The organism is Streptomyces vietnamensis (assembly GCF_000830005.1).
Lineage (GTDB): Bacteria > Actinomycetota > Actinomycetes > Streptomycetales > Streptomycetaceae > Streptomyces > Streptomyces vietnamensis.
Window position 1 is genome coordinate 1 of the sequence record NZ_CP010408.1, and the last position, 55,551, is coordinate 55,551.

54 protein-coding genes, 3 pseudogenes and 1 CRISPR repeat array (1 of these 58 only partly in view) are annotated in these 55,551 nt (G+C 69.8%); of the genes and pseudogenes, 22 read left to right on the forward strand and 35 right to left on the reverse strand.

The genetic code is table 11. The annotated features are described in order from the left end of the window. Window positions 1–674: 674 nt before the first annotated feature. Both SVTN_RS39355 and SVTN_RS39360 read right to left on the reverse strand, forming a co-directional pair. A complete protein-coding gene (locus SVTN_RS39355) occupies window positions 675–1,025 on the reverse strand; it encodes a DUF3846 domain-containing protein (RefSeq protein ID WP_041134765.1) in 351 nt (116 codons plus the stop codon). Between the two features lie 208 nt (window positions 1,026–1,233). Further along, window positions 1,234–2,046: a DUF3560 domain-containing protein gene (locus tag SVTN_RS39360; protein WP_052499799.1), complete on the reverse strand. Its 813-nt coding sequence runs from the start codon at window positions 2,044–2,046 to the stop codon at window positions 1,234–1,236. 341 nt (window positions 2,047–2,387) lie between these two features. Between SVTN_RS39360 and SVTN_RS39365 the strand changes: the two genes are divergently transcribed. The 3 genes from SVTN_RS39365 to SVTN_RS39375 all read left to right on the forward strand — a co-directional run bounded on the left by SVTN_RS39365 (window position 2,388) and on the right by SVTN_RS39375 (window position 5,171). Next, complete coding sequence (locus SVTN_RS39365; protein WP_041134766.1) at window positions 2,388–2,912, forward strand: hypothetical protein; 525 nt, start codon at window positions 2,388–2,390, stop codon at window positions 2,910–2,912. Window positions 2,913–3,456: 544 nt separating this feature from the next. Beyond that, window positions 3,457–4,449, forward strand: coding sequence for a hypothetical protein (locus SVTN_RS39370; protein ID WP_159026579.1), 993 nt, complete (start codon window positions 3,457–3,459; stop codon window positions 4,447–4,449). 239 nt (window positions 4,450–4,688) lie between these two features. After that, window positions 4,689–5,171 (forward strand): hypothetical protein, encoded by a 483-nt coding sequence (locus SVTN_RS39375; protein ID WP_041134768.1) that lies wholly within the window; start codon window positions 4,689–4,691, stop codon window positions 5,169–5,171. 127 nt (window positions 5,172–5,298) lie between these two features. On the opposite strand, the gene SVTN_RS39380 is transcribed toward SVTN_RS39375, so the two are convergent. After that, window positions 5,299–5,625, reverse strand: a complete 327-nt coding sequence (locus tag SVTN_RS39380; protein ID WP_041134769.1) for a hypothetical protein — start codon at window positions 5,623–5,625, stop codon at window positions 5,299–5,301. 334 nt (window positions 5,626–5,959) lie between these two features. Between SVTN_RS39380 and SVTN_RS39385 the strand changes: the two genes are divergently transcribed. After that, window positions 5,960–6,718 (forward strand): hypothetical protein, encoded by a 759-nt coding sequence (locus SVTN_RS39385; protein ID WP_041134770.1) that lies wholly within the window; start codon window positions 5,960–5,962, stop codon window positions 6,716–6,718. A gap of 28 nt (window positions 6,719–6,746) precedes the next feature. Here the strand turns inward: SVTN_RS39385 and SVTN_RS42905 are convergent, their stop codons facing one another. The 5 genes from SVTN_RS42905 to SVTN_RS39420 all read right to left on the reverse strand — a co-directional run bounded on the left by SVTN_RS42905 (window position 6,747) and on the right by SVTN_RS39420 (window position 13,029). Further along, window positions 6,747–6,905, reverse strand: coding sequence for a hypothetical protein (locus tag SVTN_RS42905; RefSeq protein WP_245728042.1), 159 nt, complete (start codon window positions 6,903–6,905; stop codon window positions 6,747–6,749). A 763-nt stretch (window positions 6,906–7,668) separates the two neighbouring features. Beyond that, window positions 7,669–8,310, reverse strand: a complete 642-nt coding sequence (locus tag SVTN_RS39405) for a hypothetical protein (protein WP_041134774.1) — start codon at window positions 8,308–8,310, stop codon at window positions 7,669–7,671. 318 nt (window positions 8,311–8,628) lie between these two features. Beyond that, complete coding sequence (locus SVTN_RS39410; RefSeq protein WP_041134775.1) at window positions 8,629–9,564, reverse strand: ETEC_3214 domain-containing protein; 936 nt, start codon at window positions 9,562–9,564, stop codon at window positions 8,629–8,631. Between the two features lie 75 nt (window positions 9,565–9,639). After that, a complete protein-coding gene (locus SVTN_RS41345; protein WP_159026580.1) occupies window positions 9,640–11,052 on the reverse strand; it encodes a hypothetical protein in 1,413 nt (470 codons plus the stop codon). Window positions 11,053–11,733: 681 nt separating this feature from the next. Beyond that, the gene (locus SVTN_RS39420; RefSeq protein WP_159026581.1) at window positions 11,734–13,029 is read right to left on the reverse strand and encodes a DNA polymerase III subunit beta; all 1,296 of its coding nucleotides are present in this window, start codon (window positions 13,027–13,029) and stop codon (window positions 11,734–11,736) included. A gap of 425 nt (window positions 13,030–13,454) precedes the next feature. Here SVTN_RS39420 and SVTN_RS39425 point away from each other — a divergent pair, with 425 nt between their 5' ends. The 5 genes from SVTN_RS39425 to SVTN_RS39445 all read left to right on the forward strand — a co-directional run bounded on the left by SVTN_RS39425 (window position 13,455) and on the right by SVTN_RS39445 (window position 17,662). After that, a complete protein-coding gene (locus tag SVTN_RS39425; RefSeq protein WP_041134777.1) occupies window positions 13,455–13,907 on the forward strand; it encodes a hypothetical protein in 453 nt (150 codons plus the stop codon). 111 nt (window positions 13,908–14,018) lie between these two features. After that, a CRISPR array of direct repeats spans window positions 14,019–14,476; the repeat unit is 29 nt; unit sequence GGGACCGTCCCTGCCCGCGAGGACCGCAC. A gap of 404 nt (window positions 14,477–14,880) precedes the next feature. After that, window positions 14,881–16,275 carry an RNA-guided endonuclease InsQ/TnpB family protein gene (locus tag SVTN_RS39430; RefSeq protein ID WP_052499801.1) on the forward strand — a complete coding sequence of 465 codons (1,395 nt, stop codon included), beginning with the start codon at window positions 14,881–14,883 and terminating at the stop codon, window positions 16,273–16,275. A 6-nt stretch (window positions 16,276–16,281) separates the two neighbouring features. Beyond that, window positions 16,282–16,833: a hypothetical protein gene (locus SVTN_RS39435; protein ID WP_041134778.1), complete on the forward strand. Its 552-nt coding sequence runs from the start codon at window positions 16,282–16,284 to the stop codon at window positions 16,831–16,833. A gap of 175 nt (window positions 16,834–17,008) precedes the next feature. Further along, on the forward strand, window positions 17,009–17,215 hold the full coding sequence (locus SVTN_RS39440) for a hypothetical protein (RefSeq protein ID WP_041134779.1): 207 nt from the start codon (window positions 17,009–17,011) through the stop codon (window positions 17,213–17,215). A 48-nt stretch (window positions 17,216–17,263) separates the two neighbouring features. Next, window positions 17,264–17,662 (forward strand): SSI family serine proteinase inhibitor, encoded by a 399-nt coding sequence (locus SVTN_RS39445; RefSeq protein ID WP_041134780.1) that lies wholly within the window; start codon window positions 17,264–17,266, stop codon window positions 17,660–17,662. A gap of 164 nt (window positions 17,663–17,826) precedes the next feature. Here SVTN_RS39445 and SVTN_RS39450 read toward each other — a convergent pair whose 3' ends face one another. Further along, on the reverse strand, window positions 17,827–19,014 hold the full coding sequence (locus SVTN_RS39450; RefSeq protein WP_174518351.1) for a hypothetical protein: 1,188 nt from the start codon (window positions 19,012–19,014) through the stop codon (window positions 17,827–17,829). 301 nt (window positions 19,015–19,315) lie between these two features. On the opposite strand from SVTN_RS39450, the gene SVTN_RS44535 reads away from it, so the two are divergent. Next, entirely contained in the window at window positions 19,316–19,543 is a 228-nt protein-coding gene (locus SVTN_RS44535) for a hypothetical protein (RefSeq protein WP_041134781.1), read from the forward strand. Window positions 19,544–19,726: 183 nt separating this feature from the next. After that, a complete protein-coding gene (locus tag SVTN_RS39460; RefSeq protein ID WP_041134782.1) occupies window positions 19,727–20,464 on the forward strand; it encodes an HNH endonuclease family protein in 738 nt (245 codons plus the stop codon). 230 nt (window positions 20,465–20,694) lie between these two features. Here the strand turns inward: SVTN_RS39460 and SVTN_RS39465 are convergent, their stop codons facing one another. From SVTN_RS39465 to SVTN_RS39480, 4 genes are all read right to left on the reverse strand, one after another. Then, window positions 20,695–21,075: a tetratricopeptide repeat protein gene (locus tag SVTN_RS39465; protein WP_078908850.1), complete on the reverse strand. Its 381-nt coding sequence runs from the start codon at window positions 21,073–21,075 to the stop codon at window positions 20,695–20,697. Between the two features lie 21 nt (window positions 21,076–21,096). Further along, window positions 21,097–24,591: a tetratricopeptide repeat protein gene (locus tag SVTN_RS39470; protein ID WP_052499803.1), complete on the reverse strand. Its 3,495-nt coding sequence runs from the start codon at window positions 24,589–24,591 to the stop codon at window positions 21,097–21,099. 43 nt (window positions 24,592–24,634) lie between these two features. Continuing rightward, window positions 24,635–24,964, reverse strand: a complete 330-nt coding sequence (locus SVTN_RS39475; protein WP_041134784.1) for a trypco2 family protein — start codon at window positions 24,962–24,964, stop codon at window positions 24,635–24,637. A gap of 324 nt (window positions 24,965–25,288) precedes the next feature. Then, window positions 25,289–26,653, reverse strand: coding sequence for a tetratricopeptide repeat protein (locus SVTN_RS39480; RefSeq protein WP_041134968.1), 1,365 nt, complete (start codon window positions 26,651–26,653; stop codon window positions 25,289–25,291). 95 nt (window positions 26,654–26,748) lie between these two features. On the opposite strand from SVTN_RS39480, the pseudogene SVTN_RS39485 reads away from it, so the two are divergent. Beyond that, a pseudogene (locus SVTN_RS39485) lies at window positions 26,749–27,030 on the forward strand (HNH endonuclease); the annotation flags it as partial. A gap of 110 nt (window positions 27,031–27,140) precedes the next feature. Here SVTN_RS39485 and SVTN_RS39490 read toward each other — a convergent pair. Then, window positions 27,141–28,334 (reverse strand): FG-GAP-like repeat-containing protein, encoded by a 1,194-nt coding sequence (locus SVTN_RS39490; protein ID WP_041134785.1) that lies wholly within the window; start codon window positions 28,332–28,334, stop codon window positions 27,141–27,143. Between the two features lie 558 nt (window positions 28,335–28,892). Between SVTN_RS39490 and SVTN_RS39495 the strand changes: the two genes are divergently transcribed. Then, on the forward strand, window positions 28,893–29,927 hold the full coding sequence (locus SVTN_RS39495; protein ID WP_099055352.1) for an IS630 family transposase: 1,035 nt from the start codon (window positions 28,893–28,895) through the stop codon (window positions 29,925–29,927). A gap of 58 nt (window positions 29,928–29,985) precedes the next feature. Then, a complete protein-coding gene (locus SVTN_RS39500) occupies window positions 29,986–30,255 on the forward strand; it encodes a barstar family protein (protein ID WP_052499870.1) in 270 nt (89 codons plus the stop codon). Window positions 30,256–30,361: 106 nt separating this feature from the next. Here the strand turns inward: SVTN_RS39500 and SVTN_RS39505 are convergent, their stop codons facing one another. Further along, window positions 30,362–31,600 (reverse strand): IS701 family transposase, encoded by a 1,239-nt coding sequence (locus SVTN_RS39505; RefSeq protein ID WP_078908851.1) that lies wholly within the window; start codon window positions 31,598–31,600, stop codon window positions 30,362–30,364. Window positions 31,601–31,808: 208 nt separating this feature from the next. Here SVTN_RS39505 and SVTN_RS44540 point away from each other — a divergent pair, with 208 nt between their 5' ends. The 5 genes from SVTN_RS44540 (at window position 31,809) to SVTN_RS42915 (ending at window position 35,702) form a co-directional block, all read left to right on the forward strand. After that, window positions 31,809–32,273 carry a hypothetical protein gene (locus tag SVTN_RS44540; RefSeq protein ID WP_159026583.1) on the forward strand — a complete coding sequence of 155 codons (465 nt, stop codon included), beginning with the start codon at window positions 31,809–31,811 and terminating at the stop codon, window positions 32,271–32,273. Between the two features lie 97 nt (window positions 32,274–32,370). Continuing rightward, on the forward strand, window positions 32,371–33,891 hold the full coding sequence (locus SVTN_RS39515; protein ID WP_281192830.1) for an ISL3 family transposase: 1,521 nt from the start codon (window positions 32,371–32,373) through the stop codon (window positions 33,889–33,891). Window positions 33,892–34,000: 109 nt separating this feature from the next. After that, window positions 34,001–34,312 carry a S1 RNA-binding domain-containing protein gene (locus SVTN_RS44545; RefSeq protein WP_041134791.1) on the forward strand — a complete coding sequence of 104 codons (312 nt, stop codon included), beginning with the start codon at window positions 34,001–34,003 and terminating at the stop codon, window positions 34,310–34,312. 31 nt (window positions 34,313–34,343) lie between these two features. Further along, on the forward strand, window positions 34,344–34,643 hold the full coding sequence (locus SVTN_RS39525) for a hypothetical protein (protein WP_041134970.1): 300 nt from the start codon (window positions 34,344–34,346) through the stop codon (window positions 34,641–34,643). Window positions 34,644–34,961: 318 nt separating this feature from the next. Next, entirely contained in the window at window positions 34,962–35,702 is a 741-nt protein-coding gene (locus SVTN_RS42915) for a Kelch repeat-containing protein (protein WP_245728043.1), read from the forward strand. Between the two features lie 21 nt (window positions 35,703–35,723). On the opposite strand, the gene SVTN_RS39530 is transcribed toward SVTN_RS42915, so the two are convergent. Further along, entirely contained in the window at window positions 35,724–36,167 is a 444-nt protein-coding gene (locus tag SVTN_RS39530; protein WP_245728044.1) for a hypothetical protein, read from the reverse strand. A gap of 270 nt (window positions 36,168–36,437) precedes the next feature. Here SVTN_RS39530 and SVTN_RS39535 point away from each other — a divergent pair, with 270 nt between their 5' ends. Then, on the forward strand, window positions 36,438–36,842 hold the full coding sequence (locus SVTN_RS39535) for a hypothetical protein (RefSeq protein WP_041134792.1): 405 nt from the start codon (window positions 36,438–36,440) through the stop codon (window positions 36,840–36,842). Continuing rightward, window positions 36,839–39,400, forward strand: coding sequence for a tetratricopeptide repeat protein (locus SVTN_RS39540; RefSeq protein ID WP_425429071.1), 2,562 nt, complete (start codon window positions 36,839–36,841; stop codon window positions 39,398–39,400). Before SVTN_RS39535 ends, SVTN_RS39540 begins: the two co-directional genes overlap by 4 nt. On the opposite strand, the gene SVTN_RS39545 is transcribed toward SVTN_RS39540, so the two are convergent. From SVTN_RS39545 to SVTN_RS46020, 5 genes and pseudogenes are all read right to left on the reverse strand, one after another. Then, complete coding sequence (locus SVTN_RS39545; RefSeq protein ID WP_041134793.1) at window positions 39,391–39,669, reverse strand: hypothetical protein; 279 nt, start codon at window positions 39,667–39,669, stop codon at window positions 39,391–39,393. The genes SVTN_RS39540 and SVTN_RS39545 overlap by 10 nt on opposite strands. 79 nt (window positions 39,670–39,748) lie before the next feature. Further along, the gene (locus SVTN_RS39550; RefSeq protein ID WP_245728045.1) at window positions 39,749–40,096 is read right to left on the reverse strand and encodes a hypothetical protein; all 348 of its coding nucleotides are present in this window, start codon (window positions 40,094–40,096) and stop codon (window positions 39,749–39,751) included. Beyond that, the gene (locus SVTN_RS46015) at window positions 40,096–40,377 is read right to left on the reverse strand and encodes a hypothetical protein (RefSeq protein ID WP_245728046.1); all 282 of its coding nucleotides are present in this window, start codon (window positions 40,375–40,377) and stop codon (window positions 40,096–40,098) included. Before SVTN_RS46015 ends, SVTN_RS39550 begins: the two co-directional genes overlap by 1 nt. Window positions 40,378–40,478: 101 nt before the next feature. After that, complete coding sequence (locus SVTN_RS44550; protein WP_159026585.1) at window positions 40,479–40,700, reverse strand: hypothetical protein; 222 nt, start codon at window positions 40,698–40,700, stop codon at window positions 40,479–40,481. Window positions 40,701–40,860: 160 nt separating this feature from the next. Then, a pseudogene (locus SVTN_RS46020) lies at window positions 40,861–41,121 on the reverse strand (transcriptional regulator NrdR); the annotation flags it as partial. On the opposite strand from SVTN_RS46020, the pseudogene SVTN_RS42925 reads away from it, so the two are divergent. Beyond that, a pseudogene (locus SVTN_RS42925) lies at window positions 41,097–41,303 on the forward strand (LexA family protein); the annotation flags it as partial. The pseudogenes SVTN_RS46020 and SVTN_RS42925 overlap by 25 nt on opposite strands. A 102-nt stretch (window positions 41,304–41,405) precedes the next feature. Here the strand turns inward: SVTN_RS42925 and SVTN_RS41350 are convergent. The 14 genes from SVTN_RS41350 to SVTN_RS39625 form a co-directional block, all read right to left on the reverse strand. Further along, on the reverse strand, window positions 41,406–43,049 hold the full coding sequence (locus SVTN_RS41350; RefSeq protein ID WP_052499805.1) for an IclR family transcriptional regulator domain-containing protein: 1,644 nt from the start codon (window positions 43,047–43,049) through the stop codon (window positions 41,406–41,408). Continuing rightward, window positions 43,046–43,639 carry an RNA polymerase sigma factor gene (locus SVTN_RS44555; protein WP_159026586.1) on the reverse strand — a complete coding sequence of 198 codons (594 nt, stop codon included), beginning with the start codon at window positions 43,637–43,639 and terminating at the stop codon, window positions 43,046–43,048. The genes SVTN_RS41350 and SVTN_RS44555 overlap by 4 nt, the downstream gene beginning before the upstream one ends. Further along, complete coding sequence (locus tag SVTN_RS44560; RefSeq protein ID WP_218922738.1) at window positions 43,633–44,163, reverse strand: hypothetical protein; 531 nt, start codon at window positions 44,161–44,163, stop codon at window positions 43,633–43,635. Before SVTN_RS44560 ends, SVTN_RS44555 begins: the two co-directional genes overlap by 7 nt. A 381-nt stretch (window positions 44,164–44,544) precedes the next feature. Then, window positions 44,545–45,045 (reverse strand): NUDIX domain-containing protein, encoded by a 501-nt coding sequence (locus SVTN_RS39575; RefSeq protein ID WP_041134796.1) that lies wholly within the window; start codon window positions 45,043–45,045, stop codon window positions 44,545–44,547. Window positions 45,046–45,124: 79 nt separating this feature from the next. Beyond that, a complete protein-coding gene (locus tag SVTN_RS39580) occupies window positions 45,125–46,285 on the reverse strand; it encodes a UDP-N-acetylglucosamine--N-acetylmuramyl-(pentapeptide) pyrophosphoryl-undecaprenol N-acetylglucosamine transferase (RefSeq protein ID WP_041134797.1) in 1,161 nt (386 codons plus the stop codon). A 42-nt stretch (window positions 46,286–46,327) separates the two neighbouring features. Then, on the reverse strand, window positions 46,328–47,041 hold the full coding sequence (locus tag SVTN_RS46305) for an NTP transferase domain-containing protein (protein ID WP_041134798.1): 714 nt from the start codon (window positions 47,039–47,041) through the stop codon (window positions 46,328–46,330). Further along, window positions 47,038–48,150: a DegT/DnrJ/EryC1/StrS family aminotransferase gene (locus tag SVTN_RS39590; protein WP_041134799.1), complete on the reverse strand. Its 1,113-nt coding sequence runs from the start codon at window positions 48,148–48,150 to the stop codon at window positions 47,038–47,040. Before SVTN_RS39590 ends, SVTN_RS46305 begins: the two co-directional genes overlap by 4 nt. Continuing rightward, the gene (locus tag SVTN_RS39595; protein ID WP_052499806.1) at window positions 48,147–48,878 is read right to left on the reverse strand and encodes a WbqC family protein; all 732 of its coding nucleotides are present in this window, start codon (window positions 48,876–48,878) and stop codon (window positions 48,147–48,149) included. Before SVTN_RS39595 ends, SVTN_RS39590 begins: the two co-directional genes overlap by 4 nt. Continuing rightward, complete coding sequence (locus SVTN_RS39600; protein WP_041134800.1) at window positions 48,869–50,017, reverse strand: UDP-galactopyranose mutase; 1,149 nt, start codon at window positions 50,015–50,017, stop codon at window positions 48,869–48,871. The genes SVTN_RS39595 and SVTN_RS39600 overlap by 10 nt, the downstream gene beginning before the upstream one ends. After that, a complete protein-coding gene (locus tag SVTN_RS39605) occupies window positions 50,017–51,189 on the reverse strand; it encodes an SPASM domain-containing protein (protein ID WP_041134801.1) in 1,173 nt (390 codons plus the stop codon). Before SVTN_RS39605 ends, SVTN_RS39600 begins: the two co-directional genes overlap by 1 nt. Before the next feature lie 19 nt (window positions 51,190–51,208). Further along, window positions 51,209–52,420, reverse strand: coding sequence for a radical SAM protein (locus tag SVTN_RS39610; RefSeq protein WP_041134802.1), 1,212 nt, complete (start codon window positions 52,418–52,420; stop codon window positions 51,209–51,211). A gap of 219 nt (window positions 52,421–52,639) precedes the next feature. Further along, a complete protein-coding gene (locus tag SVTN_RS39615; RefSeq protein WP_041134803.1) occupies window positions 52,640–53,746 on the reverse strand; it encodes a phosphoenolpyruvate carboxykinase (ATP) in 1,107 nt (368 codons plus the stop codon). A 5-nt stretch (window positions 53,747–53,751) separates the two neighbouring features. Next, the gene (locus SVTN_RS39620) at window positions 53,752–54,636 is read right to left on the reverse strand and encodes a lactate/malate family dehydrogenase (protein ID WP_041134804.1); all 885 of its coding nucleotides are present in this window, start codon (window positions 54,634–54,636) and stop codon (window positions 53,752–53,754) included. Then, window positions 54,621–55,551, reverse strand: partial view of a phosphotransferase family protein gene (locus tag SVTN_RS39625; RefSeq protein WP_159026588.1) — the 3' portion only. 224 nt of this gene lie beyond the right edge of the window; 931 of the gene's 1,155 nt are visible here — the last part of the coding sequence; the start codon falls outside the window, past its right edge — the gene reads right to left on this strand; the stop codon is at window positions 54,621–54,623. The genes SVTN_RS39620 and SVTN_RS39625 overlap by 16 nt, the downstream gene beginning before the upstream one ends.

A 55,551-nucleotide genomic window follows, 5' to 3' on the forward strand; every position in this document is an offset into this window, starting at 1 on the left:
GGTGTGGCTAGGGTCTGGGGTTTGGTGTCATGTGTGGTGCCTGGTTGGGGGGTTGGTGGGGGTTGGGTGGGGGGTGTGGGCCCCTGTCGGGGCCTGTGGGGGTGGGAGGGGGTGTGTTCGGGTGTCCGGGGGGGTGGGGTGGGGGGTGTTCGCGGGTGGGGATGGGGTGTTTTTCCTGAGGGGGTTTCAGCGCCCTGTCGGGCGCCGCGTCCGGGGTGGGCGCCCTCACGAGCGCACGGTATTACGGGACGGACACGGAGGGCGAATTCCGGGGCGGCCTGACGGCCGGTTTCCAGGACTCTGAAATTCGGCGCGTTCCATCGGTTGGTGATCCGCTCCGGCGTGTTACGTGTGCGCCGAGAGCGGATTCACAAGGTTTCTCTATCTGGCGGTTAGTCAGATACTGCGTGCGCGAAATGTGACCGCTCGGAAAACGAATAGGGAACCGTCCCGGAAAAGAAGAAGAGGCCCTTCCGGGCCTCCCTGATTCGGCTATCACTCCGTCAAAATGGCTCACCAGCAACCCACTTCGAGCCCGGTTCACCCCCAGGTGGCGCACAGCTTCCGCGCGTACGCGTCCCCGGCCGGCTCCCCGAGCTCACGCAGTCGCCTCCGGGCGCAGCCAGCGGGCCTTGTGGGGAGCAGCCTTCCGGCCGCTCCCCACAGGAGCTCCGTCAGAGGTCCATGAGGCTCGCCAGCAGAGCGAGCACCTTGTCCTTGCTCAACGGCACCGTCTCCCCCTCCTCATCGGCCCCACCGGTCAACAGGACGGGACCGTGGTATGCCTGGTAGGTCCGGCCGAAGCGCCGCGCAAGCGCCGTCGCCACCAGGTTCACCGGCTGGGTGTACAGACCCTCATCGTCCAGCCACATATCCAGCCGATCGGTCAACGCCACCACATCCACACTCCGGCAACGGATCACCGCGTACATCACCGTCAACCGGTCCCCACTGCCGACGGGCAGATCGACGGGGACGACATCGGCCTCAGGGGTGATCAGCAGGGCAGACGGCGTGATCGTCATAGCGACTCCATCTCTCGCAGATGTGGGCTTTCGGTACCGGCCGGGCGCCACCCCCGACCAACAAGACAACTATAACCTGTACTCATCACCTCGTCTACTCCGCCACTCAGTCGCTGCTGCCTTCCACGGCCCATGGTTCAGCAGCGCCCGCCCGCCCCGTGCCGCTCTCCAGCGGCTGGTTCCGGGCGGGCGGGTGCCTGAGGGCGGATCAACCCTTGGCCGCCAAGCGGGCTGCCATGTCCTCGGCGCTCATACGGCCCGTAATGGCGTCGTACGGGAGACGGTCGTCCCAGGAGTACGCCCGGGTGCTGCGGTTGATGACCGGCTGAATGTCCGGGCCGCCGGGAACGGTGACGGAGGCACCGTTGACCCGGAGCGCCTCGTACCAGCGGCCGCGCGAGCGGGCATAGTCGCCCTTGGTGAAGTCGGCGCGGGACCAGAGCTTGAACCCGTCGGCTTCCGCCTCGGTGATGATCTCCCGCCAATGGTTGATCTCGTCGACAGTCTCGGCGTGGCGGCGGGTGAGTTCGGCGACGTTCTCCGGCTTGGTGATGTCCCGCGAGGAGCCGAAGGCGGATTCCCCAGCGAGCAGCTTTTCCAGTCCCCGGAGGGAGGCCTCAAGCTCCTTCAGGCGGCGCAGGGTGCGGGCCGGGCCCTTGCGGTGCTGCTCGTAGCGGGCGGCAGCATCGGCGCGGCCGGCCCAGCGCTCGGCACGGTTGCCCTCGTCGATGCCCTGGAGCTGGCTCGCCCCGATCCGGACAAGGTCCCGGCGATGCCGGCCCTCGGAGTAGTGGCCAACCAGGACCGGCTGCCCGAAAAGAATGGCGGAACCAATACGGCAGGCCTCGGCGAACGCCGCCGTGGAAACGCCGGCGACCCGGTCGGCACGAGCGCTGAACCGCTCGGCCCGGTCAGCGGCGCGCTCCTCCCGCTCGGCCTCGGCTTCGACGAAACTACGGGCGACGTCCTCGCGCACAGTCACATGCACGGCGTGCCCCGCCTCACGGAGGGCCTCGGCCACCGCGCCGAGGGTGAAACAGTCGGCGGCCCGGTCACGGGAGTGCGGGAGATACCAGCAACCGAGCTTGCGGGACCAGCGGAAACGACGGCCCCTGAGGATCCCCGCGGACCCGTCACCCCGAGCGGTACCTTCGACGACAGTGCCGCCAGTTTCGGTGACCAGGCAGATAGCGGTCTTGCCGTGATACCGAGTGCCTTCGTGATAATGGAGGCCGGGGCTTGGAGGACGAGCTGGCGGATCGCGGAGGCCCTGCCGCGGGACAGCAATCTCGCATCCTGCATCGCAACTACTCATGCCTACAACCGCTGCCCGTCGGCAGTCACCAGGAGGGAAGACACAGCATGCTCCATCCAAACGTCCTCGGGGACTGGCAGGAGTACGACGAAGACTTCACAGGCCTCCGCGTCCGGGTACACAGCTTCAAGAAGGGCGACGTTCCCAAGCGAGGCCGTGACGACGACGCGAAGGGTCTGACGTACTTCAGCTTCCAGGTCACCGTCGAGAACCGCGCCGAGGAGTACTTTGACCTTCGCCTTGACCACGACGAGGTGCAGATACGTGCAGGAAAAGACGGCCACGGCGCCTTCCTCGACAAGTACCGTTCGGCCTGGATCAGGAACTTCCGGCTCTACCCGCTCCGCCGGGCCTCGGCCACCGTCTACGCCGCCGCCCCCGCCAGCCACCTCAAGGCCATCGATATCCAGATCGCCATGCAAGTCGATGATGAAGGCACAGACCCGTACGTGTGGGTCGGCAGCGATGGCATCCCCGAATCCACCGGCCGGACCGCGGTGAAGAAGACCCGCGGCAAGGGCATCGCGGACGAGGTCAGCAAGTTCCTTGAACAGGGAGGAACCGATCTCTGACCTCACAGAACGCCGCGCTGTTTATATGCCCGAGGCCATTGCCGAAGCTGAGAAGAAAGGTCCCTTCCCGGACACGAGGCTCGGGCCGGGATGGGGCGAGTGGGTCAGCTCATGCGGAAAGCGCAGCAGTCGCATGGGAGGACTTGGATGGCCAGGGAGTCTGGCGGGCAGACAGGACAGCATCCGCAGCGGCGATGTGGAAGGCGGCATGTTCCTCGCGGATCCCGTCAGCGGCGTCGGGGTCTGCGCCGTTGACGGCGGCTGACCAGAGGGCCTTGGCCTCGGCAAGGACGTCGTCCGATCCGCCGACCCAACCGAATCCTGACGGCGACCGGCGCCGACACTGGGCAGTGCCCGCTCATCGCCACAGTCCCACTCCCTGGACCTACACACCCGTAGGACTCTTCCTACATGACCGCTGCCCCCACCCAAACCCTCCTACAACCTCACACACCTCCCTGACTAACCAGCCCATCTCCCAGATGGCCATGATCAAATGGCGAATGGTTTTGCGTCCCCGCCTCGATCCTCCGAAGATGAGCACGTGAGCGAAGAAACAAACGGCACGTCACCCGACCCCGATGACGAGACGGCTCCTCTTATGCCTTCGGACGATGAGCAGGAAGTTGCCGGGCCACTCATCTCATTCGGCTTGCCGGACAGCGTGCTGCTCAACTACGAGTCACTGGCAGATGACGCCTCCAAGGGGATCCGGCAGGTGCTTGCGCAGACGGAATCTCACCGCCGCATGCTTGCGAGCGCTCAGCGCCTCCTCCAGCAAGGTGCTCCGGATTTTGAACAGTGGATCCAGCCGATGGTCGACTGGACGCGAGTCCGCCATATGGCTGCCGGGTTCCAGGACATCGTGGACCGGGCCACGCGGTTCCTCCCCGAGAACTGGCAGGACCAGGCCCTCAACTACGAGACGGTGGTGTCCGTCCTTCAGCAGGGCATTCCCCTGGCGTGGGTTCCGCCGGCACCCATCGTCCGCGACCTTCTCCAGGCGACCGACACGCAAGCGATGCTCGAAGCCGTGCAGGCAGGACAGGAGCTGATCGTCGAGTCCTGCAGCTCCGTCATCGAGCTAGTAGAGGACCCTAAGCTCGTACACCAGGCCGCTCTGCTCAAGAAGTGTGTCGACATGGCCAAAGCCGGCCAGGTCGAGGGGGTTCAGGCCTTGGCAGCGAGCGTCGTCGACACGCTCTACCGTGCCCTCTGGCGAGCACAGCCCGAGTTGCAGAATACCAATGGTAAATGGGACGGCTACGGCAACCTGAATAGCCGACTACCCGAGGTCGACACTGACGATTCGACAATTCTTGAGTTCCGCCAGGCTTGTGTTCTCGCACCCCTTAAGGCGGCGTACACGACCTTCAACGAGGGCCCCGTACCGCAAACTTTTAACCGCCACGCTACAGCGCATGCGGCCGGGCGAACTCAATACACGCTGGTCAACGCACTCGTGGTACTCATGCTGGCCGTTAGCCTCCTGCGCGAACTGCAAGACGGTTACCTTCCCCACCAGATCCACGCGTAGCTGCGAGATACGACGTCGCCCCTTGTCCGGCCCGACCGTGCTGTGGCGCAGCATGATCCCCCTCTCCGAGCACCTGGCTGATCACACCCTGGTCGGGCGGGCCTCACCCCACTGCGCCCAGCGGCAGAAAGCAGGGCGTAGCGGGGCCGGCCTCAGGTGAGCTACCGTCAGACCACGCCCACGGGCGTTGCGTCCACGGACACTCGGACCTACGGGTCCTCTCCCTACGAGGAGCTCGCGTGCTCTCACTCACCCCCATCGAACGCGACATGCACCGCCTCCTGCGCTCACTTGCGAAGGCCGGCGACCCAGTCGATCCGCTTTCCGCCTGCATCGGCTACAAGGAATTCGCACAACGAATTGACCCGCATGGTCTGGACCCCTACACGTCGCAGGGCCAGATGCGCGGGCTATACCCGAAGCTCGGCCACATCAGCGTCTATGAGCACCAGCACGGTCGGCCTCTGCTGTCGGCGCTTGTCATTCGCAAGGCAACCGGCCGGCCTGGGAGCGGCTTTGCCGAACTTGCGTCACAGCTCGGCTTCGAAGCCGCCGAGGATGCTGGATTCTGGGAGCATCAGGTGGCTCAGACAGTGCGCTTTTGGTCCGCTGATGACCCAATCATGGTGATGGACTCCGCGATGGATCAGGTACTGAAAGAGCTTGGCTCGATCAAGCGCACCGTACGGCGACTCGCCGCAAAGCCTGTCGAGAAGGGCTGACCGGCGGAAGAATCCGTCCAGGACTGGCTCGGCGGCCCGCGCTGACTCGTGCGGCTCAAACCGGCGCCTCCGTAAGGCCGGGCCCCGGGCGCACCTTGGCGCCCGGGGCGGGACTGACGGACGCGGGTCAGGCGATGTCGAGGATCACCGCGGCGACGCGCATGGTGACCTCGTCCAGGCCGTCCAAGGCGCTGGTGCAGTCGAAGTACTCCAGGAGGAAGGTCGGCTCGGTGCGGTCGTTCGCGTGAACGTACAGGTCCCCCTCGTGATCCACGGCAACGAGGAAGTGGGCGCCGTCCGGGGCGGTGATCTCGCCGGTCACGCCCCAGTAGCCGGACTCGGCGTGCCAGTCGTCGCCAAGGACCTTGACCGCTTGGCGTGCGATGTCCGAGATGGAGAACGGGTACTCGCTGCCGGGTGCGGGGTCGTACCGATACGTAGTCGCAATGGTCATCTGGGATCCTCTCGATCGCGTCTTCGGTCCCCGGTCGACTGCCACCGCCGACCAGTTAAACAACTATACCACATACGTATAACTATCAGCGGGGGTGACTTCCCCCCTCACCTGGCGAAAGCGGTAGGAGCGCGCGCAACACGGCACTGAGTCCGTCTCGCAAAAAGGGTCGGTATGCTGCCAGATGGCAAGGCGCGTACTGCCTCCCGCCGTCGGCTCCCACGCGGCCGGCGATCCCGGGTGAAGGTCTCACAGGCCCGCGTATCTCGTAGATCATCGAGCGCATCGAGCAACCGGGCGGGCATGGCGTGGGCGACGTCCGCCGGAATCCGAGATGACGATGCCAAAGAAGCAGACCCGCGCCACGCAACTCGCTCGGCAGATCCAGGCCGTGACCGGCCTGCCGTACACCACCTGCCTGAAGATGTGCGAGCCCACCGAGGACAGCTGGGGCCGGCTCGCCCGCGCGCTACAGGCGGAGGGCCTGACCGAGACCGCAGACTGCCTCCTGGCCGCCGATGCCGTGACCACCGAGGCCGGCACCTGGCTCGACGCCGGCAACGAGGTCGAGCAGCTCTTCGACGGCACCGATCACGCCAGGGTGAAGCGGACGTACGCCGCATGCGAGGAAGCCGCCGGAGCGGCCCTGAGCCGGGCTGGGTTCGAAACGTACTCGGACACACCCGACGCCGAGGCGTACCACGCGGCGTTCCTCGCCTTGTCGAAGGCCGGGGCGCTTCTCGACGGCCGGGCCCTTGCCCGGGCCGCCCTGGACATCTTCGTCGACGACCCGATGTGGTGCTCGGACGTCATCCGCACTCGAGGCCGGGCCCCGTTCTCGTACGACACCGCCGTCGGCCTCACTGGCCCCGAGACATCGGTCGCCGTGGCCGCCAGAAGGGCCGCCTGTGCGATGGCCCGAGCGGCGGCGGTCCGGTTCAGCGGGGACGAGGAATGGTACGAGGCGGCCGGGATCATGGTCGAGGCGATCTGGCACGCGAGCGAGGCCGCCGGGCTGCCGCCACTGGAGGGGTATCCCAACTGCCGGGATCACCTCGAGCACTTCATGGACGGCGTGATCCCGAACCGGTGACAGACCGGCCCCTCGTGGTGGGACGCGACTAGAAGAGGGCGTCCTGGTCGGGCTCGTCCCGGGGCAGGTCGGGGACGTCCTCGCCGCGCCATTTCGCCTCGAGGTGCTTGCGCCAGCCCGGCGGCGGGGGAGATGGGATTCCCCACTCCGCGAGCTGCTTCCTCGTCCACCCGCCCTTCTCGGTCATCGCGGCGGTCACTTCTTCAGGGGAGGGCACATAGCTCGGCACATGCTCATCATGCCCGGCCTCGGCCCACGCAAGGACGTCTTCGAGCTCCCCGGGTTGTCGGTGCGCCGTGGCACGATCGGGGGACAAGCCAGCGACGGGGGCACAGGGGGTCACGATGAGCACGTTCGAGTGGCCGCAGGTGGCGAGCGGCGAGGACTCTGCGGCTCTGAAGCGGTGGCTGGCCGGACACGGGTGGGAGGTCGCCCCCACCGTCGTCATGGTCGGCGCCCGAGGCCCAGCGGTTCAGGTGCGCCGGATCGGCGGGCCTGGCAGGGCGGGGAGCCCGGCCTCCTGATCCTGCCAGGCGACGTTGTCGAGTACGCCGGCAAGCGAGTACGTGTGGCCACAGCCCCCCAGGGCGGAGCGACCGGGTGAGGTCAGCCGTCCGCGGCCTGGACCCTGGCCCGGGAAGGGGCGGGTGGTGCTGGGAGCGCACCGTGGCCAGCGTGGGCGGGAAGGCCGATCGGCTGGAGACCGGGCTGCGGCCACTTGAAGAGCCTGGCCATCTTGGAGGAGGTGCCGGGGTCGTACGGCACCTGGTAGAACACACGGCCGTCGGCCCAGTCTTGCCTAGACGGAACGGTCCCGCGGCGCCACTTCCCGCCGACATGCACGCGCATCATGGGCCGCGCGTATGTCGGCCAGGTTTTCACCTGCGGCTCGACGCCGTCCTCCGGGTGCCAAGAGCGTGCATCAGTCGCGTCTTTGTACTCCCACATCTTCACCGTACGCTGCGGGTGCGCTTCTGCTGCTTCTGGGCCTTCCCGCTCTTGTCCAGGTACACCTTGCTCTGGCGCCGGAACTTGAACAGGGCGTTGAAGTACTCCTGTACTTCCGCTCTACGCAGATCGCGCGCGCTGGCGGCGGGCTCGTGCGCCGCTTCGCGCTCGAACAGCTCCTTGCCACCAAGCAGCCGGTGGGCCGAGACCACGACCCGGTGCGCCGTCTTGGCGATCTCGGGCGGCCCCTCCAGGTCCACGCCGTCATAGGCGGCGATCACCTCCTGTAGAAGCGCCGGGGCCTTCTCGCTCACCCACTTGCCGTCGAAGTCGTCGAGCACCGGTGCCAGGTATTCGGCCCAGGTGATCGTCTCCTCGAGGACCAGGCCGTCTTCGTCCGCCTCGGGCTCCGGGCCGTTCAGCGTGGACTCGGTGAAGGCCGCCTCCGCGCGGCTGTGCTCCAGGAAGATGGGCTCGGTGACCGACACGAAGGCGCGCGCGGCAGTACCGAAGGCCGTGTACGCCTGCCGACGGCGGTCGTAGAACCACTGCTTCTCCTGCGCGTGTTCCTGGCCCTTGCGTTGGAGCGCCGCGGCGTACACTGCGGCGACGGCTGCGAGAAGCCCGACTATGAGAGCGATCATGCTTTCGTCCATGCCAGGAGTCTGTCTTTGGCGTGGCTGTGACCGTGGGCAAACGGCAGAACTCGGTACCGGAGCGCGCCGACGGTAGGACGGCCGGGCTGAGCGTAAATTCGGATGCATGAGTGATGTCCCCCCAGGCGCCTGGACCCCGAAACGACGGATTCGACCGCGGCCGCGATCATCCTGCGGCGTGCCGGGGCAGGTCGGGCCGTGCCCGCGTTGTCAGGGACTCACCGTGCGGTACGGGCCGCAGCGCGGCTGATCTGCCTGGCGTGCAGCGCCCAGGGGGCTCGGGCGACGTAGCTGGGGAGCGGGCTGTCAGTCGCCCCGGTTGAGGCGCAGGCGGGTGAAGCGGCGCGGTTGGTCCCCTCGCTCGAGGTTCTTGAGGTTTCGGCGCAGCTTCCACTTCCCAAACAGGGCGGGAGCCTTGATCAGGGTCCGGACGACGTCGGAGTCCGGTCCCGAGCGCGGCAGAGTTGGATGGATCCGGGGCGTGCCGGGGGCGATGACCATGAGGCTGTTCACGGTCGCCGTCGCCCGGAAGCGGTCCAGGGAGTCCTTCTGCTCGGCGGTGAGGCTGTCGCGCTCGCCCCAGGGGAGGAAGGCGTCGAAGTCGCCTTCCGGGCCCAGGCGACCCACGGCGCCGGCGCCGCCGGGGTTGTGGCCGGCCTGGGAGACTCCGCAGGCCCAGCTGGAGTAGTGCCCCAGGTTCCCGGCGTAGTACGTCTCGTAGTACTCCATGCGGCGCGCGCCCGCCCACGAGGCGATCTCCTCGGGGGTCCAGTCGGTACCCGCTCCGATGTCTCGCAAACGGGTGCGGCCGAGGGTGACGTGGACGGCGGTGCCGTTGCTGCCCCACTCGGCGCCGATCCGGATCTTCGGCTTGAAGCCCTTGGTGCGGGTGGTGATCGAGTAGGCGCAGACCTTGAGGTCGTTGCTCCACGTCACGAGGTAGCCGTCCTCGCCGAGTTTCCACACCCGCTCCGTGAGTAGGAACTCTTCCTCGTAGTCGCGCAGGTCGACCTGTGCCTTGGACTCGAACGCGGGCTCGCCGAAGAGGGACTCGACGTAGGCCGGCCGGACACTGGGGCCAAGGAGCCGGAAGTTCTTCGTCCAGGTCCGGCGGCGCCCGGGGCCGTTCGTCCACCATTCGGAGACGCCCTTGAGGATCGCCATCGCGCCCACCACCCCACTGATGATCTTGCCTATGTCGCCCAGCGGGCCGAGCCAGTCGTTCCCCAGGAGCCAGTTCACGCAGGCAGTCTGAATCTTCGGCGGAGCGGCGAACGCGGCCGGGGCGGGATCGTTATGTGCGCCTCGGCCGCGCGCTCACAGTGAAGGCGGTACCGCGGCGGCTGTCGGACTGGTACGGCTGCGGGCCAGGTCGGTGCAGCGGATGCCGCCTCCGGGGTGCCATTCCATGACCGGTTCGGCAGATGCGCCGTGTTCCTGGCACCAGTTGACCGGGACGATGCCGCCACAGTCGTACCGCTTGCATACGCAGGCCTCCCCTGGGGCCGCGTACGCCAGCCCGTGGCGAACCACTCCGCCCGTCTGCCCGTCCGAGGCGGCACCCCGAAGGCCGGCCGGCCATGCCAGCGTCATCCGCAGGCCGCCGGATCCCGACCTGAACCGGTCGATCACCCGTACCTCGCCCGGTACGGCCAGCGGAATCGCTCCCGGCACGGTCAGCCGGCGCAGCGACGCCCCATACTCTCCGGCCGCGAGCTCGGCCAGCGTGTCGGCGTCGTCGTCGGTGGACCAGCCCGACAGCCGGTCTTCCTCCTCGGCATCGTCCGCCAGGGCCAGGAGCGGGCCGTCGAGACGAATCCTGGTCGTGCCTTCGGGGCCGTCCAGGAGGAGCATGGCCGGCGGCACCTCCGAAGGGATCTCGATCTTGTCGTGGTCGAGGAGCCAGGCGGCCATCGCGCGACGGTCGAACTCCGGATGCGTGTCCGTACCGCCGACCGGGTCCGGGAAGTCTGCCTGCTTCCGGCGCCAGTTCACCACCGCGGCCCGGCCCACTCCGGCGATCCTTCCGATCTCCGCCAGCAGCACCACATCCTGCCCCGGGATGACCGGGGTGAGTCCCGCGAGCGGTGAGCGGCGGCCCGCAGCCACGGTGCGCACCGCTTCCCAGTCCACTCCGGGGCGCAGCACCGGGAGCAGCGCGATGTCGATGGCCGAGTACAGGGGGACCGTGGTCAAGCCGCCGTGGGACTTGTAGTCGATCGTCACGGAGTCCACTGGGGAGATCCAGCCGAGCCTAATGATCTGGTCGTAGTCGGCCCTGCGTACGCCGAGTCGGATTGCGGCCTGGTCCGGGCCCAGGGGGACGTGGCGGTCGAGCAGCGCCGGCAGGTCACGGCGGCGTGCGAGGGCTGCCACCTGGTCCGGGTGGACGTCGGGGCACACCGTGTCTCCTCCGAGCCAGACCAGTAGGCCGGCCTTCACCAGGTGACCGACCGCCGCGGCGGTGACCCGTGGCCGGTACCGCGGCAGCGGCATGCCCAGGGCCTCGGTCAGTCGGTCCGCCGCCGTTCCTGCGCCGATCGGCCCGTGCAGCGCGGCACGGACTCCTTCGGCGTCCACTGCGTCGACTGTGGACCGCGACCACTGCCCCGGCCCGGCATCCGCTGGTGGGACCAGTCCGGACCCTGCTGCCCAGCGCCAGGCGGCCACCGAGACTCCGAGCCGTCCGGCCGCCGCCCGCTCGTCGTAGAACTCCCGCGGCTTGCTCATCACGAACTCCTCTCCGGGCCCCCTCTGGAGCCACGTCCGAAAGATCCCGAAAGATCCCCTTTGTTGTCAATAGCCTTTGTCTGACCGGAAGTTGGGGCCGCACCGTCAGATCCCCGCCCGCGTACGCGAGGGCGAAATCACTCCTGCGGGTGAACTGAAGCGGGCCGGGCGCACCAGCGAGCCACGGCTGCGCGCTGTATGTGCTGGGGTGTCAACGCCGTCGGCGCTGAGTCCTCCCGAGGGCCTGCCCGGCGCTTGCGGCCCTGGTCAGCTCGGCCGACGGCTTCCATCGCAGAGCGGCGACTGGATGCCGATCGCTGCCGGGCCAGGCGGAGCCCCCTACCGTCTGCAGCGCCGGCGGTGCGCGAGCGGGGGACATAGGCCCCGGCCCCGGGGCGGGGTGCAGCAAGGCCGCCGGCACCCCGGGCCGGGCACCTTGCCGGTGGCCGGGCAAGCCGCCCGCGGATGGTGAGGCCCTGGTTGAGTCGGGTGGGGCGCGGTCAGGACTGGGGCGTTGTCCCGTCGGTCTCGGTCCAGTTGTCCTAGAGCCATCTCCAGTCGAGCATCCAGGCCATGGGGTACCTCCTGCGGGTGTGCTGTCGGGCCCGGCAGGGTGCCGCTCCCTGCCGGGGAGGTGCGGGGGCGGGGTTGCTGGCCCCGCCCCCGTGAACCGCTGCTCGTTCAGGCGAGGCGGACGTGCATCACCAGGTGCTTGTAGCCCTGGGTGGCCATCTCGGGCCCTTCGGTGAAGAGCACGGGCTTACTAAGCTGCCCGTCCTTCATCTCGCCCAGGTGCAGCGTGATGGTGTCGCTGGTGAACGTGCCGAGCGCGTCCAGCAGGAAGGTCGGGTTGAAGGCGGCGAGGCCGCCACGCAGGCCCTCGTCGGTGCCGTGGGTGATGGTCGTCGGGATGGGCATGCCCTTGGTGCGGGCCGCGTCTTCGGCCGTGTCCATGCGGGGGGCGAGCGTGAGGTTGCCGTCAATGTCCCACGCGAACAGGACGGGCACGCTCCTGAGGCCCTTGGCGTTCAGGACGGCCTGGCACTTCTTCACTGCTCGTTCGGTGGTGGCACGGTCGAGCTGGACCGACGTCTCGCACGTCTTGGGGAACAGCTTCCCGTACTTGGGGAGGCCGCCGTCCAGCGAGCGCATGGTGACGGTGACGGCGCCCAGCGACAGCGTGGCGCGCGGGGTGGGTCGGTGGGCCAGGCGCTCCCCTTCGGCGTGGTCGTCTTCGAGGATGCCGATGCCCATGGGACCGTCGTGGGTTTTCAGCCGCTTGGCCAGGACGGAGAGGGTGACGGCAGGGATGAGCGCGGTCAGCGGCTTCTCCGGCGGCTGCACGGTGGCGGTGACGGGGAGTTCCGCGACGGCGAAGCGGTAGCGGTCCGTGGCCGCCATGGTGAGTGTCTCTCCGTCCAGCGTGATCTGGATGCCGGTGAGCACGGGCAGCGTGTCGTCGCGGCCCGCCGCGGGCAGTACGCGGTTGAGCTGGCCGAGGAAGGTCTGCGCGTCCATGGTAGCCATGGCGGGCACGGCTTCCAGCGGCTGCGTGTACTCGTGGATGTCGTGGGTGGTGACGGGCACCGTGAGGTGTTCGGTGGCCAGCAGGTCTCCGGTGAGCGAGACGCGGGTCCGGGCCGCGACAGTCTTGGGCTCCCCGGCGACCATGGCCGCGAGCGTTTTCTTCAGCTCGGGGAAGTCGAGGAGCGAGGAGCCCTTCGCGTCCGGCGTCGTGGCCGGGACCGTGACCGACACGGCGGTCTCGAAGTCGTAGGCGCTGAAGACGATCCGGTCGTCGCCGCTCTCGATCAGCACACCGCGCTGCGCGGGCGGCTGCGCCTTCGGCGCAATCCCGAATTCAGCGAAATTCAGGGCGTCGATGATTTCCGCGTGATTAGCGGCGAAGTGAGCGGTCGGCTTTACGGGCTGCTTTCCCTCCTTCTTCTCGGTGTTGGAGGTAGCGACCTGCGTCATGGGCGTGGTCATAGCTCTCCCTGGGAGGTGAGATGCGGATTCGGCTTGTTGGCCGACTGCCACCGCCGACCAACAAGACAACTATACCACTCATCATTCACAATCGGGGCTGGTCAGGCCCTGTTTTCGCCTCAATTCGCCCCGGAGACCAGCGTGCGAGCGGCCGGGGCCGCAGGGCGCGCCCGTCTGCCCCGGATCGGCTGACGGTGCCCTGCGACCACACGGCCGGCCCGCGGTAAGGAACCCCGCCAGGTCGACGTGCGGTGACGGTAGGGCAGTGTGGCGCCCGGTCCGACAGCGCGACCCGCCAAAGGCCGCTCACCTGGCCCAACATCCTTGCGGAACGGATTCGGCCGCGATCATGTTGGCCCCGTTCGCCGGACCAATCTGTGTCCGGCTGCAGCATCCCCGAAGGAGTCCCCACCGTGGAACCGATCGCACTGCGCGACGCCATCCTTGCCGCCCTGGAACCCGTCACCGGACTGGAAGGCCGGCCCATCGGAGGCGAGCTGGAGGACGGTTTGGTCTACGGCCTCGTCACCCGCACCGGCGGCGGGGAGGCCTGGTGGCAGATCTTGGTTCGGACCACCCCCGAGTCCCGGCCCCCTGCCCCTGATCTCGATCCGGCACCTGTCCTACCGACCTCCGGCCCGGTCCGTGTTGGCGACATCGAGCTGCTCTTCGCCCACGCCGCCATGACGGCCGGGGCCGTCACCGCCACGCGCTACAGCACCCGCGCGACCCCGCCGGCGCTCAAGTACGGAGTGCACGCCGAGTTCGAGGACGAGACGGCCGCGTTCATCCAGCTGCAGTGGGTGCTCCGGCCCGGCGAGGAGCGCCGTGACCACACCCGAGGCCAGCACCGCGACGAGGTGTGACGAGGGTGATGGCGGGCTCTCGGCCATCAGGCCGGCACCACCTGACACGTTGACGGTGGTGGCCGCAAGGAGTCGACTCGTCGCGTCTGCCTGTCGGTGGCCTCCGCTACAGGGACCGTCCCTGCCCGCAAGGGCCACACCCGTTTTTGCCGGACTGCGTCGTCGACTGGCGGGGACCGTCCCTGCCCGCGAGGACCGCACCGGCTCCATCCGGCCTCGCGCACAGTTCACGCGCGGGACCGTCCCTGCCCGCGAGGGCCGCCCAAGATCTCGGCAAGCCGGGTGGCCGTGCCCGCGGGACCGCCCCTGCCCGCGAGGACCGCACCTCCCCGGTCCGCACGACGACGGACCTGAACAGGGACCGTCCCTGCCCGCGAGGACCGCACAGGGCCTGGATCTGCCGCTCGATGGCCTTGATGGGACCGTCCCTGCCCGCGAGGACCGCACCCCGGTTCCGGGCCGTCGTGGTTCATCGACCAGGGACCGTCCCTGTCCGCGAGGACCGCACTCGTCCAGGTCTTCAGCGATCTCCGCGGGCGGAGGACCGTCCCTGTCCGCGAGGACCGCACCCTTGCCGAGCTGGGCCTTCTCGCCAGGAGGTGAACTCCTGACGCCACTTTCGAGTTTTCCGACAAAGGTGGCATTCCGCGTGTTCCGCCACGGGCGTGTTAAGGACGGGCGACTCGGTTACCCGGCCGCCCTGGGCGACCAGCTGGCTGGTCGCAGGCTATTTCCAGCCCGGTCCTGCACCGCTTCCTTCCCTCTGCGCACCAGGGCGGTGAGGGGTTGCCTGCCCTTGCCTTGCGGCTGGTGCAGTCCACGGGCGCTCTACTCCCCCATCCAGGGGACGAGTTCCCCTCTTGTGGGAGGCGAACAAGCAACACCGTACGAGAAGAACGGAAGGGAAGCCCGCATTAACTGAACTTTTAACCCTTATGCACCATTTGTCAGTGACGAGTGCGAAGGTGCGCGCATGGACGAGAACACCACCACTGTCGTGGTCAAAGAGACGCTGGACCCCGCCCCCTCGCAGGTAGCGATCCTCCAGCGCTACGCCGACGCCTCGCGCTGCAGCTTCAACTACGCCCTCGGCCTCAAGCACGGTGCGCAGCAGCTGTGGGCCCATGGCCGTGACCGGCTCGTCGCCCAGGGGCAGGCGCCCGCCGAGGCCGCCCGGAACGCGCCGAAGGTCGAAGTGCCTGGCCAGTTCGCCATTCAGAAGATCTTCCTGGCGCAGCGTGACCAGCCCCTGCCCGGACCTCTGCTGCCGGGCCAGGAGCCAAGGCTTCTGTATCCGTGGTGGAAGGGGGTGAACGCGATCGTGTGCCAGCAGGCGTTTCGGGACGCGGACGCCGCCTTCAGCAACTGGAAGAGCGCCGGCCGCCGCAAGGGGGTTCCTGCCCGTTATCCCCGGTTCAAGCGGCGTGGCCGGTGTCGGGATTCGTTTCGGATGTTCGCCGTGCGGCTGGTCGAGCAGGATCTGCGGCACGTGCGGATCGGCGGGGGCGGCGGTCAGCCTGCCTTCGCGGTGCGGCTGCACCGTCCCGCGCGGCGTCTGGCCCGGCTGCTGGCTCGTGGCGGGGTGACGAAGACGGTGACGATCGCCCGTGAAGGCCACCGCTGGGTGGCGGCCTTCAACGTCCGTGTCCCGGTCGGCCCAGCGCCTCGGCCGAGTCGACGTCAGCGGGAAGCGGGAGCTGTGGGGGTGGATCTGGGGGTGAAGGTGTTCGTCGCCACCTCCGACCCGGTGGTCATCAACGACCACAAAATCCAGCTGTTCGAGAATCCCCGGTGCCTGGAGAACACCCGGCGGCAGCTGCGTAAATGGCAGCGGCGCATGGCCCGCCGGCATGTACGCGGGCTGAAGTCCCACGAGCAGTCGAAGGGCTGGAAGGAAGCCCGGGACCAGGTGGCCAGGCTTCACGCGCTGGTGGCTGCCCGCCGGGCGTCCAGCCAGCATCTGGTGACCAAACGGCTGGTGACCCAGTACGCCCACGTGGCCCTGGAAGACCTGCGGGTGAAGAACATGACCGCCTCCGCCCGCGGCACCGCGGAAAACCCCGGCCGCAACGTGAAGGCCAAGGCCGGGCTGAACCGGGCCATCCTCGACGTCGGCTTCGGCGAGATCCGCCGCCAGATCGAGTACAAGGCCCTGCTCTACGGGGCCACTGTGACCGTCGTCGACCCCGCGTACACCTCGCAGACCTGTAACCGCTGCGGTCACGTGGACGCCAAGAGCCGCCGCACCCGCGATCAGTTCACCTGCACCCGCTGCGGCCACGCCACCCACGCCGACATCGGCGCCGCCATCAACATCAAGACCCGTGCCCAACTCTCAACCGAATCGGTTCAGCCGAGGGCTCGTTGACCGGGAATGACCCTTCACTACCTGCCTACCGCCACCACCACCGAGGGACGCGAGCCGGATCCCGCCCAGGCGCCGCCCTTCGGCCTCACCGATCCCGCGGAGTTCGCCAACGAGCCGGGAGAACGTGAGCCGTGGAAGGGGGAGGCCGAGGCCCTCGCGGAAGCGGCGGCGGTCGGCCGGCGAGCCGCGGAATGGATCCGGGCCCTGCCTCTCCCTCTTCCGGACGGGGCCTGGATCTGCGGCCCGCTGGCCGATGCCGTGGAAGAGGCGATGACCACTTTGGACCCGGCAGACTGCGACGACGCCGACCGCTTCGGTCATGGAGGTGTCTCGGAATCGGCGCGGCAGCGCCTGGACGGACTCGTCTACGACGTTGCCGCCGTGGTGTCTCTGACAGCAGCCCAGAAGACCGCGCTGTTCGCAGTGATCCACTGCGTCCAGGGCACCCCCAAATCCCTCGCCAACGACCCGGGAACAGTGATCGAGAGAGGGGACCTGGCGGCCGTGTGCGAGATCATCCGCAGCGCCATCGGCGGGGCGCAAGCCTCGGAGGCCTGACGCGGCACCGAGCGCCCGGCCGCCTGGATCAGTCTGCCACCCGGCTCGCCGTTCGCCACCGCGACCGGGGACACTTACACCACGACCACCACCGATCCAGTGCTGGAGGTCCTGGAGGGGATCACCCGGCACCAGGTCGTCGCCCACCCGTGTCCGCCGAGCAGGAGCCCTATCCGTGCCGTATGTCGTCGCCCTCCAGTTCGTCCCCGGCGGTCCCCGCGTCACCGGCACCTGGAACGAGGAGGGCCCGGCCGATCGCAGATTCCTGACCTGGCTCGGGCTTTACGGGGTGCCGGGCGCCGCCACGGTGATCGCGTTGGCCGAGCGGACCCCGGACGGCCTCGAGCGTCTCATCAGGCGGTGGCCCGAGCCGGCGGCATGACCCCATCGAGCGAGGTGACCGGCCGGAGCCAGCCGCGTTGGTCCGACCATGAACAAGATCATCACCGCTGTCGCCGCCGTGCTCCTCGCCACCGCACTCGCACCCGCCGCGACCGCCGCCCCGGCACCGGTCCAGGACACCCGCCTCCAGCTGACCGTCGAGCGCACCGAGAACGGCCAGGACACCGTCGGGGTCGTCTGGCTCGACTGCCCCGACAGCGGACGCCCCGCCCACCCGCACCGGGCCGAGGCCTGCGCGGACCTGGAAGCCGCCGGCGGCGACTTCGACCGCCTCCCCGGCCGGGACACCGCCGTCTGCTCCAACGAAGCCACCCCCGTCACCGTGACCGCGGACGGCAGCTACCACGGCCGTGAAGTCCACTGGACAGACACGTACGAAAACGACTGCACACGCCAGCTGGCGACGGGCAATGTCTTCGAGTTCTAACGGGCATTCCGGCCCGAACGCGGGCAGGATGCCCGTACGCTGACCGTGAGGCGGGTGGAGTCGACTGGTCGTTGCACTCCCCACACCCGCCTCACACGCGCCCCCGACCCCCCGTTCGGGGGCGCGGCCATGTCCACCACCGGACGTCGCCCTCGCTCTCGACGCTACGAGACGGGTCCGGCATCAGCCCCCGCCCGGACACGGGGCGCGTTCCGGTCGATGAAGTCCTGGAGGAGCTCGCGGGTGGGTGGCGGCATCATTCCCTCGGCGTCGAGGAGGTGCCATTGGCAGCCGGGGACGAGGTGGTCGAGCCGCTGGAAATCCTCCAGCTGGTAGAGCAGCAGCAGGGTGTCGAGAGCCTGCTGCGCGGGTGGCCATTCGCGCTGCTTCAGCGTGCTGAGCAGGACCAGGCCGGCCACCGCGTAACGGCACTTCTGCCACTCCCCAGCCGCCTCGCCCAGGCGTCCGGAAGCCAGTTCCTCTTCGGCGCGCGTGCACAGGTCCAGGGCCCACTGCCGTACGCGCTCCGCGGTCCTCCATGCCCGCGCGAGGTCCTCCAGCGGAGCCGTGGTGGCCAGGTCGCGCAGCTGGTCGCGGGCATCGCGCACGGGGCCGAGGGCCAGGTGCCCGTCGTCGGTGAGGACCGTGTCGGCGACCTCGGGGGCGTCTTTGCGGGTGGTCTCGACGAGGGACGCTATCGGGTTGGCCACGGCGGTGGGGTTCATCGCGCGCAGCATGTCGCCCATGTCCTCCAGGGACATCGATCCGGTGATGACCGCGGAGGCTGCCGCCAAGGCAGCGTCCTTGGGGGTGGAGGGTGACGGGCCGGGGTTCTCGTCGAAGGAGGCGAGCTCGGCCGGGGGCCAGGTGTGCCCGCCGGCGCGTGCGAGGCGGGCGATGCCTTCGTCGATCCGCCTGGCCCTGGCGGGGACCAGGGTCACGGTCAGACCGGCGTCGGCAATGTGGTCGGCGAGGTCGTCGAGCCGCTGATCCGGGTCGCGGTCTGGTGCGTCGTCGCCGTGGAGGGTGATGGTGTCCACCGCTGCGGTGAAGGCGGCCCGTACCGTCTGCTCGGGTACCGGGAGCCCCTCGTCGAACAGGAGGAGGGCCACGTCATTCGGGCGCTTGCCGCGGCCGGCGTGCCGTGCGAGGCCGAGGACGAGGTCGAAGCTCTCGGGCGCCGGGCTGGAGGTGCTGCCCTTGCCGCGGCCCAGACCGCCGCCGGGGATGTTGCCCGGCAGCAGGCGGCGGCTCCTCCAGACCTCCAGCATCTTCTCGGTCACGGCGAGCCCGTGCCGGTGGGCATGGTCGAGCAGCAGCTGATCGGCCGCGCTTGGGGTGTTGGTGGACATGGCAGGGAAGGTACCGGCGCCGCTCGCGGTCATGACCGGGCTGTCACCTCATCCGGTGGCCCCCTCGGAATGGCCACCAAATGGCAAGCCCATGGCGTAGCGGTGGCGGGCTGCCCTGCCCCCGGCCCCGTTTAGAGCCCCCCTACCTGCGCCGGGTCCCCGCACATCCCGCCCGCTCCAATGGCGTGGAAATGGCAAGCCTGTGGCGTACCTACGCCGCGGCAGGCCGACCAGATTGGAGTCGGCGGCCTCGGGGTGACCTGCGGCCGCCAGACGACCCGACTCGTTCAAGGAGCCCGGCATGCCCGCCAGTACGAACGCACCCCGCCCGGACCGCGATAACCAGGAGCTGCGCCTGGTCGTTCTCCTCCTGGCCCTGGCACTGGGGCTGTTGGTGACGTCAGCAGTGGTCTACGTGGCCCTGGTCCATCCGTCGACGGCCGAGCCGCTGGCGGTAGGCGCGGGGGTCCTTGGCGCCCTGACCGGCGCCGGTGGCCTCATCGCCCGCGTGCTCAGGCACTGGCGGTGACGGACCCTGCTGGCCGGCGCCCGGTCACGGTCTTCGGCGGCGTCTGTTTCGAACTCTCCAAGGGGGCGGTCAATCTCGTCTCCGACCAGTGATCGTTTCTGCAGTGAAATCCGGCGCCCAACCGAGTGAGTTGGCCCGTGAGCGCCTTCCACAAAGAGACGCCCCGCGGCTACAACGCGAAGCATGATCACCAACCTGATGCGGCGGGCTCTGCCCGTGCTGGCCCTGGCTACCGTCCCCGTTCTCACCACAGCGCTGCCGGCAGCAGCCACTGTCCCGGCCGCTCAGTCGGCCCCCCTGGCCCAGCAGGGTTCCCTCCAGGACAGCGCAGGTCTGCCGACGCCGGTGCTGATGCCACTGTTCGAGGCCATCGACCAGATTCCCGTCGCGGCCGAGCACCGCGAGGGGTACAGCCGGACCCTCTACAAGCACTGGAACAAGGGCCTCAACCCGGCTGACGGATGCAACACCCGCAAGGAGGTCATCCTTGCCGAAGCCATCGAAGCGCCTGAGGTGGGGGATCGCTGCGCGCTGACGGGTGGGTCCTGGCTCAGCAAGTACGACAACGTCGTGGTCACCGACGCGGCCCGCCTCGACGTGGACCACTTCGTACCGCTCGCCGAAGTGTACGACTCCGAGCAGACGCCGTGGAGCCCGGCACGGCGTGAGGCGTACGCGAACGACCAGGACAGCCCCGACACCCTGATCGCGGTCACCGCGGCCTCCAACCGGTCCAAGGCCGACAAGGACCCGGCCGAATGGCTGCCCTCGGACGCCACCTACCACTGCACCTACGCCGCGACCTGGGTCGGCACAAAGCTGCGCTGGGACCTCGCCGCCGACGAAGCCGAACGCCAGGCTCTCCTCGGACTCGCTGAGGACTGCCCCACGACCATGGTCAGCTACGAACCCGTTCTATAGCCGACCGGCAAAGTGCCGCCGTTACCCAAGGCGCACTGCTGGTACGTCGGCGAGCGGAGCGGACGAAACTGCGCTGGGGCCTGACCGCAGGCCAGACCGAGGCCGATGCGCTGAAGGTGTACGCGGAGGCGTGCGAGACCACCATCGTGCACTTCACCCCGCCGCGTAACTGGGGGAGGAGGAACAGCCGGTTGAGCCGAACTGCCTCCTGACCTGGTTTTCGTAACCGGTCAATTGTGAGAACCGGGTGGAAGCGGATCCTCCCCCAGCCAACGGCGCACTGTCTCCGCGTCCTCTGGGCGGCCAAGCTTGTCGAGCACCAACGCTTGCAACTTCAGCACGGTATGAAGTTTCGGAAGCAGCGTGGGTGTCGTGACGATACGACGGCGGTAGAGCTCCACAGCCTCTGCCGTCACCCGTAGAGCCCCGGAAAGGTCGCCCCATCTCATGGCGACCATTGCCAAGACAGTCAGCGAGTGGGCGAGGTTGGGCTCGTAGGCGGCGGGGTTGCCGACGGCCAGCCTGCGGCAGATCTCCACCGCCTCCTCGGACACAGGCAGGGCCTCCGCACGATGCCCCACATCCGACAGCCGGATGCCCAGGTTGGACAGCTAGTGGGCGAGGTCGGGCTCCTAGGCGGCGAGGTCGCCGGCGGCCAGCCTGCGATAGATCTCCACCGCCTCCTCGGACACGGTCAGGGCCTCCGCACGGCGCCCCGCCTCCAACAGCAAGATGCCGAGGTTGGACAGCGAGGCGGCGAGGTCGGGCTCGTAGGCGGCGGGGTTATCGGCGGCCAGCCTGCGATAAATCTCCACCGCCTGCTGTTCGGCGGTCAGGGCTTCCGCCCGGCGCCCCGCCTCCGCCAGCCGGATGCTGAGGTTGGTCAGCGAGCGGGCGAGGTCGGGCTCGTAGGCGTCGGGGTCGCCGGCGGCCAGCGCGCGACAGATCTTCACCACCTGCTCGGACATGGGCAGCGCCTCCGCCTGGCGCCCCACCTCCGACAGCCGGATGCTGAGGTTGCCCAGCGCGCGGGCATAGTCAAGCGCGTAGGCGACGGGGTTGCCGACGGCCAGCCTGCGGCAGATCTCCAGCGCCTCCTCGGACACGGGCAGGGCCTCCGCCTGGCGCCCCGCCTCCGCCAGCCGGATGCCCAGGTTGGACAGCGAGGCGGCGAGCTCGGGCTCGTAGGCGGTGGGGTCGCCGACGGCCAGCCTGCGATAAATCTCCACCGCCTGCTGTTCGGCGGTCAGGGCCTCCGCCTGGCGCCCCGCCTCCGACAGCCGGATGCCCAGGTTGGACAGCGCGCGGGCGAGGTCAGGCTCGTAGGCGGCGGGGTTATCGGGGGCCAGCCTGCGATAAATCTCCACCACCTGCTCGGACACGGTCAGGGCCTCCGCACGGCGCCCCGCCTCCAACAGCCGGATGCCGAGGTTGGACAGCGAGCGGGCGAGGTCGGGCTCGTAGGCGGCAGGGTTGCCGACGGCCAGCCTGCTGCAGATCTCCACCGCCTCCTCGGACACAGGCAGAGCCTCCGCCCGATGCCCCGCCTCCGACAGCCGGATACCCAGGTTGGACAGCGAGGTGGCGAGGTCGGGCTCATAGGCGGCGGGGTTATCGGGGGCCAGCCTGCGATAAATCTCCACCGCCTCCTCGGACACGATCAGGGCCTCCGCACGATGCCCCGCCTCCGACAAATGGAGACCGAGGTTGGACAGCGAGCGGGCGAGGTCGGGCTCGTAGGTGGCAGGGTTGCCGACGGCCAGCCTGCGATAGATCTCCACCGCCTCCTCGGACACGGTCAGGGCCTCCGCACGGCGCCCCGCCTCCAACAGCCGGATGCCGAGGTTGGACAGCGAGCGGGCGAGGTCGGGCTCGTAGGTGGCGAGGTCGCCGGCGGCCAGCCTGCGATAGATCTCCACCGCCTCCTCGGACACGGGCAGGGCCTCCGCACGGCGCCCCGCCTCCAACAGCCGGATGCCGAGGTTGGTCAGCGAGCGGGCGAGGTCGGGCTCGTAGGTGGCGGGGTCGAAGGCGACGAGTTGCCGGTCGGCCTGGGTGAGTGCGGTGGTGAGTTTTACGGCGAGGGCTGTTGTGACGCGGGAAGGGTATGGGAGCGCGCTGGTGGCGCTCTGGACGGCCGTGTAGGCGAGGGGGGTGGTGTCCAGGGCCATGTCCAGGGTGTGGAGGACGCGGTCGCTGTTGGTGGTGCGGCCGGTGTTGTAGTGGGCGATGGCGGCGCGGGCCAGGACGGTGATGGTCTGTGCCTGCTGCATGGGAGAGCCTGCTGTGAAGAGGGCGGGCAGCAGAATGGCGCCATCCTCGAGGACGCGGGAGGCGTGGTACTCAGCGACGCGGTCGGGTTGGAGGGAGCCCCAGTAGCGGTCTCCGTCGGCGGGGTACAGGGCGGCCAGCCAGTTCGCGGCGGAAGCCGCCTGGCGGTCGGGCAGGCCGGGCAGGGTGGTGATCACCTGGACTGCTTCCTCCCGGGTGGCGGCCCCGCACAGTGCGGCGACCGCGACGGCGGCACCCAGGGTGGAGGAGTCCAGGTCGAGCCTGTGGGCGGGCGTTTTCGCGCTGGCCTCCCAGAAGCGGTCCTCGTGCTTGAGGAGGGTGCGCTCCGGCGGGGTGCCGGGGGTCGCGTCGACGGGGTGCGGTCCGTGCTGCAGGAGGTCGACCAGGGCGGTCATCTGCAGGGTGAGGACGTTGTCGTAGCGGTGGTCGTGCAGGTCTGCGGGAGGCCTGAGCTCGACGGCGAGGGACGACCAGTCGTGCGCGGACAGGGTGGGAACCAGCGGGAGCAGGCGGGCGAGGTCGCCTGCAGCCTGGCGATAGGCGCTCTGCCTGTCCCGGGCGGGCTGACTGGTGGGGATGAGGGGAGCGAGGGGAGTGACTGGGGCCTCTTCCAGGAGGTCCCGTACCGCGGGGATGGCTTGGAGGGAGCCGGTGCGCCATTCGCCGTCGGAGCGGGCGAGCAGCAGCAGCCGCACCCGGTGGCGGGAGCGGTGCAGGTGGGTGATCAGGCGGCGCAGGAGGCGGGGGCGGGTTTCGGCGTAGTCGACGACCAGGAGCAGGGGCAGGGCGGTGTTCAGGGTGGTGAAGTCGGGCGGGGTGCCGTCCAGGGCGGGGTCGTCGGTGAGGTCGGAGCGCAGGTGCCCGGTGACCCAGCCGTGCCAGCCGAGGGTGTCGGTCAGGCGGCGGGCAAGGCGGGTCTTGCCCTGTCCGCCGGGCCCGGTCATGACCCGTATCGAGATGGAGGGCGGTCCGCTCTCGCACCACGCGTGCAGGTCGGCGAGTTCGGTGTCGCGGCCGTAGAAGGCGACCGCCTCGGTGTCGGCGCGGAGCAGCGCGGCCGGGGAGCGGAAGTTGCGGTCGACCGTGGCAGGGGTGAGGAGGGCTGCCGGTTCGATGGGTTCGAGGACGGGTTCCCAGCCGGTGTGCTCTTTGATGAGGCCGCGGAAGGCGTCGTCGGCGAGGAGGCTGGCGGCGGCGGTGGCGGTCAGACGGGTGCCGCCGTCGGCGCGGCGGTCGCGTCGTATGACTCCGCACAGCAGGTCGCCGCCGAAGCCGTCCTCGGCGAGGACGGTGGCGCCCGACATGCCCGACCAGCGGCTCCCGCCGGTGGCCCCGGTGCCGGGAGTGGGGTCGGTGCTGGAGATCTCGTAGCGGCCGGCCAGGGCGCCGGTGCCCGGGGCGATGAGACCGGTCAGCTGCTCATCCAGACGCCGACCGTCCTCTGTGTCCTTCTGCAGGCGGGGGAATCCGGTCGCGGTGACCGGAAGGCGGCGGGTGCCGATGATCAGGCCGTACCGCTGAGGTGGCCGGGTGAGCAGGTCGCCCAGGGAGGGCGGTACCTGCCAGCCGTCCTGTCCGTCGGTGATCTCGATCAGCGCCGCGTCGACGGTGTCGTCCGTGCGCTGCCAGCGCACGGACGCCGAGAAATCCCGCTCGCCGCTGTCGGGCAGGCTCACTGTCACCGGCTCCCCGGCGGTCGGATCCAGGTCGTCCAGGACGTGGGCGGCGGTCAGCACCAAGCGCGGTGCGACCAGGTAGCCCGACCCGAACCCCCTCGTCCTCTTCCCGTCCTTCAGCCGGTCCACCCGGATCTGCACCCGCCGGTCGAACTCCACCAGACCTCCCCCACTCCCCCTTTCCGCGCGTACGCGGGAGGGGCTACTCCTCGTCGCTGATGTCCACGTCTCCGCCGCCCGGCCGGTGTGGGGTCAGCTTCACCGTCAGCTTGTGGGTGTCCTTCGTGCCGCTCTCCTTCTTCCCGCCGAGGCTGATCACGCTCCACCTCAGCCCGCCGTTGACGCCCTTGGTCCCGGTCAGCTCCAGCCCGAGCTCCACCGTGATCTCCCCCAGCGTGAACAGCACCCCCTTGTCACCGCCCTCCGCGGGGTCCGCGAGCCGACTCTGGGCCTCGGCAATCTGCTCCCGCAGCAGCGTGACCGCGTCCGCCAGGTCCATCCACTGTCCATCCGCACCGTGCGTATCGGACATCCCTTTCCCCCTTATCTCGCGCCCCGGGCGTTGCCCTGTCCCGGCTCCACCGGTTTCCCCACCCGCATCCGACGGCTCAACACCGCCGGCACAACCACAGTCCCACGCGACACACCAGAGCGGAGCAGTTCGCCGAACATGCGTACCTGTAAGCCTCGAAGGAAGGCCGATATCCGCCGTCGCTGTGGCCGCCGATGCGGGGACGATCGCGCTGCCGGCTGGCCGGCCCCGGCTACGGTTCACTTCTGCCCGTTCTCATCAACATCAAGTCCGGCATCCGGGTCGCGCAATGGCCGCAGGCCGCGGGGCCGTCATCCAGCAGCCCTAAACCGGGCAAGGCGTCTCAGAACGGGGGGCGTCGTGCCGGGGGCCGTCCGACGGCTCGGGCGGCCGGGCGGTGCGGCGTTGGAGGATGGTCAGGGCGTCCTGGACGCGGCCGATGTCGATGAGGTAACCGGCCAGATCATGGCCGTTCCTGGAGGCATGCTGTTCGAGAACGGCGACCGCCTCCTCGATGCGTCCGGCGCCGGCGAGCAACTCGGCAATGTGCAGCGCCGCATACCAGGTGGCGCCCTCGGGATGGGAGCGGGCCTGGGCGATCGCTCCGTCGACACCGTCGCGGGCGGCGATCAGCGGCAGCCGTATCCCGTACAGATCCCAGTACTCCTCGCCCCCACGGGCGGCGGCGAGAGCGTCGAGGTGCGCCAGGCCCTCCTCGGGGCGGCCCTGGCCGAGATACAGGTCGGCCAGAATATGGAGGATCCAGTCGTCCCCGTTGCGGGCGTCGGCCTGGCGGCGCATCACCTCGATCGCCTCGCTCCCCCGGCCGTGCCGGGCCAGGAGCTGCGCGAGCTCGACAGCCGCGTGGGCATCATGGGCTCCAGGCAGGTCGGCCTGCCGGTATGCCGCGATCGCCCCCTCCACATCGCCGCGCTCCTCCAGCAACAGCGCGAGCCTGCGTACGGCGTACCCCGAGTCATCACTCGCCGCAGCTGCCCGAAGCTCGTCGAGCCGGCCGTGCAGGGCCAGCAGCGCGGCCAGTTGCCTACGGTTGAGCAGCGTGGTGCCGTCGGGGCGCAGCAGGGCAATCGCCTCGTCGATGCGGCCCTGGCGCTCGCGGATCGTGGCGAGCAGACCGATCGCCGTGTCGCGATCGAGGCCCCGGCAGCACCACGGAAAATCGGAACACTCGTGCCCGGTCCGGGCGGCGAGCAGCGCGGCGGCTTCCTCGTCGCGGCCGACAGCGGCCGCGACATCGACCAGCGTCACGGCAAGGGACGGCTCGCCGATGTGCGGGCGCAGCAACATGAACGCCTCCTCGGCACGGCCGTGCCGGGCGAGCAGGCGCGTGTAGGACTCCAGCGCCATCGGATGTCCGGCCTCCATACGGACCCGGGTGATCTCGATCGCCTCATCCACACGACCCCAGCCCTCCAGCAGCTCAGCGGCGGCTTCGACGGCCGTCCACCAGCCGGTCGCCAGATACGGGGCGAGCACCTCCAACGCGTCGGCCTGCCGGCCCTGCTCACCCAGCAACCGCGCCCAGGCCAGCGCGCAGAACCACTCCCCGCGTCCGGCCTGCAGCTCCACCACGTCGACGTGACCGTGTTCAAGCAGCCGCAAGACCAGCTCCGGCGGAATGCAGCCGGACCGCGTCCGGGCCCGGTAGTCAAGATCAGCAACGTCCACGGCCACGCACCCTAACGCTCACCCCCAACACCTTGCCCACACCACCGGCGGTTTCGAATACAGCACAGGTGGCATGACGCTCCCCGCCACTCAGGGCGGCCGCTTGGACCGCGGCTCGTCGGGAGGCGTACGCCAACGACCAGGACGCCGCCACGAGCCTGGTGGCGGTGACGGCACGTTCGAACCGCTCGAAGGCGGACCAGGAACCGGCCGAGTGGATGCCTCCGCTGCCGGGGGCGCACTGCCGGTACATGGGAGAGTGGACCGCGACGAAGCTCCGCTGGGGCCTCGCGACCGACCAAGCCGAGGCCAACGCCCTGAAGGTCTACACGGAAGCCTGCGAGACCACCGTCGTCCACTACACCGCGGCACCGTGACGGCTGTGCCCGGGCAGGCTGCAGGTGCGGTCTGCCCGGGCACATGTCCGATGAGAGCCAGGCCGGTCCCGAGCAGGTCACACGGGGCGGCCAAGCCGTTCACGGGCAGATCAGAAGGCGGTGGCGCCTTCCAGCGCCCACCAGGAAGCGTTGGAGCTGTCAACCTTGCGCAGGCCGCCGGTGACGAGTCCTTGGTACTGGTAGAGCCAGATGCCGTCGGACGCCTCCAGGTCGGGTCGTCCGTCACCGGAGGTGTCGCCGACGCCAAGGATGTGGTCCATGGAGTTCCAGCCGCCGCTGCCGATGAGCTTGCGCGTGCCGAGACCCCCGCTGCCGGTGCCGGGGTAGAGCCACAGCTTTCCTGTGGCCTTCTCCCGGGCAACGAGGTCGGCCCGGCCGTCGCCGGTCATGTCACCAGCGCCGACGAGGGCGTTCATGCCGTTCCAGCCGCCGGCGCCGATGAGCTTGCGCGCGCCGAGGCCCCCGCTGCTGGTGCCCGGGTACAGCCACAGCTTGCCGGTGGCCTTCTCCACGCCGAGAAGGTCGGAACGGCCGTCGCCGGAAAGGTCGCCGAACGCAGCGAGCCGGCCCATGGAGTTCCAGCCGCCGCTGCCGATGAGCTTGCGCGTGCCGAGACCCCCGCTGCCGGTGCCCGGGTACAGCCACAGCTTGCCGGTGGCCTTCTCGCGGGCGATCACGTCCTCGCGGCCGTCGCGACTGAAGTCACCGTGCCGCACGAGGGCGTTCATGGCGTTCCAGCCGCCGGCGCCGATCAGGCGCCCAGAGCCGTTGCCGGGCATGAACCACAGGCGCCCGGCCTCGTCGCGCAGTACGGCGTCCGCCCGCCGGTCGCCGTTCATGTCGCCGAACCCGCTCGCTCGCGGCGACGTCGCCGTTTCCCAGTAGGGATACGGCTCCGCCTCACACTCGCGCAGCGTGGGCACAAGCTTGATGGAGCTGGTATCAGGGTCGCCGCCGCTGGTCGGATAGTTCTGGTCGGGGGTATCCCATGAGTACCCGCCCGCGAGTCCGTAGTTCGGCTGGTCGTACATGCAGACGTTCAAGCCCGTGCGGTTGTACCGCGTTCGGATCTTGTTGTCCCAGCTCCCCAGCGTGGGCACGCTCGTCCTCGTCTTGAACATCGAGCCCGTGCCGTCGCCGCTTGCCCAGCCACAGAAGTAGCCCTGGGGGCAGTCACTGATCGCCGCCTGCGCGGGCGCGGCACCGGCCCCGAGCAGCCCCAGCGACGTGAGCCCCAGCGTCGTGGCCAACACGGCCGCGCGCCGAAGCAGAGTGTTGCGCATGGATTCCCTCCCTCACGCGGCACGGAGAACGGTCTCGACGTGCCGCGCCAGGAAGATATCCCAGCCTACGGACAGCTGATCAGGCGCCTCGGAGGTGGGCACCGGCTTTGTGGCCGCGTCGTCCGCCAGTCGGCGGCTGGGCGCGGACCCCAGCTTCGAATATCGCGCGCTTGAAATGACGCTCCCTGCCAGCTGAGCGGATCCCGTGGAGCCCGGCGCGGCGTAGGGCGTACGCGAACGACCAGGACAGCCGCGGGACGTCTCCACGGAGCCGGCGGTGAAGTTCCACACCCCGCCGGTTCAGCGATGGCTACCTCGTACGCGAAGCCTCGCCGCGGTGAGTGGCGGCGCCCCCAAGGTCCGGATCGCCGCCGCGCTTGTGAACAGCGCGGAGGCACGCCCCGCACCTGGGAACGGCTCCTCGGCGCAGCCGCAGCAGTCATTCCGGAGGCGGACACCGAGCTCTAGTGTCCTGAGTCGGAGATTTGTCGTTGGTCTGGTGTGAGTCGTCCTGGACCGAAGATCCCGCCGGTGGTGTTGTCCGATGCCGAGCGGGCGATGTTGCAGTCGTGGGTGCGCCGTCGTTCGAGTGCCCAGTCGCTGGCCTTGCGGTCGCGGATCGTCCTGGAGAGCGCGGACGGACACGCGATCGCCGAGGTCGCCCGGCGGCTGGGCATCACCACGGACACCGTCCGGGCCTGGCGGCGACGCTTCCTGGAACGCCGGCTCGACGGCCTGTGCGACGAACCACGCCCCGGTGTCCCCCGGAAGATCACCGACACCGACGTCGAACGCGTCATCGTCAAGACGCTCGAGGAGACACCGAAAGACGCCACGCACTGGTCGACCCGGTCGATGGCCGCGGCGACCGGAATGTCGCAGTCGGCGATCTCCCGGATCTGGCGGGCCTTCGCCCTCCAGCCCCACCGGGCCGAGACGTTCAAGCTCTCCAAAGACCCGCTGTTCATCGACAAGGTCCGTGACGTGGTCGGGCTGTATCTCGACCCGCCGGAGCGGGCCCTGGTGCTGTGTGTGGACGAGAAGTCCCAGATCCAGGCCCTGGACCGGTCCCAGCCGGTCCTGCCGATGATGCCCGGGGTGCCCGAACGCCGCAGCCACGACTACGTGCGCGCGGGCACCACCACCCTGTTCGCCGCACTCGACACCGCGACCGGCAAGGTCATCGGCTCGCTCCACCGCCGCCACCGCACGGTGGAGTTCAAGAAGTTCCTGGTCAAGCTCGACAAGGAAGTCCCCGCGGACCTCGAGGTCCATTTGATCCTGGACAACTACGTCACCCACAAGGTCCCGGCCGTGAAGACCTGGCTGCTGGCGCATCCACGCTTCCACCTGCACTTCACCCCGACCGGCTCCTCCTGGCTGAACCTGGTCGAGCGGTGGTTCGCCGAACTCACCACGAAGAAGCTCCGCCGGGGCGTCCACCGCTCCGTCCAGGCCCTCGAACGCGACATCCGGGCCTGGCTCGCCGACTGGAACGAACACCCCCGGCCCTTCGTCTGGACGAAGACCGCCGACGACATCCTCGACAAAGTCGCCGCTTACTGCCGACGAATCTCCGACTCAGGACACTAGTAGTGCTTCGTTAGGTCTGCTGTCCGTGAGGTTGCGAATGGTGCCTAGGATGCGGGCCATGGTGATCATCGACGTAGCTTCAGTCGCAAGTGAGGACGAGCTGCACCGACTGCTCCAGAGAGAGTTCGACTTTCCGGACTTCTACGGTCGGAACTGGGCTGCCTTCTGGGACGCCATCAGCGGCCTTGTTCTCATCCCCGAGCATGTGCGTTTCGTGGGTTGGAAGCCGTTGGCGGAACGTGTCCCGGATGGGGCGATGATGCTGGCCGATTGCCTTGATCGATACCGCGAGCTCTATCGGCCGGGTCTTCGGGTGGAGTACCTGTAGCCGTGACGCGTACCCGTCCGTACTGACAGATCTCGGCCGCACGTCACACAGGTGCCGGTCCAGCACCTCAGCAGGTCCTGAAGGGCGTCGAGGACCTGGTAGAGGGTCAGGCCGGCGTGTGGGCTTTTGGGTCGAGCCGCCGCAGGGTGAGGAAGGCCTGGGCGGCGGTGACGAGGGTGACGTGGTGGTGCCAGCCGCGCCAGGTGCGGCCCTCGAAGTGGTCCAGCCCGAGGCCGTGCTTGAGCTCGCGGTAGTCGTGTTCGATCCGCCAGCGCATCTTCGCCCAGCGGACCAAGTCGGCGACCGGGGTGGTGGCGGACAGGTTCGATATCCAGTAGCCCGTCGGGGCGTCCTGGCCGTGCGGCCATTCGACCAGGAGGGTCCGGGCGGGCAGGACGCCGTCCCACCGGTTGCGGCCGCCGCCCGCGGTCTGTGCCACGGCCAGGGACTGCTTGCCCGCCGGCCGGACCGTCAGGACGGTGAACCGTGAGGTCATCGGGCCTTTGCTGCCCTGTCGCCAGGTGACCTCGGCGAACTGTTCCGGGCCGGCTTCTGCCGCGAGGGCACTGACGGCTCGGGACGGGGTGCGGTAGCGGGGCAGGGTCGGCGGTCCGAGCCCGCCATAGGCGGGCCGGTGCGGCTCGGCCTGTTCGGCATGGGCGACTTCCTTGCCGGTCAGGGCGAGGACGTAGGACAGTCCGCGCTCCTCCAGGCCGGTCCGGAAGGGGGTGCTGACGCCGTAGCCCGCGTCGGCGACCACCACCGGCGCCTCCAGCTCCCAGCCGGCAAGCGTGTCCAGCATGCCGAGTGCCAGGCGCCACTTCTCCCGATGGGCAACGGCGTCGTCCGGCACCCCAGCCCTGCGGCAGCGGGCCGGCTCGTCCGTCCACTCCCGCGGCAGATACAACTCCCAGCCCAGCGGGCAGGACGCCGCGTCGGCGGCGGCGTGGACACTGACCGCGACCTGGCAGTTCGCCCGTTTTCCCAGCGCTCCGCAGGACTGCCGGGCCACCCCGACCGAAGCGGTGCCGCACTTGGGGAACGACACATCGTCGATCACCCACACCTCCGGCGTGATCGCCTCGCTCAGCCGTTCGGCGATCCGCCGCCGCACCGGCAGCGGATCCCACGGCGACTGGTTCACGAACTGCTGCAGAGCCTGCACGTTCCCGTCCGGCAGCCGCTCGGCCATCGGCTGGACCGACTTGCGCCGCCCGTCCAGCATCAGACCCCGCAGATAACACCCGCCCCACCGCCGCTGATCCCGCCGCGGAAGCGAGGCGAACACATCGGCAACGAACTCCGACAACTCACCCCGGAGCCGTTCCACCTCCCCCAACCTCATAACGCAAAGATGCCCACCACCAGGCAAGATCACCCAACGTAACGAAGCACTACTAGGCGGGCTGGCGGGGAGGCAGAGCCGCTCGGGCACGCCAGAAATCCGCGTCGCGAGGGTCGGTGAGCCATCCGATCAGTCGCTCAGCACCAGTTTTGAAGGCGCGGGGCAGTGAGGTCTCCTCAGCGACAACAAGCCTGAGGGCGTCGACGTCATGGCTAGCGTGATCGGTGTCGCACCAGCAGGCCACGTTCACTGCCGCGTCGACCGCGAGCTGGCCGAAGTCGGTCCACACGACTTGGAGCAGGAACTCCAGCCGATCGCCCCCGTCCGCATGCTCGATGACGTCCAGGCCAAGCACGATGGGCGTCCACGGCCGCGGGCCCGGGAAGACCGCGTGATCCAGTGCCCACTCCCACTCAGCCTTGTCTCCGTCCGCGCGAGCCGCATCAACTGCACGGGCGGCTTGTTCCAGGGATTCCACGTCGGCAGGCGACAGGCGGGGGAAGAGCGTGGTCAATGGGACATCGTCGAAGGCGCCTCGCATGAGTCGATCATGCGTTCTCTCCGCCTCCAACGACAAGGGACCACCGCCCTGACCTTTCAGGGCATCCTGACGATCACCAAGCTGAGCACGTTCGTCGGCTCTGTCGCTGATCTTGTGATGCTGGGCGGCTGAACTGGGCAGCCTCGAGGTGTGCGGTTCTGGGGGTTTGGTGCGGTTGTTTCCGCATCTGTCGGGTGTGGTGGTGGAGTCGATCTCGCGGGACGCGGGTGTGGTCACGTTTCGTACGCGGGCCCGGGCCGACTCGGCGAGATGCCCGCGGTGCATGTCGCTGTCGTGGCGGGTGCACGGTCGGTACGAATGGCGCCTGGCGGACGCCGCCGCGGGTACGACTCCGACGGTTGTCCGGCTGACGGTCCGCAGGTTCAAGTGCCTCAGTCCTGGATGCCCGACAGTAACCTTCGCCGAACAGATACCGGGCCTGACCAGTCCCCATGCCCGACACACCCCGGTCCTGCGCAAGCTGCTGGCGCGGGTCGCCGAGGCCTTGGCCGGCCGGGCCGGTGCCAGGCTCGCCCGGCAGATGGGAATGCCGGTGGCCAAAGACACCCTGCTTCGGCTTCTTCGTGCGTCTGATCTGGAGGATCCCGGTGCGGTGCGGGTCCTTGGGGTGGACGAGTTCGCCCTGCTCAAGGGGCACAACTACGCGACGCTGCTTGTCGACCTCGAAGCCCGCCGTCCCATCGATGTCCTGCCCGGTCGCGAGGCAGAGACGGTCGCCCGCTGGCTCGAGGGCCATCCGGAGGTGGAAATCGTCTGCCGCGACCGGGCATCGGCCTATGCCGAGGCGGCCCGGGCGGCTGCACCTCAAGCGGTCCAGATCGCAGACGTCTGGCACCTGTGGAACAACCTCGCCAAAGCCGTCGAACGAACTCTCACCAGCCACTATGTCTGCATCCGTGCCGGTCACGACGCCGCCAGGCAACCCGACGAGGAGACCATGGCGCCACCGCCGGACGGCACATTCGACGTCAACGGACGCCCGCGCCGGATCGTCGGCCGGATCCGCGAACGACACCGCCGCGTCCAAGAACTGCTGGCCCAGGGCCGTTCCCTTCGGGGGATCAGCCGGGACCTCGACCTGGACTATTACGCGGTCCGTCGATACGCACGCACCACCAACGTCGACGAGCTGCTGGTCAAGGTCACCCAGCGACGGACCCTGCTCGACGACTACAAGCCCTACCTCTACGAACGCTTCACCCAGGGCTGCCGCAACGCCAGCCAGCTCTTCCGGGAAGTCCGTGACCAGGGCTTTCGTGGAGACAGAACGGTCGTCAACCGCTACGTCCGTCAGCTCAAGCAGGGCGTCGAGACGGCACCCCCGGCACCAGCCCTGCCCAAACCGCGGCGGGCACTTCGCTGGGTAATGACGCACCCCGACCGGCTGCGGCCGCATGAAGTGCTCGGCCTCAAGGCCGTCCGGGCTTCTTGCCCCGAGCTCGACACGGCCGTCGAGCACGTCCGCAACTTCGCCATCCTCATGCACGAGCGACGCGGCCAGGACATCTTCGACTGGATCGAACAGGTCCATGATGACGACCTGCCATCACTGCAACAGTTCGCCCGTGGACTCCTTCACGACCGGGACGCCGTCGTCGCCGGCCTCTCGTCAACCTGGAGCTCAGGACAAGTCGAAGACCAAGTCACCCGGGTCAAGCTCATCAAGCGAGCGGGATACGGCAGAGCCAAACTCGACCTCCTCCGAACCCGAATCCTGCTCAGAACCTGACCACAACCCCATCACAAGATCAGCGACAGAGTCCGTTCGTCCGTACCTGGCTGAGCACTTCAACGAGTACGCCGACACTTGTCATGAAGCGGTGTCGCTGGGACAGCGTGTGAGCGCCGAGGTCTTGGCTCTGGACACCGAGAGGCGTGGGCAAGCGGTGCTGTCCTTGATTGCCCTGCAGGAGAATCCATGGCTCGTCTGGGCTGAGCGCGTGGGCAGCATCGTCAGTGGTCGCGTGACGAAGCTCGTCCCATTCGGCGCCTTCATCGGTCTTGATGACGGGATCGCAGGGCTGATTCACAACTCCGAACTGCTAGCAGCAGTGCCAGGCGGGGAAGTCCGCGTCGGTGATGTGATGACCGTGCGGATCTCAGAGGTCGACCCACCCATGCGACGTATCCGGCTGTCGCCGGGGCGCTAGAGTGCCCTTCACATCGGGGGGCGGGAGTGACATGGCAGAGAAAAGCTGGCAGCTCAGGCAGGATGATCGCCTCGTAGGGACGTTGACCCTTGAAGAGATCGACATGTTCTGGTCGGACTGTCGCTTCGAGCCTGCTCCCGCTTGGGACGACCTCCGCCCCCTTTTCGCCGCTTCGCGGGATGCATGGGTTCGGGGTGACGAAGAGGCCGCCCTGGCAGCAGATGAGGCGATCCATGCTGAGGGGCTCATCCTCGTCCCCGACGAAGGCGGCGACCCCATCACCGATTTCCTAATCCGGATCAACGGAGAGACGGCCCGCTTCCGACACTGACTGCTGCTGGTGGCAGGACCAGCCCACGCGTCGAACGACGGAGGGCCGGCGCCTGGTTCTGGCATCAATAGACTCCTCTGGTCAGCGCTTACGTTCGGGTGCTGCAGCCAAAAGCAGGGGGATGTGGTGTCGACGGTCGACGCGCAGAGGGTCTGGAAGCCGTCCGTAGCGGAACTCTGGGCGGGACGACGCCCTCTGTGGTGGACCGTTGGCCCGACGGGGGAGCTGGCTGTTCTGCTCGTCCATCGGCAGTGCCTACGCCGAAGCCGTTACGTGAAGGGTTGGGTGGGCTGGGGCCCGCAGGTCCCATTCGATGCAGTGCTCGTGATTCGCCAGGCTGACGGTTCGTTTCAACGGCGACCGATCAAGGACGTCCCGGTCAGGCCGAGCCACATCGCTCTTCTCCCGGAGGCCCGGCTTCTCGTCGCAGGCGGTCGAGCAGGCAAGGAGGAGTCGGGAGCCTGGAGCCCGAACGCCGTGGTGTTCTCGCTGGAAAGTGGTGACCAAGAGGCCACCTTCTGCATCGGCGACGACATCCCTGCTCTGGTGACCGATCGCGGGGGATCGATCTGGACGGCTTACGGAGACGAAGGTATCTACGGAGGGCATCCGGAGTCTGCAGCCGGTCTTGCCGGCTGGAGTGCCGATGGCCGGGCTACCTGGGCTCCGGGAGGTCGCCTTCCTGACGTGCCTTTGGAGGGATGCACCACTGCCACCGAGGGGGACCGGGTCTGGCTGGTCTGGTATTCCGGCAGTCGGCGGGGAGGCACGTTCTTGACGCGGATCACCCCGTCGACCGGTGAGGTGACCAGTTGGCCCAGCCCCGTACGTGACCCGGACGGGTTCGCCGTGCGCGACCATCGAGCGGTCCTGACCAAGCGCGTTCACAACCAGCGGTCAACCGAAGTGGTGCGAGCCAAGCTGGATGGTGATACCTGGGGTGTGACCGAGCGGCGCAAGATTCGAGTGCCCGGACGGATGGTCATGCGCTGCGGTCAGGGTCGCGACGGTCTTCTATGGCTTCGCGCTGGCGACACGTGGCTTCGCATCGAAGCCTGATAGCGGCTGACAGCGGGCAGCTCACGGTCGACGGGCCACCTCGGCTGCGTAGGCCATTCTGACCGCGCCGGCAGACCATCGTTCGGCCGCCATAGGGCTGATACCGAGCAGCCGTTGCAGCACGGCCGGTGGCATCTGTGTGCAAAGGTCGAGCAGGGCGGCGCATCGTCCGGCTTCGGATGGGAGGCCGATGTTCCGCAGACGGGTCGCGAGCCGGCTGCTGGTCAGTGCTCGTCCGGGACGCTGGGTCGGGAACAGCCAGGGCGCGTTTGTCTCGTTGCTGTTGACCGCGTGCTCGTGGCTGTGCGCGATGTCGACGAGTTGCAGGACAAGGGCGTCCAGAGGCGGTGGCAGCCGGAGCGGCGTCTTGTTGATGCGCAGTGCGACGCCGTCCTCGTCGTGCAGGACGTGGTCGGTGGTCAGGCGGCAGGTCCTGGCGGGAGTCTGGCCGTAGATCAGGACCATCAGGCCGACGACGCGGTCCTTGGTCTCGAAGGAGTCGTCATTGAGGAGCTGGCGGGCGATCTTGGGGTGCTGGTAAGAACGCTGTCACCAACCGCAAACAAGGGGCGCCATGTTCGGCGCCGCAACCGGGGGAAGCCGACTGTTGCGGCGCCCTCGTCGCATCGGGACCGCCTGGGATGAACCCGCCCCTCTGGGCCCGCTGGCCGCTAAGTTCGGTGGGCGGCCCAGAGACGGGGCCAGCGGAAGGTCAGCTGGACGAGGGGTTTCAGGATGGCTGGGCAGAAGGTGTGGGCGGCTGTCGCGGTGGTGTGCACCGTGGTGGTCATGGGACTGGTGCTCGTCGTGGTACTGGCGGACCTGGAGACGGCGGACAAGATCGCCAGCGTGGTGGGGGCCAGTGTGGGGGTAATCGGGCTGGCTGTGTCGGTGTTCGCGCTCACCCGCGGCGAGGACACTCCGCCCGTGGCCGGTACCCGGTCCGTGCAGGCCCGCGGTGGCATCGGGCGGGTGGTGACCGGCGACAACAACCACCTCACCACGCCTGCCCCCAGGCCCCAACCGCCAGCAGGCGCAGACGGCGGCGCGGGCGGCCTGGCCGTTCCCGGGGAACGCGGCGTGGCCGCGGACGGCAGTATCGGCGAGGCCGTCACCGGCGACGGGAACCAGCAGCCGTGAGCGCCTTCCGACGCCGCAAGAACGAGAACGAGGGCGAGCCGGGGAGAACGGTGCCGGGCGAGCGCGGGCTGTCTGCCGGCGGGGACATCGGTCTCGGGGCCTCGGGCGACGGCAACGAGATCACGGTCCGGGACATCGTCACCGGTGACAACAACTCCATCACCCACCAGTACCACCTGCCCGCGAAGAGCGGCCCGGTGTGGCCGCACCAGGTCGGAGTGGTCCCCCTGTCTGCACGGTCTTTTCAACACCGCGGGGAGGGGGACCGGCTGCGGGCGGCGGTCGAAGGCGGGGGCACCGCGGTGCTCTCCCAGGTGCTGACGGGGATGGGCGGGGTCGGCAAAACCCAGCTCGCCGCCGACTATGCCCGCGCGGCCTGGGATGACGGCGGCCTGGACGTCCTGGTCTGGGTGACCGCGAGCTCCCAGTCGGCCGTGGTGAGCGGATTCGCGCAGGCCGGTGCCGAGTTGTGCCGAGCCGACACCGACGAACCCGAACAGGCCGCGAAACAGTTCCTGGCCTGGCTGGCTCCCAAGCCCGGGCAGCAGCCGTGCCGGTGGCTGATCGTCCTCGATGATGTCGCCGACCCCAATGATCTGACCGTTCACCCCGACGACCCCGCCCAGCGCTACAGCCTGTGGCCGCCGGCCAGCCCCCACGGCCGGGTACTGCTCACCACCCGCCGCCGCGACGCCGCCCTCTTCGGAGAGGGCCGTCGGCGGATCGAGGTCGGCCTGTTCACCCCCGACGAATCCCTCGCCTACCTCACCGCCGCCCTGCACGCCCAGGGCCGCACCGAGTCCGCAGACCAGCTCACCGCCCTCGCCCACGACCTCGGACACCTGCCGCTGGCTCTGGCCCAGGCCGCCGCCTACCTCATCGACTCCGGCGAAACAGCTGCCGCCTACCGGCATCTGCTGGCCGACCGTGCCACCACACTCGACCACCTCGCCCCCGACGTCCTGCCCGACGAGCAGGCCGCCGCCCTCGCCGCAGCCTGGTCCCTGTCCATCGACCGCGCTGACACCCTGCGCCCCGCCGGCCTGGCTCGCCCCATGCTCCACCTCGCCGCCCTCCTCGACGCCAACGGCATCCCCCAGGACGTCCTCACCGGCCAGAGCGCCCGTGCCTACCTCGCCGCACACCGCACCCCAACCAGCCCCACCCCGCAGCAGACCCCCGTCTCCCCCGCGGACGCGGTACGCGCCCTGCGCGCCCTGGACCGGCTCAGCCTCATCGACCACCACCAGGACACCCCCCACCAGGCCGTCCGCGTCCACCAGCTCATCCAGCGCGCCACCCGCGACACCCTCACACCCCACCAGCACCACCAGGCAACGCGCACCGCCGCCGACGCCCTCCAGACGGCCTGGCCCGACGTCGAACGCGACACCGACCTCGCCCAAGCCCTGCGCACCAACGCCGATGCCCTCACCCGCTACGCCGAAGACGGCCTGTACCAGCCGGACGCGCACCCGGTGCTGTACCGCCTCGGCCTCAGCCTCGGTGAATCCGGTCAGGTCACCGCCGCCATCGACCACTTCCAGCACCTCACCGACACCACCGGCAACTTCTTGGGCGAAGACCACCCTCACGCCCTCACCGCCCGGAACAACCTCGCCCTCTGGCGGGGGGAGGCCGGGGATGCGGCCGGGGCCGCGCAGGCCTTCGCCGACCTCCTCGCCGACCAAATCCGGGTGCTGGGAGCCGACCACCCCGACACGCTCGCCGCCCGGAACAACCTCGCCCGCTGGCGGGGGGAGGCGGGGGACGCAGCCGGGGCCGCGCATGCCCTCGCCGACCTCCTCGCCGACCGAATCCGGGTGCTGGGAGCCGACCACCCCGACACGCTCACCACCCAGAACAACCTCGCCATGATGCGGGGGTGGGCGGGGGATGCGGCCGGGGCCGCGCATGCCCTCGCCGACGTCCTCGCCGGGCGAATCCGGGTGCTGGGAGCCGACCACCCCGAGACGCTCGCCGCCCGGAACAACCTCGCCATGATGCGGGGGGAGGCGGGGGATGCGGCCGGGGCCGCGCATGCCCTCGCCGACCTCCTGGAGTCCACGGTGCGGGTGCTGGGAGCCGACCATCCCATCACCCTCACGACCCGGGGCAACCTCGCCCGCTGGCGGGGGGAGGCGGGGGACGCGGCCGGGGCCGCGCATGCCCTCGCCGACCTCCTCGCCGACCGAATCCGGGTGCTGGGAGCCGACCACCCCGACACGCTCACCACCCGGAACAACCTCGCCGCTATGCGGGGGTGGGCGGGGGATGCGGCCGGGGCCGCGCATGCCCTCGCCGACCTCCTCGCCGACCGAATCCGGGTGTTGGGAGCCGACCACCCCGACACGCTCAGCACCCGGAACAACCTCGCCCTCTGGCGGGGGGAGGCCGGGGATGCAGCCGGGGCCGCGCAGGCCTTCGCCGACCTCCTGGAGTTCACGGTGCGGGTGCTCGGAGCCGACCACCCCCACGTGTCGATCTTTCGACAGAACCTCGGCCACTGGCGGAAGAAGGCGGAGAGGATGCCTGAGCCTGGTAACGATCACTCGTGAGACACCAAGACCACCTCGGTGTCGTGGGCCGCGACGTCGTGCATGGCCGCGTCCACGTAACGCGCACCCTTCTTTGCGGCTGGTGACAGCGTTCTTACCGGCACCCCGACACCGACACCCTCCAGCGGAAGATCGACCACCTTGAACAACAAGTCGCCGAGCTCCGCGACCAGCTCTCCGAACGCGAAGAAGACCTCCAGGCATCCCGAGCCACGAACCGCGAGTTGATGACCCAACTCAACAGCACCCCTCACCGCCCCCGCTGACATGCGAGCCCAGATACCAACCGCTGGTCGGTGGATCGCAGCCCTCACTTTGGGGTGCGAGCAAGTCGGTTCCGCCCGGCGGTCAGGCGGGAACGCCAGCCCGGTCCAGGACGGCGGCCATCTCGTCCTCGGGGAGCGCCGGGTTGGCACCCGCGCTGGATGCCAGTTCGGGGACGAGGAGGGCCTCGCGGAGCCGGTGGAACGGGAGGCGCGGGTCGCGGGCCGCCGCCTGACGCGTCCAGACAACGGGGTCGTGGCTGAGCCGTTCGATCAGCTCCGGCGTGGCGGCCGGATCCCGTACGGCCAGTCGGCGGTAGTTCCCGTCGGGGTGGTTCGCGTAGCGGGTGGCTAGGCCCTCGCGGGGGAACCGCGGGTGCGTCTCCGCCATCCAGGCGGAGAACGTCCCACCCAGCCGCGCAAACACCCGCATCAGGACCTCCTCCGGAGTATCGGGGTGGTGAATGCCCAGGAGGTTCTCCACCGCCGGGTCCTCGACGCGTGCAAGCAGGCGCAGCAGGTCAGGCGGCAGATGGGGGCTTCGGGCAGGAGGGCGAGCTGCTCGTCCAGCCAGATCCGCCAGGGCTCGTACTCGTCGAGCACCGCCAGGTCGTAGGAGAGCATCCGGTTCTCTGGCGGGCGCTTGCCGTAGCGGTGGCGCTGTTCGGCGACGAACTGGGGGCCGAAGCGCCGAAGGGACTGTTCCGTGTTCATGGACCCGGATTCTCCGGCTTCCCATCGCCGTGCGCACCGAGATTGAAGGTCCTGCGCAGTCGCCCCCGACCGTGGCTATACGAGAACTGGGCCGGCACGGGTCAGTCGGTGACGTCCGTCCCGCTGGGCGCGCGACCGCTGGCGCCGAGGGTGCGGCGCGGGCCCGGCGCCGGTGCGGAGCGGGGCTGGAACAGGCCGCGGCCTCGCAGTTCGTCGAGGTTCGGGAAACGGCTGCCCGGGATCGATTCGTGGAGGTCGGCCTCGGCGGCGACGACGCGGTCGGCGTTCTCCGGCCCGGGGCCCAGGGTGCGGCGTTCGTTCACGCTGCTCATCGTATGGGGCGGTCACTTCCCGCAACGGCGAAGGAGTCGGTCGCCCCGGTGAGGGTGACCGACTCCTTCCGTGTCTTGGCTCCCCAGGTCCATGGGGAGGAGTGGTGCCTGTCCACCTCTGTCTGAGCAGGGCGCACCGTGGGGCGTACGGCGGCGCGGCAAGGTCGGGCCGGGATTCGGGGTCAGCGGGAGGCCACACGCGGAGTTCCGCGATGGCGGCCTCGAAGTCTTGGAGGCTGTCGAAAGCCTTGTACACGGACGCGAAGCGCAGGTAGGCGACGAGGTCGAGCTCCTGCAAGGGGCCGAGGATAGCCAGGCCCACGTCACGGATGGTCAGCTCGGCGCTTCCGGTGGCGCGCACCGCCTCCTCGACCCGCAACGCGGCTACCGCCGTCGATGCGGAAGGTCGGCCAGGCGGTCGGCCTCTCCAGCGCCTCCTCGGTGGCGCACCAATTCATGCTTCCTCCGCCGCGACCCGCACCGGCCCGCGCGTACGAGGTCTGCGGCTCCGACCAGCCGAGCACCCAGCCGACGGACACCACCGGCAAGCCGGCCGCGTCGTACGTCCCGCTGGTCGGCCGCAGGAGAGTTGGCATATTCCACCAGCACATCGGTAGCACGCGAGGCGCTACGAGCCCCTGGCGAGGCCAGCCTGCAGGCGTGAGCCCGGCACGGGTGTGCCGGGCTCGAACGGTCCTAGGGCAGCGCGTGCCGTGCCGCGGGGGCTGTGTGCTCCCACTGGCCTGTGTGGTGGACGGTGGGCTGGTTCATGTCGTCGGCGAGGAGGTGGACCAGGAGAATGCCGGTCGCGCGCCGGCTGAGGGTGCGGGCGGCGGCGATAAGGCGTGGGTGCTGGTCGGCGGGCATGGAGAGGGCGAGGCTGGAAGCCCGGCCGGGCAGGCCGAGGGAGTAGGCGACGCAGAGTTCGGTGTCGGCGTATTCCAGGAGGTCGAACTGGGCTGCGTGCGGGCCGTCGACGTCGAGGTGCTGGAAGAGGGTTCGTTCGTCGGTGATGGTGCGGTCGGTCAGCTGGATGAACGGGTACCTGCTGAGGTGGTCCATCCGCGAGGCGAAGTTCTGCTGGGCCAGCAGGCTCTTGCCGACGGCGTTCGCGTGGGCTGTCACCCCGAACGGCGTCTGCTCGGTGACGGCCGGGGCGGTGTCGCTGGAGGACGACTCCTGGATGATGATCTCTCCGTCGGTGTAGGAGCTGATGTACACGGCGGCGCCGAGCTCGTCGCGCAGCTCGGCGAGCGTCCCGGTCAGCAGGGAGCTGGTGGTCAGCTTCGTCATAAGCTCGCCGGGGTAGTGGATGCCGTCTCGGGTCTCGAGGAATCTCTGCTCGCGCAGCCAGCTGAGCATCTGGACGGCGAAGCTCAGCGCTACCCCGGTGCGGCGGGCGAGGGTGCGGGTGTCGATGCCGTCGGGCCGGATGAGCTGGAGCATGTCCCGCGCCCGCTGGGTGATCTGCCACTTCTCCGGTACGGCAGCGGGTTGCGACGCGGGCCGGGCGAGCTGGGTCAGTCTGGCGGGACGCAGGGCGCCTGCCGACCACCCTGATGATCCGCTCGGGAGGATCAGGTGGTGTCTGGCGGGCGGCTCTGGCTGGAGATCGGGCAAGGACAGCGACAGGCCCGTGGGGACGGAATGCAGATGCGCTCTGCGGGTGGCGGGGTCGTCCTTGGGGCGTGGGGGCGGGCTCGGGATCGTGGGCAGGACGGGTGCCGAGACCAGGACCAGGTCGGACACGCCCGTTCCCGCACTCGCCTCCGCTTGCGTCTGCCGGCGCTCGTCGGCGTCTTGTAGCGGGCTGGAGTCCTCGTCGGCCGGGGCCGGCGCTTCGGCGGAGCGTCGCAGATGCTCGCGGGCCTCCTCGAAGAAGACCTCGTCTTCGGGCCTCGCCTTTGCCCCAGCCGGGTTCGCGTCGTCCGGTTCTTGCAGGAGACGTCGCGCGTCGCCGTGCCCGTGCTGAGCCGCCTCGACGATGAGGAAGTGGGCCTCCTGTGTCCACTCCGGTCCCGTGCGCAGCGTGATCACGGCCAGGCGGAACAACGCGCCGGGGTGTCCTGCGGCGGCGGCGATGCCCAGCCAGTCCACTGCCGGAGCGAGCTCGCCCCGCAGCAGCGCCTTCGACCCGAGCCGGTAGAACGAGTTCGCCTTCCTCCGGGCCTCGACACTGTGAGGGGAAGGGCGGTCCAGGGGGCCGAAGTCCCCGCCGGGCCGGTCCCAGAAGTCCGGCGGCCCCTGCAACTTCCTGCGGAGGGCGAGCAGCCCGCCAGGGGATTCGGGCGCAGAGCTTCCGGCGCCGTTGTCCTTGCTGAAGCGGCGCACCGCCGTCACCCATCCTTCTCTACGCGTCGTGTCTGCTTCCGATGCCCGTCACGGATGTGCTTGCCCAGCTTGCTGCGCAGCTCAACGACGGCGGATGAGCGGTCCTTGTGCAGCCGGATCCTGTCTATGCCCAGCACGCTGGCGATGTCGGTGTCCTCAAGGCCCTGGCTCTGCAACTGGACGATCTTGCGGCGCTGGGTGCGGGGCATCGCGTCGATCAAGGGCACGACGAGGCGTTCCAGGAGGTCGGCGTCGTCGGGAGAAACGCGCGGCGGCGGGATCGCGGCCACGAACTCGCTGTCGTAGCGGACGGGGTCGCGCTGCAGGGCGCGCAGCGCGTCTTTGGCCAGGTTCCGCGAGGCCGTCCTGAGGTATCCGGGCAGCTTCGTCACCGAGTCCAGCTCTCCGGAGGCGGCCTTGGCCGCCACCCGCTCGTACGCCTCCTGTGCGATGTCCTCGCACGCCGCCTGCGACAGCAGCGGCCGGTACTTCTTGCACAGGACCAGCGGCTCCGTCGCCATGAACATCGCGTAGCAGTCCAGCAGCCGCTGCTCCACATCGGTGAGAGAGGGCTGCACGGACATATCGCCGCCTACCACGGGCCGTTCTCCTTCACCGGTCCATGCGGCCCCAGGCCGGGACCACCTCCGGCGGGGAGAAAGACCGAGATCTCCACCTGCCCGGGAGGCAGGACGGCAATCCGGACGCCGACCGGTCCCCGGCTGGTCGCCGGGAAGGGTTCGGCGTCGACGGCTCCAGGCTCCAGCGCCGTCCCGGCACGGTACGACCGCCGGTCCCACCACACCTGGACCACGGCGGCCGCGGTCTGCACCACTGCCGCTGCCACCGCGGCGAGCTCGGACACGGCCAAGCACGACGTCATCGACTTGATCTCCATCGTCAGTATCAGGGGGCGCACCAAGCGCCTTCGCCCCACCCGACGATCCCGCTCCCCGGTTATCCCCCGGGCGACCGAACATTTCCTCAGATGACCGAAGCCAACCGGCGCTGCCCGGATCCCGACCAGAACACGTCGTTGCATGACCGCAGACCGCGCGGCGGTCGAACTCGCGGTGCCGACGATGCTGGCGACGCCGGCCATGGGGGCGGCGCCAGTGGACATGACTGTGCCCCCGCAGGGCGGGGGCACGAAGCGCGCCAACGACCAGTCGGCTCACTCGGACTCAACGTAGCGGCCGCGAGGCGCCAGACAGCTGAATCTGCGGATCGGATGACCGGGACGGACTACACGCGGCCCGCGACGATGACGTACGCCTTGACGACGCCAGGCGCCGACGGTTTCGATCAGTCGAGCTCAACGTACGTGGAGATAACTAGTCTTCAACACCTGCCCCGGAGACCAGGACGGCGGTATCGGTCAGGCCGACTTCTCGTGCTCGGTGATGCGGGTGAAGCCGACGCCTACCCAATCGGGCCCGGCAATCGGCTCCACTCGGCGGCAAGCCCGACGGCCGCCCTCCGGAGGCGGTGGAGGAGTTGCCCGTCAGCAGTCGTCGCCGCTGGCGAGGAGCTTGACGATCCCGGTCTTCCGGGCCTCAAGGGCCGCGTGCATCCGGGTGGCCGCGGACGGCAGCAGGAGTTCATCCGCTTCGTCGGGACATGCCCACATGTGGTCTTCGAGTTCGTCGTCAGGCAGCGTGACCGAGGCGTCGGCGGGGACGGTGCCGGCGTCGAAGACGAGGTTGATCGCCGGGCCGTCGAGCCGTTCGCCGGGCGGGGACCAGGTGACGACCAGGATGCCGTGCATCGGTCGGTCGAGGCCGGTCTCCTCCAGCAGTTCCCGGCGGGCGCAGGTCTCGGGGTCCTCGCCCTGGTCGACGGTGCCGCCGGGGAACTGCCAGGCGTCGCGGTACTGGGGCTTGACGATGAGGACGCGGTCGAGTTCGTCGGTGACGAGGACGGCAGTGCCGGTGTACGCGCGGGTGAGGGTGGCGAGCCACTGTTCGCGCGGGAGGAACGGGCGCGGCTGCTGCTTCGTGGGCATGTCGGCCCTTTCGGCTTAACGCGTATGGCCCCTGCGGAAGCCCGCAGGGGCCACGTTCACGGCTGGGTCTGCCGTGAGGCTAGCGCGTCGGCCGTAGGGCTGTCGTAACGACGAGGTCAGCGAGGCGTTGCGCGGCGTCGGGCTGGCCGGCGGAGCGGGCCGAGCGGGCCATGCTCTGCCGGCGGGCGGGGTCCTTCAGGAGCGGAAGGAGCGCGTCGCGCAGTCCGTCGGGGGTGGCGGTGGCGTGGTCGAGGCAGAGGGCGGCTCCGGCGGTCTGGAGGGTCTGGGCGTTGCGGAGCTGTTCCTGGCCGGCGGTGGGGATGAGGGGGATGAGGATGGACGGTTTGCCGATGGCGGTGAGTTCGGCGAGGGTTCCGGCGCCGGATCGGGAGATGACGATGTCGGAGGCGGCGAGGATGTCGGCCAGGCCGTCGCTGACGTAGGGGACGAGCCGGTACCGGTGGGCGTGTTCGGGCGTGAGGCCGGCGGTCTGCTGCTTGATCTGGTCGTAGTGGGCCTCGCCGCACTGGTGAAGGATCTGGCAGTGCGGCAGAAGGTGGGGGAGGTTGTCGGTGATCAGGCGGTTGATCTGGGCGGAGCCCTGTGCGCCGCCGGTGACGTAGACGAGCGGGGTGTCCGGGTCGAGCTGGTGGGCGCGGTGGGTGGCAGCGGAGTCGCCGTCGAACAGGGCGGGGCGTACGGGGTTGCCGGTGACGACGGCCCGCTGCCTGGCCGCGGGCGGCAGGGAGTCGAGCGAGGTGGCGTGGCTGAGGGCGATGGCGGTGGCGCCGCGGGCGAGGATGCGGTTGGCCAGGCCGAGGGTGGTGATCTGCTCGTGCATGACGAGCGGTACGCCGACGATGCGGGCGGCCAGGCCGAGGGGGACGGCGACGTAGCCGCCGGTCGACATGACGACGTGCGGGCGGAAGCGACGGAGTTCGGCGACGGCCTGGCCGAGGCCGGCGGGGACCTTGGCCAGGTCGACGGTCGTGGTCGCAAGGGCCTTGAGGTTGAGGGAGCGGCGGACCTTGCCGGTGGCGATGGTGCGGAAGCAGATGCCGGCCTCGGCGGCGACGCGGGCTTCGAGGCCGGTGGGGGTGCCGTACCAGGTGACGTCGAGGTCGGTGTCGCGGGCGGCGAGGTTGGTGCGGATGGTGTTGATGGTGGTGAGGGCGGGGTAGGTGTGGCCGCCGGTCCCGCCGCCGGTCACGGCCAGGCGGATCGTCGTGGTGCTGGTCACCGGGTGGGCTCCTTGTCGTCGTCGGGGCGAGGACCAGGGTGGTCAGGCCGCCGTGGTGGTGTCGCCGAGCAGGGCGCGCGCCCGGGTCAGGCTGTCGGGGTCTTTGATGGCCTCCCAGTAGGGGAGAACGACGGCGGTGCCGGGGGTGTTCTTGGCGAGCGCCATGTTGACGGCGGTCTCGTAGTCGCCGAAGGCGATCGTGTCGCGGCGGATGCGCCGGATGAGGGGGCGGCCGGCGAGGTGGTGGACCCAGATGTTGACCAGGCGGCCGGGCGGGCAGCCGCCGGGCGGGCGCTCGATGATGCCTTCGAGGTCGGTGGTGCCGGGGCGGAAGCCGAGCATGCCGCCGACGAAGGTGCGCTCGAGGACGGCGCTGGCGATGCTGATGCCGTGCTCGGGCAGGGCTTTGGCGACGAGGGTGTAGGCGTCGTCGGGGACGATGTCGGTGATGCCGCAGAGGAAGGCGCTCGTGCAGTCGGCGGGCAGCAGGCGCAGGCCGGTCGCGGCGGCGGCGTGGGCGTCGGGGCCGTCCTGGAGGACGACCTGGAACGGGGTGCCGTCGGCGACCTGGGCGGCGTGGTCGGCCACGGCGGCCTGGTTGTCTTCGTTGGTGACGATGATGAAGGAGCGGGTGCCGGCGGCGCGGGCCTGGCGCATGTGCCGCTGCAGGAGGGTCTCGCCGGCGAGGACGAGGGTGGGCTTGTCCCGGCCCAGGCGGGTGCCGTGGCCGGCGGCGAGCAGTATGGCGGTGGTCATGAGGATGCTCCTTCGCTGAGGATGCCGAGCAGGACCTTGGTGACGCGGGTGGTGTCGTCCCGGCTGATGCCGGTGTGGAAGGGCAGGCACAGGGTGCGGCGCAGCAGCGCGCGCAGGCCCGGCAGGCTCGCGGCCTCGTACGGGGCGAGGGCGGGGTAGTCGGTCCAGGGGCGGGCGAACATGACGGCGGTGCCGATCTGTTCGCGGGCGAGCGCGGCCTGGACGGTGAGGGCGTCGTGGCCGTCGCCGAGGTCGACGCAGAACCGGCTCCAGGTGCTCCTCGGGCGCCGGCCGGGCGGCAGAAGGGCGGGGCGCTCGGCGAGCAGGGTGGTGGCGTAGGCGTCCGCGACCTGGGCGAGGGCGTCGGCGGTGGCGGTGCGCGCCTTCCACTGGTGGGTGGCCAGGAGGGCGTCGGTCTCGGAGAGGGTGCGGTTGCGCAGCAGGGTGTCGCCGAGTTCCCAGAGGTGTTCGACGCCGCTGTGCTTGCGGCGGTCGCGGATCTCCTGGGCGAGGGCGGTGTTCGCGGTGACGACGGCGCCGCCGGCGGTGGAGGAGATCGGTTTGGTCGGGGCGAAGGACCAGGTGGAGGCGTCGCCCCAGGTGCCGGGCCCGGTCGGGTCGGTGGGCAGGACGTAGGCGCAGTCCTCGATGACGGTGACGCCGCGCTGCCACAGGGCGGCGATCGTGGTCTCGGCGTGGTCGGCGACGATGCCGCCGTGGTGGATCCAGATCACGATGGCGGAGCTGGGCACCTGGTTGGCGGCCGCGACGGTGGGGGCGAGGGTGGTGGGGTCGACGTCCATGGGGACGGGGGTGAAGCCGAGGCGGGCGGCCAGGGCCGGGATCGCCTGGAAGGCGTGCGCCGGCACGTGGACCTCGCGGTCCGGCTCGCGCAGCGTTTCGAGGACGAGTTCGAGGGCGTCCATGCCGGAGCCGACGACGATCGCCCGCCGGGCGAAGAAGCCGGCGAGTTCCATCTCCAGGCGGCTGGTGTGGACGCTGTCGCGGAGCAGGCCGCTGGCGACGGTGTGGGTCAGCTGCTGGGCGAGGCCGGCGGACTGGGCGGGGTTGCCGGTGGGGGGCCGCCACAGCGGCGTCCAGCCGTTCACGCGGCGACCGCCGGGGCCGGGGCGCGGCGAGCGACGCGGAGGGCGGGCAGGGAGTGGGGGCCGAGGTTCGCGATCAGGTCCAGGGTGCTGAGGTTGTCGAGCGTGCCCTGCGCGGGGTGCTGCTGGGGGTAGGCGGGCGGCTGGTAGTTCTGCCACTGGACGGCGATGCCGGCCTGTTCGAACAGGGTGGTGTTGAGGTAGCGGGTGCGCGATCCGTCGCCGGCGAGGTACGTCGTGGCGCCGACCTCGCGGCACAGCTCGACCAGGCGGGCCGTCTTCGCGGCGCGGGCCGGGCGAAGGCGGCTGGAGCGGATCGTGGGGGTGCGAATGTCGAGGACGCGGGCGAGTTCGGTGGAGCAGGCGAGGTTGAGGTCCGCCAGGGTCGGCCACGTCCGGGGGGCGTAGAGCAGGTTCAGCAGGTCGCTGCACAGGTCCCGGTGCGGGGCGCGGGCGTACGCCTGCTCGATCGTGGCCCGGTGCTTGTTCTGCCAGGGCAGGGTGTAGTCGAGGCGGGCCGCGGTGAGCCGTTCCTGCCGGCCGGTGTGGACGACGGGGGCGGTCAGCAGGCGGCGCCCGTCGTGGGTCTTGATCCAGTTCCGGTTCTGCCAGCCGCCTCGGGTGAAGGCCGCGTCGTCGAGCCAGATGAACAGGTCCGCCTGGTCGAGCTTGTCCAGCAGCCCGGGGTACGGCAGGTAGTGCGGCTGGTGGATGGCCACGGTCAGGGCCATTTCGGACTCCTCTCGATGGTCTTCGCCAGATCGGCGGCCAGGGCCAGCGCGGCGGCGATCGTGGTGCCCATGTCGTCGTGGAACGTGCTGCCGCGGCCGGTGAACACGACACCGTCGGTGCGACGGGCGCGGTAGGCGTCGGCGAGGCGCTGGTTGTCCGGTGTGCGCAGGACGAAGTCGATGGCGTTGGGGCCGTCGCCGTGGTGCTCGTAGCCGACGAGGACCTTCTCGGTGGGGTTGGCCGGCTGGCCGGGCAGGTGCTCGGGGGTGTGGGCGCGGTAGTACGGGACGCCGGGGCCCGGGTAGGTGGTGGTGGCCGTGGCGGGGGCGGTGTGCCGGTCGGTCAGGCGCCAGTCGACGCAGATCCGGCCGCGTGCGAGCGTGCCCAGGTCGTGGTCGAACCAGGCGTCGATCGGGGTGGTGACGATGCAGGCGTGGGTGTACGGCGGCAGGTCGCGGACGGATGCCGCGTGGCGCCGCAGGACGGTGATGTCCCGGTTGTCGACGAGCCGGCCGAAGAAGTCCCCCCAGCCGTCGGCGGGAAAGCCCTGCCGGCCGACCGCCGACCGGAGACCGGCGGTGGGGGTGAAGCGGATCCCGAACCGGTCGGTGAACACCCCCGGCGCGAGCTGCTCTGGGCTGGTGCCCCACTGCTTGGTGATGTGCCCGCGGACGAACATCTCGTACAGGCGCGGCCCGAGCGCGGCGAGCGCCGCCTCCTGGGCGCTCGCCGGGGCCCGGCCGGTGCGGTGCGGTGCGACGTCCTGCTCGACGAGGACGCGGGCCGCCTCCGGGGTGAGGGAGGCGTCGCCGTAGCAGAGCCGGATGGCCTCCAGTCCGAGCGGCAGCGGCACCAGCTCGCCGCCGATGTCGGCGTACGCCCGCCGCTGGTGGCTGATCATCCGGGTCCGGCCGGCCACGTACGTCCACACGTCCGGGTCGCTGGTCGCCAGGGTGTGCGTGCCGTACGGGTTGTACTGCACGCCGGTGTGCGGGCAGACGGTCGAGGCGCACAGGCCGCCGAGCCGGTCGGTGGCTTCCAGGACCATGACCCAGGCGCCGGGCAGCAGGGCCGTGAGCCGGTCCGCGGTCACGAGCCCGAACAGGCCGGCGCCGACGATGACGACGTCGGGCCGCATCACAGGAACCACGCGTGCTGGGTCTCGAACTCCTCGGCACCGGGCGCCGCCAGGTCGCCGGCCTGCCAGGCGTCGATGGCCCGGGTCTGGTGGATATGGCGGCAGCCCATCCGGTAGCAGCCCGACAGGGCCATGTTGGAGATGAGCCGCTGTGCGACCTGCTGGTGCCGCTCGCTGCCCCAGATGTCCTCGAGGTTGTTCTCCCGCAGGTCGCCGATGAGGTACTCGCTGCGGCCCCACTGCGGGCCGCAGGCGTACACCTCGCCGTTGGCCAGCACCCAGCAGTTGAACCCGGCGGCCACCGTCCAGCACCAGCGGTGCGCACCGTCGGCGCCCTTGGCGTGTTCGCCCAGGATGTGCCCGGCCTGTTCGCGCCAGGCCGGCAGGCCGCGTTCGTCGGCGAGGCGGAGCAGCAGTTCGCGGAACTCCTCGCGCTGACGGGTGTCGAGGACGAACGGCTCGCCGGTCTTCTCGTAGTCGTCGACGAGCCGGATGTGGATGTTGTCGAAGCCGACGTGTTCGGCCCAGTCGTAGATCTGCTCCAGCCACCGGTAGTTCGTGGCGTTGATCAGGACTTTGGCGTTGACCTTCGGGGTGGTCAGGCCGGCGGCGTTGCGGGTGGCGATGATCGCGCGGGCCGCCTGCTCCATCGCGGTGTGCGAGCGGGTGTGGGCGACCTGCTCGTAGGTGTCGTCGTCGTAGGCGAAGACGGCGACCTCGATGAACGTCATCCGTTCGAGGACGTCCGGGCGGGCGAGCGGCATCCCCTTGATCAGGTTCGACGCCATGCCGGCCCGGGTGGTGGCCAGCGGGAGGCGGGCGATGTAGTCGGCGATCTTCCCGCCGCGCCACTGGGTGGGCTCTCCCCCGCCGCAGTACTGCACCCCGCGCACACCCATGGCGGTGATCGAGTCGTGGAGGCGGTCCATCATCTCGACCGGCATCGATGCGAAGCCGTAGGCGGCGTTGCGGTTCTTCGCGTAGCAGTGGTCGCACCGGGTGTTGCAGGCGAAGGTGGCGTACATCTCCAGCGACCACGGGGCGCTGCGGATCTTGATGCCGCGCTGGAGCGGGCCGGGTAAGAACGTGGCCTTGGCGGCGTGCAGGGCTTTGGTCGCGGAGGAGTACGGGCTGGGCTGGGCGGTGGTGGTGATCTGCTCGAACTCGGGCATGGTCGGCCTCCCGCGAGGTCTAGAAGAAGGAGCCGTGCGGCGCGGCGAACTCGGTGGCGAACTCCAGGAGCTGGTTCTGGTCGTGGTGCACGCAGAACGGGCAGTCCTTCAGCCGCAGCTCGGCCAGGACCCGGCGGCGCTGCTCGCCGCGCCAGATCTCCTCGAACGAGGAGTCGTAGATGTTGCCGATGACGCCGGCGATCCCGTCGCCGGCGTCGGTGCGGGTCCGCTTCTGCGCGCACAGGAAGACGTTGCCGTCGGCGCCGATGACCGGCTTGAACTGCTGCCAGTGGCAGCGGGTGTAGCCGCGGACCTGGTGGACGGCGTTGTCGAAGATCCGCTTCACGATGTGGACGTCGAAGGTGTCGTCGTCCAGGTCGAGCGCCTCGCCGAGGCCGGCCAGCATCTTGGCGTGGAGGGCGGGCTCGATCGCGACGCCGGAGTACGACTTGTACTGGATGTAGTCGGCGCCCGCGTCCTTGACGAGCCGGCCGCACGCGACGAGGTCGTGGACGTTGTCGTCGTTGATGAAGTAGCCGGTGCCCACGGTGCAGGGGCCGTCCGCGGCGGCGAGCGCGCGCAGGTTCGCGATGATCCGGTGGTGGTCGTCGTTGCCGTGGAGGCGTGCGTGGAGGGCGGGGTCGGCGGCGTCGAAGCTGAACCGCACGTAGGTCGCGGCCTTCTTCAGCCGCTCCCCCAGCTCGGGGAAGACCCGGGCGCCGTTGGTGACCAGGCCGACGGACATGCCGTGGCGGGCGGACCGCTCGATCGCGTCCACGGTCGCGGGGTGGGTCATCGGCTCGCCGCCGCCGACGTACAGCGCGGAGGTGACGCCGAGGCCAGCAAGTTCGTCGACCAGGTCCATCAGCCGGTCGGTGTCCATGCGTTCGCTGCGGCCCTTGGAGTGCAGCGAGGAGTAGATGCAGAAGCTGCAGTGGTGGTTGCAGGAGTTCGCTGGGTCGATCTCCACGCTCGTCGGGAACGGGTCCTGGCCCGCCGCGTACGCGCGGATCGTGTCCTGCTGCTGGAGCAGCCGCAGCGGCTCGAACAGGTACCGGAACCGGTGCTGGCGCTCGATGGCGGCGTACCGGTAGCCGAGTTCCTCGGCCGGGGTGCGGGCGCCGGAGGTGAGCACGGCGACGTCCTCGTTGATGGTCGGCTTCGTCACGATCGGCAGCTGGCGCCGGGGACCGCGGGCGGGCGAGGCGTCGTGGTCGGGTGTGGTCGTCACGGTCTGAACCCCCTTGGTGGGATGGATCGGAGTGACCTGCGATACGACGGTGCGAGCGCAGGGCAGACGGTGCTCCAGAGCGGCGGGCGCTCACAAGAGCACGTGGTACGAATCCGCCGGTCTTCCGGGTGCCAGGCCCGGGATCGGTCGGGAGGCGTCGCAGGCTTGGGGTGGTGGCCGGCCCGCCGTGGGGCGCGGGCCGGCCGGTTCACAGGGGGGTCAAGCGCCGAGGCGGGCCACGGCTTCCTTGAGGACGGCGGCGTTCGCGGCGGCGTCGTGGTTCATGACGAGTCCCTGGTGCAGCAGGGCGTCGAGGTGCTCGGTCAGGAGGGTGCGGTCGCCGGGGGCGGGCAGCAGCCCGAAGATGTCGGGGTAGCGGTCCTCGGTCGTCTCGTCGAAGAAGTCGCCGGGCTGGACGCCGCGGTCGCTCTCGATGAGCCGGGGTTCGGCGCCGGCGGTGATCTGCGGGTAGAGGACGCCGACGGCGTGGCCTTCGGCGGCGAGCGGCATGGACAGCCACGAGGTGAGCTGGTCCGGCCACAGCTGGGGCTTGAGCTCCTTGCCGTTCGCCTTCCACAACGGCTCGCGGCGGCCGGCGAGGAGGGCGTCGGTGACCTTCTGGTGCTGGGTGGGGTGCATCTGCTCGCCGGAGGCGAGCCGGGTGCGGACGACCTCGTACAGGTCGTGCGCCTCGAGGAGACCGAAGCCGTACGCCGCGGCGGACGGCCACGGCAGGACCCGCACCACACCGTGCTCGTCGACGCGGGCGAAGATCCGGTCGTTGGCCAGGAGCCGCCATCCGGCGCGGGCCAGGGCCAGGCTGGTGGTGGTCTTGCCCGCCCCCTTGTCCCCGAGGGTGAGGATCGTGGCGCCGTCGGCGCCGGTGACGGCGGAGGCGTGGAGGATGAACCAGCCGTCGGCAAGGAGATGGGCGCGCACGAGTTCACGGGCGAGACGGGCGGCGGCGGTGGCGAGGTCGGTCTCGTCGGTGCCGACGATCCGCAGCATGCGCAGGTTCTCGTCCCAGCGGTAGGCGAGCGAGCGGTCTTCCTGCACGGCGGTGACCATCTGACCGTCACGGACGACGAGCAGGTGGGCGCCGGCGTACTCGACTGTCTCCGCGTCGCCCTGCTCGACGGCCGCGGCCAGGGCCAGGAGCTTGGTCTCGTCGAGGTCGGCGAAGACGCTCGGTCCGTGGAGCTCGGTGGTGGGCTCGGCGTTCCACCAGCCGCCGAGGTAGCGCTGGGCCCAGGCGGGGACGGTGTCGGTCTGGCTGGCCACGGTGACGGCCTGGCCGTCGGCGGTGGTGATGCGTACGGCACCCATAAGGGTCAGATCTCCTTGCTGAGGCGGATATAGGCGGTGTGGAGCTTCTCCGTGGCCGCCGCGAGCTGGGCGGTCTCGGAGTCGTCGAGGGCCGGCGGACACATCGCCGGGGCCCCGTCGGTGTAGTGGACGGGCATCCCGAGCCAGACGCCCGTGTCCTGGCGGACGGAGACCTCGGTCAGCCCATCGGCGAGGCCGAGGGTGTGGACGAGGGCGTCCAGGACGGCCCCGGCGGGCCCGAGACGGGTGCGGCCGATGCCATCGCTGATCCGGCGGGGCCGGGCGGCGAGTTCGGTGCGCACCTGCTGCACGGGGACGGTGACGGGTGCTCCGTGGACAGTGGTGGTGGAGGCGCAGATCACGGCGCCGTCGCCGTGCTCGCCGATCACGTGCCCGCGGACCGCGCCGACGGGCACGCCGAGGTGGCGGGCGAGGGTGAGACGGTAGCGGGCGGTGTCGGTCGCCGCGCCGATCCCCACGACCCGCTCGCAGCCGGAACGCTCGGCGAAGATGCGAGCCAGCACATCGACGGGGTTGGTCACCATAACGGCGACGCCGGTGTAGCCGGTGAGCTGCCGGGCCAAGTGGACGATCAGTGGCGCGTTGGCGATGAGGCCGGCCATCCGTACATCCCGACGGGCGGTGTTGGTGAAGGGGGCCCTCGGGGAGAGCACGATGGCGTCGCAGGAGCCCATGGCCTGCGGGGTGGTGAGCGTGACCCGCATGCAGGATCCGGTGACCTCGGTCAGGTCCTCCAGATCGGTGACGAGCCCGCGGGCGCTGGCCTGCGACCCGGAGGCGATGAGGAGCTCGGTGCACCAGCCGGCGGCGACGAGCAGCGCGCCGACGCTCTGGCCGACCGCTCCGGCTCCGATCAGTCCGATTCGCATGCGGCTACCGCCTCTCGTACGCGGGTCATATACAGGCGCCACCAGGTCGCCCCGTCCTCGGTCGCCGCGAGCTGGGCCGTGGCGCGGTCCAAAAGGTCCGCGACGTGGCGGGCGCGGTCTCTCACTGCGGCCGCGTGCGCGGACAGCGGCAGGCCGGCGGGGGCGGTGAGGTAGGTGGACAGGATGTTGAGGGTGTCCATGAGGACCAGGAGCACGAGTTCGCCCAGCCAGGCCGCTCGTTCCTGCGCGGGCAGGCGCCGGGCGGACGCCCGGACGAACGAGTCGATTCCGCTCAGGGCTACGGCTGCGGCGGCCGGACGGTGTGCGATCAGCCCGAGCGTCAGGCGCGAGACGAGCTTGGCGGTGTCCGCGACCGCGTGACCGTGCATCAGCCCCGGGTCGAGGTAGACCGGTCGGCCGTGATCCTCGGGGAAGGTGGCGTGTTCCGGCTTGAGGTCGCCGAAGACGACCGTCCGCCCAGACGCGGGAGGGATCCGGCGGGTCCGGCGCAGGCGGGCGACCACCGGGTCGAGGACTTCGCCGTGCCCGGTCTGGCGCAGGTAGATCCCGCCGCTCAGCCCGTTGAACTTCCGGCTGAATGTCCCGCCGATGCCGCGCTCGCGGATCGGCGCGCTCTCCACGGCCTCGGTGACGCCCTCCCGGGCGAGCCCTTCGGCGAGGTCCCGCACGATCGTCCCGAGCAGCTCCCGGGTGCGGCCGGGCTCGGCCTCGATCAGGTCCGCGAGCGTCGGGCCCGGCACCGGCTCGGTGAACAGGACCCCGCGGTCGTATCCGGCGAGCGCCACCGTCCCGAGCCCGGCGGGGCCGGCCAGGGCACGCAGTTGAGCAGCCTCGCGGGCCATGAGCGAGTCGGGCGAGAGTAGATAGGCCGCCTGCCGGGCGCGTACGGTCTCA

What these genes read in the sequence shown, in the direction of transcription:
- SVTN_RS39355 (WP_041134765.1), bottom strand. Translation starts at nt 1,025, where the DNA reads ATGACGATCACGCCGTCTGCCCTGCTGATCACCCCTGAGGCCGATGTC.
- SVTN_RS39365 (WP_041134766.1), top strand. Translation starts at nt 2,388, where the DNA reads ATGCTCCATCCAAACGTCCTCGGGGACTGGCAGGAGTACGACGAAGAC.
- SVTN_RS39380 (WP_041134769.1), bottom strand. Translation starts at nt 5,625, where the DNA reads ATGACCATTGCGACTACGTATCGGTACGACCCCGCACCCGGCAGCGAG.
- SVTN_RS39385 (WP_041134770.1), top strand. Translation starts at nt 5,960, where the DNA reads ATGACGATGCCAAAGAAGCAGACCCGCGCCACGCAACTCGCTCGGCAG.
- SVTN_RS42905 (WP_245728042.1), bottom strand. Translation starts at nt 6,905, where the DNA reads ATGACCGAGAAGGGCGGGTGGACGAGGAAGCAGCTCGCGGAGTGGGGA.
- SVTN_RS39405 (WP_041134774.1), bottom strand. Translation starts at nt 8,310, where the DNA reads ATGATCGCTCTCATAGTCGGGCTTCTCGCAGCCGTCGCCGCAGTGTAC.
- SVTN_RS41345 (WP_159026580.1), bottom strand. Translation starts at nt 11,052, where the DNA reads ATGAGCAAGCCGCGGGAGTTCTACGACGAGCGGGCGGCGGCCGGACGG.
- SVTN_RS39420 (WP_159026581.1), bottom strand. Translation starts at nt 13,029, where the DNA reads ATGACGCAGGTCGCTACCTCCAACACCGAGAAGAAGGAGGGAAAGCAG.
- SVTN_RS39430 (WP_052499801.1), top strand. Translation starts at nt 14,881, where the DNA reads ATGGACGAGAACACCACCACTGTCGTGGTCAAAGAGACGCTGGACCCC.
- SVTN_RS39435 (WP_041134778.1), top strand. Translation starts at nt 16,282, where the DNA reads ATGACCCTTCACTACCTGCCTACCGCCACCACCACCGAGGGACGCGAG.
- SVTN_RS39445 (WP_041134780.1), top strand. Translation starts at nt 17,264, where the DNA reads ATGAACAAGATCATCACCGCTGTCGCCGCCGTGCTCCTCGCCACCGCA.
- SVTN_RS39450 (WP_174518351.1), bottom strand. Translation starts at nt 19,014, where the DNA reads ATGTCCACCAACACCCCAAGCGCGGCCGATCAGCTGCTGCTCGACCAT.
- SVTN_RS44535 (WP_041134781.1), top strand. Translation starts at nt 19,316, where the DNA reads ATGCCCGCCAGTACGAACGCACCCCGCCCGGACCGCGATAACCAGGAG.
- SVTN_RS39460 (WP_041134782.1), top strand. Translation starts at nt 19,727, where the DNA reads ATGATCACCAACCTGATGCGGCGGGCTCTGCCCGTGCTGGCCCTGGCT.
- SVTN_RS39475 (WP_041134784.1), bottom strand. Translation starts at nt 24,964, where the DNA reads ATGTCCGATACGCACGGTGCGGATGGACAGTGGATGGACCTGGCGGAC.
- SVTN_RS39490 (WP_041134785.1), bottom strand. Translation starts at nt 28,334, where the DNA reads ATGCGCAACACTCTGCTTCGGCGCGCGGCCGTGTTGGCCACGACGCTG.
- SVTN_RS39495 (WP_099055352.1), top strand. Translation starts at nt 28,893, where the DNA reads ATGTTGCAGTCGTGGGTGCGCCGTCGTTCGAGTGCCCAGTCGCTGGCC.
- SVTN_RS39500 (WP_052499870.1), top strand. Translation starts at nt 29,986, where the DNA reads ATGGTGATCATCGACGTAGCTTCAGTCGCAAGTGAGGACGAGCTGCAC.
- SVTN_RS39505 (WP_078908851.1), bottom strand. Translation starts at nt 31,600, where the DNA reads ATGAGGTTGGGGGAGGTGGAACGGCTCCGGGGTGAGTTGTCGGAGTTC.
- SVTN_RS44540 (WP_159026583.1), top strand. Translation starts at nt 31,809, where the DNA reads ATGGCTAGCGTGATCGGTGTCGCACCAGCAGGCCACGTTCACTGCCGC.
- SVTN_RS39525 (WP_041134970.1), top strand. Translation starts at nt 34,344, where the DNA reads ATGGCAGAGAAAAGCTGGCAGCTCAGGCAGGATGATCGCCTCGTAGGG.
- SVTN_RS39530 (WP_245728044.1), bottom strand. Translation starts at nt 36,167, where the DNA reads ATGGTCCTGATCTACGGCCAGACTCCCGCCAGGACCTGCCGCCTGACC.
- SVTN_RS39535 (WP_041134792.1), top strand. Translation starts at nt 36,438, where the DNA reads ATGGCTGGGCAGAAGGTGTGGGCGGCTGTCGCGGTGGTGTGCACCGTG.
- SVTN_RS39545 (WP_041134793.1), bottom strand. Translation starts at nt 39,669, where the DNA reads ATGTCAGCGGGGGCGGTGAGGGGTGCTGTTGAGTTGGGTCATCAACTC.
- SVTN_RS39550 (WP_245728045.1), bottom strand. Translation starts at nt 40,096, where the DNA reads ATGCGGGTGTTTGCGCGGCTGGGTGGGACGTTCTCCGCCTGGATGGCG.
- SVTN_RS46015 (WP_245728046.1), bottom strand. Translation starts at nt 40,377, where the DNA reads ATGAACACGGAACAGTCCCTTCGGCGCTTCGGCCCCCAGTTCGTCGCC.
- SVTN_RS44560 (WP_218922738.1), bottom strand. Translation starts at nt 44,163, where the DNA reads ATGTCCACTGGCGCCGCCCCCATGGCCGGCGTCGCCAGCATCGTCGGC.
- SVTN_RS39575 (WP_041134796.1), bottom strand. Translation starts at nt 45,045, where the DNA reads ATGCCCACGAAGCAGCAGCCGCGCCCGTTCCTCCCGCGCGAACAGTGG.
- SVTN_RS46305 (WP_041134798.1), bottom strand. Translation starts at nt 47,041, where the DNA reads ATGACCACCGCCATACTGCTCGCCGCCGGCCACGGCACCCGCCTGGGC.
- SVTN_RS39595 (WP_052499806.1), bottom strand. Translation starts at nt 48,878, where the DNA reads ATGGCCCTGACCGTGGCCATCCACCAGCCGCACTACCTGCCGTACCCC.
- SVTN_RS39600 (WP_041134800.1), bottom strand. Translation starts at nt 50,017, where the DNA reads ATGCGGCCCGACGTCGTCATCGTCGGCGCCGGCCTGTTCGGGCTCGTG.
- SVTN_RS39605 (WP_041134801.1), bottom strand. Translation starts at nt 51,189, where the DNA reads ATGCCCGAGTTCGAGCAGATCACCACCACCGCCCAGCCCAGCCCGTAC.
- SVTN_RS39615 (WP_041134803.1), bottom strand. Translation starts at nt 53,746, where the DNA reads ATGGGTGCCGTACGCATCACCACCGCCGACGGCCAGGCCGTCACCGTG.
- SVTN_RS39620 (WP_041134804.1), bottom strand. Translation starts at nt 54,636, where the DNA reads ATGCGAATCGGACTGATCGGAGCCGGAGCGGTCGGCCAGAGCGTCGGC.